General features: G+C 70.6%; 44 protein-coding genes and 2 pseudogenes (1 of these 46 running past the window's edge). 19 read left to right on the top strand and 27 right to left on the bottom strand.

The genetic code is table 11. From position 1 onward, the window contains the following. Positions 1 to 169: 169 nt before the first annotated feature. The 5 genes from ICC28_RS35890 to ICC28_RS35870 all read right to left on the bottom strand — a co-directional run bounded on the left by ICC28_RS35890 (position 170) and on the right by ICC28_RS35870 (position 6,623). Positions 170 to 1,228, bottom strand: coding sequence for an Ldh family oxidoreductase (locus ICC28_RS35890; protein WP_188293014.1), 1,059 nt, complete (start codon positions 1,226 to 1,228; stop codon positions 170 to 172). Between the two features lie 16 nt (positions 1,229 to 1,244). After that, on the bottom strand, positions 1,245 to 2,954 hold the full coding sequence (locus ICC28_RS35885) for a thiamine pyrophosphate-dependent enzyme (RefSeq protein WP_188293013.1): 1,710 nt from the start codon (positions 2,952 to 2,954) through the stop codon (positions 1,245 to 1,247). 14 nt (positions 2,955 to 2,968) lie between these two features. Then, positions 2,969 to 3,829, bottom strand: coding sequence for an amidohydrolase family protein (locus ICC28_RS35880; protein ID WP_188293012.1), 861 nt, complete (start codon positions 3,827 to 3,829; stop codon positions 2,969 to 2,971). A gap of 126 nt (positions 3,830 to 3,955) precedes the next feature. After that, complete coding sequence (lhgO, locus tag ICC28_RS35875) at positions 3,956 to 5,164, bottom strand: L-2-hydroxyglutarate oxidase (protein ID WP_188293011.1); 1,209 nt, start codon at positions 5,162 to 5,164, stop codon at positions 3,956 to 3,958. Then, positions 5,157 to 6,623 (bottom strand): aldehyde dehydrogenase family protein, encoded by a 1,467-nt coding sequence (locus ICC28_RS35870; RefSeq protein ID WP_188293010.1) that lies wholly within the window; start codon positions 6,621 to 6,623, stop codon positions 5,157 to 5,159. The genes lhgO and ICC28_RS35870 overlap by 8 nt, the downstream gene beginning before the upstream one ends. 136 nt (positions 6,624 to 6,759) lie before the next feature. Between ICC28_RS35870 and ICC28_RS35865 the strand changes: the two genes are divergently transcribed. Next, the gene (locus tag ICC28_RS35865; RefSeq protein WP_188293009.1) at positions 6,760 to 7,047 is read left to right on the top strand and encodes a putative quinol monooxygenase; all 288 of its coding nucleotides are present in this window, start codon (positions 6,760 to 6,762) and stop codon (positions 7,045 to 7,047) included. 80 nt (positions 7,048 to 7,127) lie between these two features. Here ICC28_RS35865 and ICC28_RS35860 read toward each other — a convergent pair whose 3' ends face one another. From ICC28_RS35860 to ICC28_RS35805, 12 genes are all read right to left on the bottom strand, one after another. Beyond that, complete coding sequence (locus tag ICC28_RS35860) at positions 7,128 to 8,114, bottom strand: methionine synthase II (cobalamin-independent)-like protein (RefSeq protein ID WP_188293008.1); 987 nt, start codon at positions 8,112 to 8,114, stop codon at positions 7,128 to 7,130. 3 nt (positions 8,115 to 8,117) lie between these two features. Next, entirely contained in the window at positions 8,118 to 8,594 is a 477-nt protein-coding gene (locus ICC28_RS35855) for a GlcG/HbpS family heme-binding protein (protein ID WP_188293007.1), read from the bottom strand. Then, on the bottom strand, positions 8,591 to 9,376 hold the full coding sequence (locus ICC28_RS35850; protein ID WP_188293006.1) for an alpha/beta fold hydrolase: 786 nt from the start codon (positions 9,374 to 9,376) through the stop codon (positions 8,591 to 8,593). The genes ICC28_RS35855 and ICC28_RS35850 overlap by 4 nt, the downstream gene beginning before the upstream one ends. 25 nt (positions 9,377 to 9,401) lie before the next feature. Then, complete coding sequence (locus ICC28_RS35845; RefSeq protein ID WP_188293005.1) at positions 9,402 to 9,773, bottom strand: VOC family protein; 372 nt, start codon at positions 9,771 to 9,773, stop codon at positions 9,402 to 9,404. Further along, a complete protein-coding gene (locus tag ICC28_RS35840; protein WP_188293004.1) occupies positions 9,770 to 10,540 on the bottom strand; it encodes a fumarylacetoacetate hydrolase family protein in 771 nt (256 codons plus the stop codon). Before ICC28_RS35840 ends, ICC28_RS35845 begins: the two co-directional genes overlap by 4 nt. After that, on the bottom strand, positions 10,537 to 11,985 hold the full coding sequence (locus tag ICC28_RS35835) for an NAD-dependent succinate-semialdehyde dehydrogenase (protein WP_188293003.1): 1,449 nt from the start codon (positions 11,983 to 11,985) through the stop codon (positions 10,537 to 10,539). Before ICC28_RS35835 ends, ICC28_RS35840 begins: the two co-directional genes overlap by 4 nt. A 14-nt stretch (positions 11,986 to 11,999) precedes the next feature. After that, a complete protein-coding gene (locus ICC28_RS35830) occupies positions 12,000 to 12,911 on the bottom strand; it encodes a VOC family protein (RefSeq protein WP_188293002.1) in 912 nt (303 codons plus the stop codon). Positions 12,912 to 13,023: 112 nt separating this feature from the next. Beyond that, positions 13,024 to 13,935 (bottom strand): LysR family transcriptional regulator, encoded by a 912-nt coding sequence (locus ICC28_RS35825; RefSeq protein WP_188293001.1) that lies wholly within the window; start codon positions 13,933 to 13,935, stop codon positions 13,024 to 13,026. A 105-nt stretch (positions 13,936 to 14,040) separates the two neighbouring features. Continuing rightward, positions 14,041 to 15,000 (bottom strand): sugar ABC transporter substrate-binding protein, encoded by a 960-nt coding sequence (locus ICC28_RS35820; RefSeq protein WP_188293000.1) that lies wholly within the window; start codon positions 14,998 to 15,000, stop codon positions 14,041 to 14,043. 32 nt (positions 15,001 to 15,032) lie between these two features. After that, positions 15,033 to 16,064 carry an ABC transporter permease gene (locus ICC28_RS35815; protein WP_188292999.1) on the bottom strand — a complete coding sequence of 344 codons (1,032 nt, stop codon included), beginning with the start codon at positions 16,062 to 16,064 and terminating at the stop codon, positions 15,033 to 15,035. Beyond that, entirely contained in the window at positions 16,061 to 17,554 is a 1,494-nt protein-coding gene (locus tag ICC28_RS35810; RefSeq protein ID WP_188292998.1) for a sugar ABC transporter ATP-binding protein, read from the bottom strand. Before ICC28_RS35810 ends, ICC28_RS35815 begins: the two co-directional genes overlap by 4 nt. Continuing rightward, the gene (locus ICC28_RS35805; RefSeq protein ID WP_188293018.1) at positions 17,551 to 18,114 is read right to left on the bottom strand and encodes a carboxymuconolactone decarboxylase family protein; all 564 of its coding nucleotides are present in this window, start codon (positions 18,112 to 18,114) and stop codon (positions 17,551 to 17,553) included. The genes ICC28_RS35810 and ICC28_RS35805 overlap by 4 nt, the downstream gene beginning before the upstream one ends. 236 nt (positions 18,115 to 18,350) lie before the next feature. Between ICC28_RS35805 and ICC28_RS35800 the strand changes: the two genes are divergently transcribed. Together ICC28_RS35800 and ICC28_RS35795 are read left to right on the top strand one after the other, a co-directional pair. After that, positions 18,351 to 18,761 (top strand): cupin domain-containing protein, encoded by a 411-nt coding sequence (locus ICC28_RS35800; protein ID WP_188292997.1) that lies wholly within the window; start codon positions 18,351 to 18,353, stop codon positions 18,759 to 18,761. Positions 18,762 to 18,788: 27 nt separating this feature from the next. Continuing rightward, on the top strand, positions 18,789 to 19,520 hold the full coding sequence (locus ICC28_RS35795; protein ID WP_223190379.1) for an MBL fold metallo-hydrolase: 732 nt from the start codon (positions 18,789 to 18,791) through the stop codon (positions 19,518 to 19,520). A gap of 64 nt (positions 19,521 to 19,584) precedes the next feature. Here ICC28_RS35795 and ICC28_RS35790 read toward each other — a convergent pair whose 3' ends face one another. The 7 genes and pseudogenes from ICC28_RS35790 to ICC28_RS35760 form a co-directional block, all read right to left on the bottom strand. After that, positions 19,585 to 20,922, bottom strand: a complete 1,338-nt coding sequence (locus ICC28_RS35790; protein ID WP_188292996.1) for an MFS transporter — start codon at positions 20,920 to 20,922, stop codon at positions 19,585 to 19,587. A 124-nt stretch (positions 20,923 to 21,046) separates the two neighbouring features. Then, positions 21,047 to 21,997, bottom strand: a complete 951-nt coding sequence (locus ICC28_RS35785) for a VOC family protein (RefSeq protein ID WP_188292995.1) — start codon at positions 21,995 to 21,997, stop codon at positions 21,047 to 21,049. Continuing rightward, positions 21,994 to 23,085: a 4-oxalomesaconate tautomerase gene (locus tag ICC28_RS35780; RefSeq protein ID WP_188292994.1), complete on the bottom strand. Its 1,092-nt coding sequence runs from the start codon at positions 23,083 to 23,085 to the stop codon at positions 21,994 to 21,996. The genes ICC28_RS35785 and ICC28_RS35780 overlap by 4 nt, the downstream gene beginning before the upstream one ends. Further along, positions 23,082 to 23,792 carry a 4-carboxy-4-hydroxy-2-oxoadipate aldolase/oxaloacetate decarboxylase gene (locus ICC28_RS35775; RefSeq protein ID WP_188292993.1) on the bottom strand — a complete coding sequence of 237 codons (711 nt, stop codon included), beginning with the start codon at positions 23,790 to 23,792 and terminating at the stop codon, positions 23,082 to 23,084. The genes ICC28_RS35780 and ICC28_RS35775 overlap by 4 nt, the downstream gene beginning before the upstream one ends. Then, a complete protein-coding gene (locus tag ICC28_RS35770) occupies positions 23,789 to 24,538 on the bottom strand; it encodes a PIG-L deacetylase family protein (protein WP_188292992.1) in 750 nt (249 codons plus the stop codon). Before ICC28_RS35770 ends, ICC28_RS35775 begins: the two co-directional genes overlap by 4 nt. Positions 24,539 to 24,588: 50 nt before the next feature. After that, the gene (locus tag ICC28_RS35765; RefSeq protein WP_188292991.1) at positions 24,589 to 25,239 is read right to left on the bottom strand and encodes a GntR family transcriptional regulator; all 651 of its coding nucleotides are present in this window, start codon (positions 25,237 to 25,239) and stop codon (positions 24,589 to 24,591) included. A gap of 108 nt (positions 25,240 to 25,347) precedes the next feature. Continuing rightward, positions 25,348 to 25,666 (bottom strand): annotated as a pseudogene (locus ICC28_RS35760) (LysR family transcriptional regulator); the annotation flags it as partial. Between the two features lie 213 nt (positions 25,667 to 25,879). On the opposite strand from ICC28_RS35760, the gene ICC28_RS35755 reads away from it, so the two are divergent. Next, positions 25,880 to 26,587: a hypothetical protein gene (locus ICC28_RS35755; protein ID WP_188292990.1), complete on the top strand. Its 708-nt coding sequence runs from the start codon at positions 25,880 to 25,882 to the stop codon at positions 26,585 to 26,587. Here the strand turns inward: ICC28_RS35755 and ICC28_RS35750 are convergent. Then, entirely contained in the window at positions 26,584 to 27,267 is a 684-nt protein-coding gene (locus ICC28_RS35750; protein WP_188292989.1) for a hypothetical protein, read from the bottom strand. The two genes, ICC28_RS35755 and ICC28_RS35750, sit on opposite strands and share 4 nt — an antisense overlap. 152 nt (positions 27,268 to 27,419) lie before the next feature. Between ICC28_RS35750 and ICC28_RS35745 the strand changes: the two genes are divergently transcribed. The 7 genes and pseudogenes from ICC28_RS35745 to ICC28_RS35715 all read left to right on the top strand — a co-directional run bounded on the left by ICC28_RS35745 (position 27,420) and on the right by ICC28_RS35715 (position 32,457). Beyond that, a complete protein-coding gene (locus ICC28_RS35745) occupies positions 27,420 to 27,917 on the top strand; it encodes a hypothetical protein (RefSeq protein ID WP_188292988.1) in 498 nt (165 codons plus the stop codon). A 19-nt stretch (positions 27,918 to 27,936) separates the two neighbouring features. Further along, the gene (locus ICC28_RS35740; protein WP_188292987.1) at positions 27,937 to 28,638 is read left to right on the top strand and encodes a hypothetical protein; all 702 of its coding nucleotides are present in this window, start codon (positions 27,937 to 27,939) and stop codon (positions 28,636 to 28,638) included. A gap of 125 nt (positions 28,639 to 28,763) precedes the next feature. Beyond that, positions 28,764 to 30,557, top strand: a complete 1,794-nt coding sequence (locus tag ICC28_RS35735) for a type IV secretory system conjugative DNA transfer family protein (RefSeq protein WP_188292986.1) — start codon at positions 28,764 to 28,766, stop codon at positions 30,555 to 30,557. Positions 30,558 to 30,668: 111 nt separating this feature from the next. Next, a complete protein-coding gene (locus ICC28_RS35730; protein ID WP_188292985.1) occupies positions 30,669 to 30,905 on the top strand; it encodes a hypothetical protein in 237 nt (78 codons plus the stop codon). After that, positions 30,902 to 31,264, top strand: a pseudogene (locus ICC28_RS35725) (DnaB-like helicase N-terminal domain-containing protein); the annotation flags it as partial. The gene ICC28_RS35730 and the pseudogene ICC28_RS35725, both read left to right, overlap by 4 nt. A 7-nt stretch (positions 31,265 to 31,271) precedes the next feature. Beyond that, positions 31,272 to 31,535, top strand: a complete 264-nt coding sequence (locus ICC28_RS35720; protein WP_188292983.1) for a DUF5372 family protein — start codon at positions 31,272 to 31,274, stop codon at positions 31,533 to 31,535. 313 nt (positions 31,536 to 31,848) lie between these two features. Continuing rightward, on the top strand, positions 31,849 to 32,457 hold the full coding sequence (locus tag ICC28_RS35715; protein ID WP_188292982.1) for a hypothetical protein: 609 nt from the start codon (positions 31,849 to 31,851) through the stop codon (positions 32,455 to 32,457). On the opposite strand, the gene ICC28_RS35710 is transcribed toward ICC28_RS35715, so the two are convergent. Further along, a complete protein-coding gene (locus ICC28_RS35710) occupies positions 32,409 to 33,458 on the bottom strand; it encodes a FecCD family ABC transporter permease (protein ID WP_317454159.1) in 1,050 nt (349 codons plus the stop codon). The two genes, ICC28_RS35715 and ICC28_RS35710, sit on opposite strands and share 49 nt — an antisense overlap. After that, positions 33,455 to 34,513 (bottom strand): FecCD family ABC transporter permease, encoded by a 1,059-nt coding sequence (locus ICC28_RS35705; protein WP_411158640.1) that lies wholly within the window; start codon positions 34,511 to 34,513, stop codon positions 33,455 to 33,457. Before ICC28_RS35705 ends, ICC28_RS35710 begins: the two co-directional genes overlap by 4 nt. Positions 34,514 to 34,670: 157 nt before the next feature. Here ICC28_RS35705 and fes point away from each other — a divergent pair, with 157 nt between their 5' ends. The 8 genes from fes to ICC28_RS35665 form a co-directional block, all read left to right on the top strand. After that, positions 34,671 to 35,987 (top strand): enterochelin esterase, encoded by a 1,317-nt coding sequence (gene fes, locus ICC28_RS35700; protein WP_188292980.1) that lies wholly within the window; start codon positions 34,671 to 34,673, stop codon positions 35,985 to 35,987. A 66-nt stretch (positions 35,988 to 36,053) separates the two neighbouring features. After that, positions 36,054 to 37,028 (top strand): ABC transporter substrate-binding protein, encoded by a 975-nt coding sequence (locus tag ICC28_RS35695; protein ID WP_188292979.1) that lies wholly within the window; start codon positions 36,054 to 36,056, stop codon positions 37,026 to 37,028. Beyond that, on the top strand, positions 37,025 to 37,807 hold the full coding sequence (locus ICC28_RS35690) for a 2,3-dihydro-2,3-dihydroxybenzoate dehydrogenase (RefSeq protein WP_188292978.1): 783 nt from the start codon (positions 37,025 to 37,027) through the stop codon (positions 37,805 to 37,807). Before ICC28_RS35695 ends, ICC28_RS35690 begins: the two co-directional genes overlap by 4 nt. A gap of 112 nt (positions 37,808 to 37,919) precedes the next feature. Then, entirely contained in the window at positions 37,920 to 39,119 is a 1,200-nt protein-coding gene (locus ICC28_RS35685; RefSeq protein ID WP_188292977.1) for an isochorismate synthase, read from the top strand. A 14-nt stretch (positions 39,120 to 39,133) separates the two neighbouring features. Next, the gene (locus tag ICC28_RS35680; RefSeq protein ID WP_188293016.1) at positions 39,134 to 40,747 is read left to right on the top strand and encodes a (2,3-dihydroxybenzoyl)adenylate synthase; all 1,614 of its coding nucleotides are present in this window, start codon (positions 39,134 to 39,136) and stop codon (positions 40,745 to 40,747) included. 15 nt (positions 40,748 to 40,762) lie between these two features. After that, positions 40,763 to 41,395: an isochorismatase family protein gene (locus ICC28_RS35675; RefSeq protein ID WP_188292976.1), complete on the top strand. Its 633-nt coding sequence runs from the start codon at positions 40,763 to 40,765 to the stop codon at positions 41,393 to 41,395. Positions 41,396 to 41,398: 3 nt separating this feature from the next. Beyond that, the gene (locus ICC28_RS35670; protein ID WP_188292975.1) at positions 41,399 to 41,626 is read left to right on the top strand and encodes a phosphopantetheine-binding protein; all 228 of its coding nucleotides are present in this window, start codon (positions 41,399 to 41,401) and stop codon (positions 41,624 to 41,626) included. Further along, positions 41,623 to 42,214 carry the start of a non-ribosomal peptide synthetase gene (locus tag ICC28_RS35665; protein WP_188292974.1) on the top strand. The gene runs 3,281 nt beyond the window's last position, so 592 of the gene's 3,873 nt are visible here — the first part of the coding sequence; it begins with the start codon at positions 41,623 to 41,625; its stop codon lies off the right edge, out of view. The genes ICC28_RS35670 and ICC28_RS35665 overlap by 4 nt, the downstream gene beginning before the upstream one ends.

Genomic DNA, 42,214 nt, shown 5'->3' with positions numbered 1-42,214 from the left:
ACTAGCGCGCGGACCTTAGGGCATTCGCCCAGTCGCCGCCCGGCTACCCGGCTCCTGGCCCATAGTCGCCCAGGAGCGCGCCTCGTACGCCGGTCAGAGGGGAAACAACGCTGAAGGACGAAACGGTCGCCAGCCGTCTCCCGGAACAACTGGCGACCCATGACGCGAACTACGCGACCGTCGGCGGAGTGACCCCCAACTTGGCTGCGCTCTCGGTCAGTTCACGCCACACCTTCGGCGCGACCGGCACTCCCCGCTCGCCTCGCGCGGCCGCCACGGCGGCGCTGCGCTCGCCCGGGTAGAACACGCCCTCGGCACCGTCCGCGGCGGGCAGGCCCTTCAGGGTGGCGAGGGTGGTGTCGACGGCCGCGGTGAAGGCGTCCGCGTCACCGAAGGCCGCCGGGTCGATGGCGATGAGCAGGGCGTTCTGGCGGTGCTTGCGGCCCTGTGGGTCGTCCGAGTGGAACGACGCGAAGATCGGCGCCCCGACCAGCACGCTGGTCAGCAGCTCGAACGCCAGTGACATGCCGGACCCCTTGGCGCCGCCGAGCGGCAGTGGCATGACCGCCTGTTCCGGGTCGGTGGTCGGGGTGCCGTCCTCGGTGGCCGCGGCGCCCTCGGGCAGCGGGGTGCCGCTCGCCTTCGCCTGGCGGATCTTGCCGAGGGCGATGGTGGCGGTGGCCATGTCGAGGAGCAGCGGGTCGCGTTCGGTGGCCGGTACGGCGATGGCGAGGGGGCTGGTCGCGACGGCGGCGCCCTTGACGCCGGTGTAGCCCATGTTGGGCATGCCGGCGACGAACCCGAGCCCGACCAGGCCCTGTTCGGCGATCTTCGAGACGTAGTAGCCGATGGCGCCGGTGTGCACGGTCCGGCGTACGCCGACGGAGGCAATGCCGGTCGTATGGGCTCGGCGTACGGCCTCGTCGGCGGCGGCGCTCAGCGCCACGGGGCCGGGGGCTCGGTCAGCGTCCACGACGGCCGCCGCCGGGGTCGTCGACTCGATCTTGATGTCGGGGCTCGCGTTGGCGACGCCCTTGGCGAGCAGTTCCAGGTAGGCAGGGACGCGTGCGGTGCCGTGGGAGTCGACGCCGCGCAGGGCGGCCCAGACGAACACGTCGGCGGTGGTCCGGGCGTGCTCTGGGCTCAGGCCGCCTTTCTCCAGGAGGGCGGCGGCGAGGGTGCGCAGGTCGTCTGCGGGGACCAGGACCTTCGAAGGTGCGTTGGACATTGGGGGGTCTCCTGAGTCAGCGGGTGACGAGGACGTCGACGACTGCGGTGGTTCCCTCGGCGACGGCCTTGAGGGCGCGCTCCAGCGCGGGGGTGAGTGCGTCCGGGGTGTCGACGGTCTCGGTGAGCATGCCGAACGGCTCGGCGAACGCGGCCAGTCGGGGCAGGCGGTGCAGGTCGGTGCCGAGCCACTCCCCCGTCTCGGCGGCGGCGCCTTCGGGGTAGAACCTGCGGTGGTTGAGGTTCATCGACTTGTAGACGCGGTTGTTGAACACCACGATCAGCACCGGGAGTTCGTACGCCTTGGACGCGTCGTACGACTGGATGACCGGGTTGTACGCGAACGCGCCGTCGCCGATCGTGAGCACCACCGGCCGTTCCCGCGCGGCGAGTTTGACGCCGAGCGCGACCGCGAGGCCCTGGCCGAGTCCGCCCTGTACGTAGAAGTACGAGTCGGGGGCGTCGGTCTGGACGTGCCGCTTCACGATCCGGCTGTGGGTGATGGTCTCGTCGACGACGATTCCGTCCTGCCCGTCGAGCAGCCTGCGCAGGGTCGCGGCGACCAGCACCGGGGCGACGCCCTCGGCATCGGCGGCCTTGGTCTCGGCGGCGGCGATGGCGGCCTGTTCGGCGGCATGCCGCTCGTCCTGAGCCGCCCGGCGAAGAGCCACGGCCCCCTCGTCGAGGTCCTTCGCCCGCTTGGCCAGCTGGCGCAGGCTGTTGGCGACGTTGCCCTCCAAGTACCTGTCTGCGTATAGGACTTGGTAGACCACATGCGGCCGCTGCGGCACCTCATCGATCACGACGACCCGCGCCTTCGAGGGCTTGCGCGACGGCGGGTAGAACGGAGCCCGGCAGTTCACGAGGAGAATGAGGTCCGCCTCGTCCATCCACGGGCCGATGTCGCTGCCGGCGTGCAGCGGGTGGGTGCGCGGGAAGTTGCCGCAGACCGCCGAGTCGGGCTCGACGACCGGGATGTTCCAGGCCTCGGCGAAGGCGACGAGAGCCTCGAAGCCGCCCGCCTCACGACCTGCCGTCTCCGTCACGATCACGGGGTTGCGGGCCTCCCGGATCATCTGCGCGACCGGGTCGACCTCTTCCGGCGAGCTGTGCGTGGAGCCGGGCGCCACGATGGGCTTGGCCTCACGGCCGTCCCAGTCCTCCAGAAGGATCTCCAGCGGGATGTTGAGGTACGCCGGTCCCGCCGGGGCCCGCCAGGCCAGTTCCGCCGCGCGGGCCACCATCGTGGGCAGGGTGTGGACACTGGCGGCCTCGTTGGACCACTTGGTGAACGGCTGGGCGATCTGGTGCGGCCCGCCCACGATCGACAGGTTGCGGTACCACTGGCCGCCCGGGTCCTGGCCGGGGCCATCGCCGTACGTGGTCGACTCCGAGGAGCTGACCACCATCGGGACGCCCGCCAGGAGCGCGCCGTGGACGGCCATCGAGCCCTGCAGCAGGCCGGGGGCCGCGTGCAGGAGCACACCCTGCGGGCGGCGCTTGATTAGGCCGTATCCGGTTGCCATGCCGACCGCGACGGTCTCATGGGTCAGGTCCAGGTACTCGGGGCAGGGCAGCCCGTCCCGGTGGCGCCGGGCGAGCGACTCCCACACCGGGGCCCATTCGGACCCCGAGGAGCAGAAGAGGTAGTCGGCGCCGACGGCGTTGAAGGCGGTCACGAGAGCGTCTCCGCCGTCGGCGCCCGGTGTGTTGGGGGTGTCGTTCATCTCTCGTGGTTCCTTCAGCCCTCGATCGGCCAGTTCAGGACCTCGGAGATACCGCGGCCCATGATCCATTCAAGCTCCTCGGGCGTGAAGTCCCAGTGCTTGGTGAACTGCTCGATCGTGTCGGTGTAGGTGATGCCGTGTCCGAGCAGCCGGGTGATGTCGGTGCCGTAGAAGCAGCGCTGCGGGCCCATCTTGTCGACCATCTCGCGCACGTACTTCTGGATGTTGTTGTTCGGGAAGGGCTGCGTCGAGTAGCCCGGCAGCGCCGAGACCTTGACGTAGATGTTGGGGTGGACGGCCAGGTCGGCGGTCTCCTGGACCCAGTAGCCGATCGCGTCATCGACACAGCGGGCCATGATGCCCATGTGGTCGATGATGATCTTCAGCTCGGGGTGCTTGGCGGCGATCTCGCCCAACTCCCGCTTCCAGACGGGCGCGTGGACCATCGTCGGGATGCCGAGCTCCTCGGCGATCGGCCAATACCAGTCGTTGGTGCCGTCGATCATCCAGTTGCGGTCCTGCGGCCGGTGGAAGGTCAGGCGCGTGCCCTTCACATGCGGGTTCTGCGCGAAGTCCTTGAGCATCGCCTTGCCCTCTTCGGGCTTGTTCTGCGGGACGCGGGCCATGATGCCGAAGCGGTCCGGGTGCGCCTCACACGCCTCCAGGGCGTAGTCGATGCGGTCGCCCTCCCAGGACGGCGGCAGGATCAGCGCACGGTTCACGCCGGCCTCGTCCATCAGCTCCAGCGCCTCCTCGTACGAGAAGGGGTCCTCGCGGTGGCCGTTGAGGCGGATGCGCTCCCGCGCCCCGGGCACCCAGGGGCGGTCCGCGGACTCTTCCAGCCAGATGTGGATCTGCGTGTCGACAACGAACATCGTCGGACTCTTTCTCTTCGAAGGAGGGGTTGTGCGGGTGGAACGCTAGGCGGATTCCGAGTCCCTGCGGAGCCCCCGGGAGCGCAAGCACTTGTTGCGCTCAAGTGCCCTCTCAGCAGGGCATCTTCAGGTTGCGGCGCCGTCGCCGAAGACCGCGTCGACGACGTGCTCGGCGATCGCCATGGAGGCCGTCGCGGCGGGCGAGGGCGCGTTGCGCACGGCGGTGACACGGCCGGCGCTGTGGATGCGGAAGTCGTCGACGAGCGTGCCGTCGCGGTCCAGCGCCTGGGCGCGTACACCCGCACCTCCGCGGACGACGTCCTGGACGCCGACGCCCGGGACGTACAGCCCCGCGTCCCGCATGAAGGCCGCCGCGGACAGGGCGCCGCGGTACTCCTTGATGCCGGTACGCCAGTGCTGGGCCGCCATCCGCCAGGTACCGGGGTAGGCGGCGATGCCCAGGAGGTCCCTCGGGGAGATCTTCCCCAGGGTGTAGCCCTCCCTGGCCAGGGCCAGGACGGCGTTGGGACCGACCTCGACCGAGCCGTCGACGCGCGGGGTGAAGTGCACGCCGAGGAAGGGGTACCTCGGATCCGGAACCGGGTAGACGAGGCCGCGTACGAGATGCGTGCGGTCCGGCTTGAGGAGCATGTACTCGCCCCGGAACGGGATGATCTTCGGCTCCTGCTTGTCCCGGGCGAGCTTGGCGACGGCGTCCGACTGGAGGCCCGCGCAGAGGATCAGCCGGTCGACGCGGACCCGTTCCTGACCGGAGGCGACCTCGATGCCGCCCGGCACATTCGTGATCGAGGTGACCGGGGAGCCGATCCGTACCTCGCCGCCGGAGGCCTCGATGTCCTTGGCGAACTCCCGGGCGATCGCCTTGTAGTCGGTGATCGCGGTGCGGGGCGAGTGCAGGGCCGCGATGCCGCCGGCGTTGGGCTCGATCTCCTTGATCTCGTCCTTGGAGACCTTGCGCAGGTCGGGCACGTGGTTGTTCTTGGCCCGCTCGTAGAGGTTCTCCATCCGGCCGAGCTCGTCCTCGCGTACGGCCATGACGAGCTTGCCGATCTCGTCGTACGGCAAGGAGCGTTCCTGGCAGTACTCGCGGAGCATCGACACGCCCCGCACGCACAGGTCGGCCTTGAGGCTGCCCGGCGCGTAGTAGATCCCGGCGTGGACGACGCCCGAGTTGTGGCCGGTCTGGTGGACGGCGACGTCCTGTTCCTTCTCCAGGACCACGACCCGGGTGCCGGGGCGACGGAGGGCGATGTCCCGGCCGGAGGCCAGGCCGACAATGCCCGCGCCGACGATGCCGATGGTCTCGTCAGCCACGGGCCCGCTCCGGGGCGCCGATGTTGATCGCCACCGTCTTGACCCGGGTGGAGAAGCGGAGCACCTCGTCGCCCTGCTCCTTGTACGCCGTGCCGGAATCGCGGAAGCCGCCGAAGGGGAGGTGGACGTCCCAGCCGGGGGTGGTCGTGTTGACGGCGATCTGGCCGCACTCGGCCTCGTCGGCGAAGCGGTAGGCGTTGCCCAGGTCGCGGGTGAAGACGGCGGCCGCGAGCCCGAAGTCGGAGTCGTTGACCGCGTCGACCGCCGCGTCGAAATCGTCGACCGCGCGGACCGCGACGACCGGGCCGAAGACCTCCTCGCGCCAGATCGCCGTCTCGGGGGTGACCTCGGCGAGGACGGTCGGCTGGACATAGCAGCCGTGCGCACGCTCACCCTCGGTGTCGGTGTCACCGCCCGTGAGGACGACCGCGCCCTGCTGGATCGCCCTGGCGAGATCGGCGAGCACGCTGTCGCGCTGCTTCGGGCTCGACAGCGGGCACAGGGTCGTCGCCGGGTCGGTGCCGGGGCCGACCTTGAGCTTCTCGACCTCCAGGACCAGCAGCCGGGTGAACTCCTCGTACACCGGCTGCTCGACGATGACCCGGCTGGTGGCGGTGCACCGCTGACCGGCCTGGCCGAAGGAGGCGGCGACGACCGCCTTCGCGGCGGCCGGGAGGTCGGCGTCCCTCAGGACGACCGAGGCGTTCTTGCCGCCGAGTTCGCCCTGGAAGCGGACGTTGCGGTCGGCGAGGCGGCGGCGGATGCGGTTACCGACGGCGTTGGAGCCGGTGAAGGTGATGCCGACGATCCGCGGGTCGTCGAGGAGGGCTTCCTCCAGCTCGGACGTCCGGCCCGTGACAACGTTCAGGACACCGGCCGGCAGACCCGCGTCGTGGAGGGCCCGGGCGAAGTGCAGGCCCGACAACGGTGTCTCGGTGGCCGGCTTGAACACCGCCGTGTTGCCCGCCGCGAGCAGGGGGGCGAGCTTGCGGGCCGGGGTGATCAGCGGGTCGTTCCAGGGGCTGATCACGAGGATCGTGCCGATGGGCTCGCGCTGGGTGTGGACGCGGTGGTTGGGGCGTACGTCGTGCAGGAGCGTGCCGTAGCCCTGGCGGGCGAGACCGGCGTAGTACTCCAGGAAGTCGGCGGCCTTGAGCGTCTCGCCGGTGGCCTCGGTCAGCGTCTTGCCGTTCTCGGCGGTGACGTCGGCGGCGATCTCCGCCACGCGCTCCCGGATCAGTCGGGCCGCGTCGGTGAAGATCCGGGCCCGCTCGAAGGGGCTGGTGCGCTTCCAGACGGCGAAGGCGCGCTCGGCGTGGTCGTAGGCGCTGGTGACGTCCTTGGCGGTGAGGGCGGGGATGCGGGCGATGGGGGCACGGACGTCGGCCGGGTCGTGGACGTCGATCCACTCGCCCGTCGTCACCCACTCCCCGCCCAAGAGGGTTTCCAGAGTACGCATGCCGTTCACGACACCTCACTGGGTAGTGATGGGACCAGCTCCGGGGCGGCAGACATTGGTTGCGCTCCGTGCGAGCCGCTCATCAGGGCATTCATGTTGGAATCGGCGGGCTGGACGAATCATGAGGAGAACACCGATGTCCTACGCCGTCATCGCCCGCTACCACTGCGACCCCGCCGACGAGGCCGCGGTGCGCGCCGCGCTGCTGAAGGTGCGCGAGCACACCCGTGCCGAGCCCGCGAACCTCGCGTACGAGGTGCACGCGGAGGCCGGTGAGCCCGGCAGTTTCGTGCTGTACGAGCAGTACGCCGATCAGGCCGGCTTCGAGGCGCACAAGGTCGCCGAGCACTTCAAGGAGCTGATCGTCGAGACGGTGTGGCCCCTGCTCACAGACCGTTCGGTGACCTTCGCCGACGTTCTCTGAGCTCTTTGTGATGCCTTGCTCAAGGCGTCACAAAGAACGAGGGGGTCGGGCCCTGACCGCCCGGCCCCCTCGCCCACTGCTCAGAACTCGTTGCCCCACACATAGCGGGCGAGAGTCTCCACGAGCACGAGCTTCTTGCGCTGCTCCTCGGCGCTCAGCAGGGGCCGGTTCGCCACGTCGGCGAACCCGCGGGACGGCGACAGGGCCGCGTCCTCCAGGTCCTTGAGCTCGCCCACCGCGTCGATACGGGCCAGCACCGCGTCGAGGTCCTCCAGAGCGGGCACGGTCGCGTCGGCCACGCCCAGGCACACGTCCCGGTCCTCCGGCAACGCCCTGACCAGGTCGAGTTCGGCCTCGCTGCCCTGGAGCAGCGGCAAGATCCAGCGGTCCGCGGGGACCTCGGCGTAGAGGTGCTCGGCCGCGGCGCGGTCCACCTCGGCGGGCGCCTCCCATCCGGGGCAGACTCCGATGCGGACGCCCTCGGGGCGCTCGTCCAGCCGTACGGCGAGCGCTTCGACGGCCAGTGCGTCCTCGAAGGACAGCACGCCCGTGCCGCCGCCCAACTGGCCCAGCAGGAGGGGGTTGTTGAGCTGGATGAGCCGAACGCCCCTGGACACCAGCAGCGCGATCTCCGCCTGGATGATCTCCGCGAGTGCCTCGCCCAGTTCACGGGCGGAGCTCACACCGAGACCGGGCCGGAACGTGGTGGCCGCGAGGTAGGCCGGGGACGGCAGCGACACCTTGGGGGCGATCACCGTCAGTTCGGCGAGCTTCTCCGCCCACTCCGCGACCAGCGGACCGTTGGCCTTGGGCAGTGCCTCGGCGACCCAGCGGACCAGTCCGTCGGGGCTGATCTCGTCCGTACGACGGAGTCCTGACACCCCGTCAAGAATCGCGCTGCGGAAGTCCTCCCGCGGGAGGTCACCGTCGGTGACGACCGTGGAGCGGAGCTTGCGCTGGAAGACCACCGCGTCCTCGACGGCCTGCTGTGCGCCGATCGCTTCGAGGTCGACGGGGCGGACCAGGCTGCCGTGGTGGTCGATCCGGTAGTTGAAGGTGTCCGCCATGGTTCACGCGTCCTTTCCGGACGAGGCCGGCTTGCCCGCGACGCCCCAGGCGGCGAACTCCAGCTCGTAGCCGAGGGATTGGAGGACGTCCTCGGCGATCTGATGATCCTCGTCGGCGGTGCCGCCGGCGATGCCGAGGCCGCCGATGATCTCGCCGTCCTTCTTGATGGTGACGCTGCCCTCGGTGGCCATGATGGGCATGGCGGCGCCGGGGAGCTGGGAGAGCTGGGAGAAGAAGACCGGCTGGCTCTCCTGCCACTTCTTCAGCATCTTGCCGGGGCGCTGCATGACGGCGGCGGTGTAGGCCTTGGCGCGGGCGATGTCCGGGGTGAGCGGACGGGCGCCGTCGGGGCGGCGGATGGCGATGGGGAAGCCGCCGGCGTCCACCACGGCCACGCTCACCGCCTTGCCGATCGACTGGGCGCGCTTGTGGGCGGCGTCGATGATCTCCTCGGCGGCGTCCAGGGTCAGGGTGGTCATGCGGCTTCCTTCGGTGCGGTCAGGGTGCGGCGCAGATGGGCGACGGCCGCGTTGTACTTCTGCGGGGTCTCCCAGTACATGGAGTGCGGGGCGCCCTCGACGATCTCCAGGTGCGAGCCGGTCAGCAGTTCATGGGCGCGGGTCACGGTCTTCACGCTGAGCACCGCGTCCTTCTCGCCGGCGAGGAAGGCGACCTTCACGCCCGAGGCCTGGATCTCCTCCAGGGAGGGCCCGTTGGTGTCGAGGTTGCGCAGGTCCTGCATCTTCGCGACGTTGAACGTGCCCATCTGCTGGAACAGGAAGGTGAGATCGGCGCGCTCGGTCTGGAACGGCTTGGTCAGCAGCCGGTCGATGACGGGCAGCTTGACGGCCTCGGCCCGGTCGGCGGCGGCGAGTTCCTTCAGCTCCGGGTGGCTGACGCCGCCCAGGGAATGGCCGAGGACGACCGAGGAGACCCGCTCGGGGCGCAGCAGTCCGGCACGCAGGGCGGCGACGGAGCCGATGGACTGGCCGACGAGCATGACATCGGTCAGGTCCTCCTGGTCCAGGACGGCGACGACATCGCCGGGGAAGTCCTGGCCGTCGAACTCGGGCATCGACGAGTCGGACTTGCCGAAGCCGCGCAGATCGATGGTGACGACCGTGAACTCGTCGCGGAGTGCGGCGACCTGCTGCCACCAGGCGGCGTGGTGTCCGCCGCTGCCGTGCACGAACAGGATCGCCGGACCGCTGCCGTGGCGCTCGTAGTAGATGGAGGTGCCGTCGGAGTCGGCAATAGGCATGTTGATGAACTCCCGTGCAGGCAGGTCAGTTGGGGCGCTTGGCGTGGTACACGAGCTCGATCATGGTGTGGTCGGGGTCGTGGATGTAGCAGAACTTCGACTGGTTCTCAGGGCGCTGGATCGGGCGGGTGTGCCGGATGCCGAGCTCCTTGAGGTGGTCGAGAAACTCGTCCCAGTCGTCGACCTCGACGGCGAAGTGATAGGGCGCCATGCGCTCCATCTCCTCGACCGGCGTGAAGTGCAGATCGAAGTTGCCCCGGGTCATCAGCACCACGCGGGTGTTGGACTTGGGCATGATCCGCTTCATCCCGAAGACCTTGGCGTACCACTCGGCGGTCCGGTCGGGGTCGGTGGTGGGAAAGTTGACGTGGTGGATGTAGCGGGGTGCTGCGGTCATCGCTGATTCCCTTCGAGTTGTACGGAGTTGGAGAGCACGCCGATGCCGCTGATCTCGACGTCCACGGTGTCGCCCGGCTCCAGCTGGCAGGTCGACTCGGCGCCCATCCAGAGCACGTCGCCGGGCTGGACGGTGACGTGCTTGGTCATCTCGACCAGGTAGTCGAAGGGGTCGAACACCATGTCGCCGGTGGGGAACCGGGACCGGACCTCGCCGTTGACCTTCAGCGTGGTCGTCTGGGCGAGCGCGTCGACGTCGGTCTCGATCCAGGGGCCCATCGGCTTGAACGTGTCACTGTTCTTGCTGCGCCAGAAGGTGCGGTCGGCGTGCTGCCAGGCGCGGGCGCTGATGTCGTTGCCGATCGTCCAGCCGAAGACGGACTTGCGCGCCTCGTCGTACGTCGCGTGCCGCAGCGTACGGCCGATGACGGCGACGAGTTCGGGCTCGGCCTCGAAGCGGCCCTCGACCTCGCGCGGCCTGACGATCGGCGAGAGGTGCCCGGTCAGCGCGTTGTTGGCGCGGTAGCCGATCTCGGGTCGGCCGGGGGTCTCGGCGCCAGCGTGGGCGATGTGCCGCGGATAGTTGAAGCCGACGGCGTAGAAGACGGGCGGGACGACCGGCGGCAGCCAGTCGGCCTCGGCGAGAGGGATCGTGCCGATGGCGTCGGGGCGGCCCTCGATCGGAGACTCGGACAGCAGCTCGACGTCCTCCTCCCCCACCCGGGCCCACACCGCCCGGCCGCCGACCGAGACTCGCGCGTACCTCATGGCGCCAGCAGGTGGGAGACGCGCTTGGTGACCAGGTAGGCGTCAAGGGCCTCGGGCCCGCCCTCGCGGCCGTAGCCGCTGTCCTTCACCCCGCCGGACGGCGCCTCGTGGACGGAGCCGCCGCAGTGGTTGAGGGAGAGAATGCCGGCCTCCAGCTCCTCGGAGAGCTTCTCCGCGGTGGCGGCGGACCGGGTGAAGCCATAGGCGGCGAGGCCGTACGGCAGGGAGTTCGCGAGCGCGAGCGCCTCGTCGAGGTCGGCGAAGGGGACGATCGGCGCGAGGGGGCCGAAGGGCTCCTCGTGGAGCAGTTCCGCGTCCTCGGGCACGTCCGTCAGGACGGTCGGGGCGAAGAAGTACCCGGGGCGGTCCAGGCGGGTGCCGCCGGTCAGGAGCTTCGCTCCGCGGGCGACGGCGTCGGCGACGAGCCGTTCCATGGCCTTGAGCCTGCGCTCGTTGGCGAGCGGCCCCATCTTGGTGCCCTCGGCGAGGCCCTCGCCCACGGTCACCTGCTCGGCGGCCTTCACGAACTCTGCGGTGAACTCCTCGACGAGGCTCTCGTGGACGAGGAAGCGGCTGGGCGAGGTGCACACCTGGCCGGCGTTGGCGAACTTCGCCTGGGCGGCCTTGCGGGCGGCCTGGACGGGGTCGGCGTCGGCGCAGACGATCACCGGAGCATGGCCGCCGAGTTCCATCAGGGAGGGCTTCATGACCTTGCCGGACTCGGCCGCGAGGAGCTTGCCGACGGGGATCGAGCCGGTGAAGGCGACCAGGCGGGTGACCGGGGAGGCGATGAGGTGGGCGGAGACCTCGGCGGGCTCGCCGAAGACGAGGTTGAGGGCTCCGGCGGGCAGTCCCGCGTCGGCGTAGCAGCGGACCAGTTCCATGGCCGTCGCCGGGGTCTCCTCGGACGCCTTGATGATGATCGAGCAGCCGGCCGACAGGGCCGAGGAGATCTTCCGGTTGGGGCCGCCGACCGGGAAGTTCCACGGGACGAAGGCGGCGACCGGGCCGATGGGCTCGCGCCGGACGGTCAGTACGGTGCCGGGCGCGGTCGGGATGATGCGGCCGTAGGCGCGGCGGGCGTCGTCGGCGTGCCAGCGCAGGGTGTCGGCGGTACGGCGGGCCTCACCGGTGGACTCGGCGAGCGGCTTGCCCTGCTCCAGGGTCATCACCCGGCCGATCTCGGGGGCGCGCTCGGCGATCAGGTCTGCGGCGGCGTGCAGGATCGCGGTGCGCCGGGCGATCGGCGTGGCCCGCCAGACGCGGACGCCCTCCTCGGCGGCGGAGAGCGCGCGGTCGAGGTCGGCGGTGGTCGCCAGGGGTACTTCGCCGATCGTCTCCTCGGTGGCCGGGTTCACGATCGGGGCGGAGTCGCCGGCTGCGCCCTGGCACCACTCGCCCGCTATGTACATACGGACGGCGGGATAGCCGTGGTCGGTGGTCATGGGTGGGTGCCCTCTCAAGAGGCTTCGTTGTCGCGGTTGGTGCGCAGGGCCCAGATGTGGTGGGGCGGGGTGGTCTCGTGGTGGCGGGTCTCGTAGCTGTCGTCGACCCGGTCCATGTCGGCGGCGTACTCGACGCGGCCGCCGCACGGGGCGTGGACGAAGCGGAAGACGTTTGAGCCGACGGTGTGGCGGCCGAGCCGGCGCGCCTCTCGCCACCCCTTGTCGATCATGTAGTTGCCGCCCTCGATGACGTCGTCGAAGCCCGGCACCTCGTAGGCGATGTGGTTGACGCCGGTCCGGTCGGGGCGGTGGCAGAGCAGCATGGTGTGCTGGTCGTCGTCGCCGGGGGCCTGCATGAAGACGCCCATGGGTTCGACGACGTCGGTGGGCCGGAAGCCGAGGCGGTCGGTGTAGAAGGCGACGGCCTCCTGGCGGCCCTCCTTGCGGATGTTCAGGGCGACATGGCACATGCGCAGCGGGAAGGCCCGCCCCAGCGGCTCCAGGGCGGTGTTCCAGCGGTCGACGCTGCCCAGCGCGTTGGCGGGGCGGGGGATGACGGGTGCAGGCCGGGGCCGGGCCAGGGTCAGGCCGACGCCGAAGCCCGACTCGTCGACGGTGTGGTGGACTCCGTCGGCGCTCACGCGGATCTCACGGTCCTTGCCGGCCGCGGCCACCAGGCGATCGAGCTCCTGCCGGGTGTCGACACCCCAGACGACCTCACGCAGGGTGGGGCCGTTCTCCACCGGGGGCGGCAGCAGCGGGCCGGGGTCGGTGTCCAGGTGGAGCGTCTGCCCGGTGAGGGTCTCGAACACGGCGTGCTCGTCGGTCCGCTCCACCAGGAACAGCCCGAAGTCGTCGAAGAAGCGGACGCATTCGTCGAGGTCGTCGATGCTGTAGGTGGCCGATTCGATTCTCTGGATTCCCATGCATTCCTCGTTTCCGGGTCGCCTCGTGAGCGTAGATTTCGCTGCTCGGCACCCTCAATGGCCCGAGCCGCACGAGGTGCGCAATCGTTTCTTGCGACGGCAGCCGGATCGGTTACGGCCGTATCACCGGGATGGGGTTCTGGGCGAACCAGGCGGCGAGGAAGTCCAGGAACACGCTGACCTTGCGGGGCGCGTCCTGTCCGGGGCCGTAGATGGCGTACAGGGGACGGTCGGGGACCGTCAGGTCCGGCAGCAGCACCTGGAGGGCGCCGGAGACGAGGTCGTCGTACGCCGGGCGCTGGGGCAACAGGGCGAGGCCCCGGCCGTGCACGGCCGCCTTCTGCAGCGCGATGTAGGAGTTGGACGAGAAGGCGATGTTGCGGATCTTGTGCAGGGTGCTCGCGTGGCCGTGGCCGATGCGCCAGACCGGGTCGTTCACATGGACCAGGCAGTCGTGGGCCGCGAGGTCGTTGGGGTGGGAGAGCTCGCCGTGCCGCTCGATGTACGCCTTGGAAGCGCACAGGACGAACGGCAGCGAGGAGATCTTCTTGAGCCGGACGCTGGAATCGCGCAGATCCCGGGTATGGAAGGCGACGTCGAATCCGCTGTCGAGGAAGTCGTAGGTGCGGTCGGACATTCCGCCGAGTTCGAAACGGACCTGGATTTTGGGATGCTCCGCGGAAAAGGCCGCTATCGCGTCGCCGAGATCCAGGCTGCCTATCCATTTCGGGCAGATGACACTGAGCGTGCCTTCGGCCCGGTCGTGGAGATGCGCAATGCCCGCGTCCTCGGCCTCGATCTCCTCCAATATGCGCGCGGAGAATTCCGCGTACCGTTGCCCCGGTTCGGTGAGGCTCACCGAACGGGCCGTGCGGTTCACCAGGCGGACGCCCACCTGTCGCTCCAGCTCGGCGACGTGCCGTGACACCAGCGAGCCGGAAGAGCCCAGCTTCTTGGCAGCTCCACTGAAGCTTCCGACCTGTGCGACAGTGACGAAGCTGTGCATGAGGAGCAAGCGATCCATGATTCCTCCGGGGCCCTTCCGTCCGCGACATCGGGAACGGGGTTGCTCAAGACAAAATGATTGTCGGCAATTCTGTCAACCTTTGATCGGTCACTCCGCAGCCGGTCACTCCGCGCAGTACGCCGGCGCCTGGTCAGCGGTGTCCTTGGTCACCAGCGTGAGCGGGGTACGCGTGATCTTCTCGACGCTCTTGTCCTTGTCGAGCAGCTTCACCGCGCTCTCCAGGGCGTTGGCGCCGGTGGTCTGCGCGGGATTGGAGACCGTGCCGAGGAACGTGCCGTTCTTGACGGCCTCGACGCCTCGCTCAGTGCCGTTGTTCGTCACGATCTTCACGCTCGACTTCGCGGCCTTGAAGGCGTTCAGGGCGCCGAAGGCCATCTCCTCGTTGGCAACGAAGACATAGTCCAGTCCCGGGTGGGCCTGGATCATGTTCTCGGCCACCTCCTGCGCCTTGGCGGGGCTGAACATGCCCGGCTGGTTGGCGACGACCTTGGCGGTCCCCGGGAGGTTGTCCGTGAAGCCGCCCACCAGGACATCGGATGCCGCGCCCGGGGCACCGGCGACCACACCGACCTCCACCTGCTTGCCGGCCGCGTCCTTCTCGACCAACTGAGCGTCCATCTTGCCGACATCAGCGAGCGGCACCACGGAGGCACCGAGCACGTCGTCCATGTCGTCCAGGAGGACCGAGGTCAGGTAGATCGGCACGTTGGCCGCCTTGGCCTTGGCGATGTCGGCCTCCACGGCATCGACGTTGACCGTCTGGACGATCACGGCGTCGACCCCGCGGGAGATCATGTCCTCGATGTTGGACAGCTCCTTGCCCGCGTCCTGGGTGGAGTTGGCGGTGTAGAGCTCCACCCCGAGTTCCTCGGCCTTCTTCTCTATCGCACCCTGCAGACAGGTGTGGAACTCGGTGTTGTTTCCGTTGACGAAGCCGATGGTGTACTTGCCGTCACCGGCGGCGGCCGTCGTTTCGTCGCCGTTGCTGCAGCCGGTGAGGATCAGCCCCGTGCTCAGAGCGGCGGCGACGAGGGCGGTGCGGTGGCGGGCGGGGATTCTCATCGTGCGGTGCCTTTCGTGTCGGACGTCGAGGGTCAGTGGGTCTGGTGGCGGGACTTCTGGAGCTGGTTGGCGACCGCTGCGATCACCAGCACCGTGCCGACCGAGACCGGCTGGTAGAAGGAGGAGATCTGGAGCAGGTTCAGGGCGTTGGCGACGACGCCGAGCAGGATCACGCCGAGGATCGTGCCGACGACGGTGCCCCGGCCGCCCTCCAGCGAGGTGCCGCCGATGACGACCGCCGCGACCGCGCCGAGCTGGAGCATCAGTCCACCGCCCGGGCTGGGGCTACTGGACACCAGCCGGGACAGCAGCATCACGCCGGCCAGTCCGGACAGGGCGCCCGCACCGGCGTAGAGCAGCAGCTTGTTGCGGTTGACGCCGATGCCGCTCAGGCGGGCGACGTGCTCGTTGCCGCCGATGGCGAACAGGTCCCGGCCGTACGTCGTGTACTTCATGATCAGCGCGGTCACCGCGAGGACGACGAGTGCCGTGCAGGTGAGGTTGGGCAGGCCGAGGAAGTAGCCGGCGCCCAGGCCCGCCAGGGCGTCGCCGCTGGAGACGGTCTTGCCGTCGAGCACGACGAGCTGGAAGCCGTCCAGAATGGTGGCGGTCGCCAGCGTCACCACGAACGGCGCCACCTTGGTGTAGGTGACCACCAGCCCGTTCACCAGGCCGATGCCCATGGCGAGGCCGATCGAGGCGAGGATCGTGACGGTGACGGACGTACCCGAGTCGATGAGCTGCGCGGCGAACGCGGCGATGATGTAGGCGCTGCTGCCCATGGAGAAGTCCATGCCGCCGGCGACCATCACCAGGGTCAGCGCGGCGGCGATCACGGCGGTGATGCTGACCTGTCGCAGCACGTTGATGAGGTTGCCCTCGGTGAGGAACGCGTCGGTCTGGGTGGCGGTGAACAGCACCACCAGCAGCAGGACGAGCGTCAGGCCGAGGTGCGGGATCCGGTACACGGTGGCGAGCAGCCCGCCGCTCGCCCGTTCCCGGCGCCCGGACGGCTCCCGGCCGGTCGTGCCCTCGGCCTCGGGGGCCGTCGTCTTGAGGCTCATGAGTTGTTCCCTCCCAGGGCGGTCGCCACGAGTTCGTCACGGGTGATGCGGGTGATGTCGTGTTCGGCCACCACGCGGCCGGAGCGCACGACCACCGCCCGGTCGGCCAGGCGCATGACCTCCTCGGCGGAGGAGGAGGCGAGCAGGACCGCCACGCCCCGGCCCGCGAGGTCGTCGATGATGGTGTGGATGTCGGCCATGGCCGCCACGTCGACTCCGTTGGTGGGGTCTTCGAGGAAGACGACCGAGGGCGCGGTCTCCAACCACTTGGCGAGGAGCACCTTCTGCTGGTTGCCGCCCGACAGCGTGCTGATCGCGGGGTTGCGCGAGAGGGTGACCACCCCGTAGGTGTCGCGGCGCGGAGCCGCGCGGCGGGACTGCTCGGCGTCGCGGTGCAGACGGCGGCCCGCGAAGCGGTCGGTGGCGAGCATGAGGTTCTCGTCGACGGACAGGCCGGGGATGATGCCGAGGTTGCGGCGGTCCCCGGTCACACAGCGCAGCCCGCTGCGCAGCGAGTGCCGCACCTTGCCGAGCCGTACCGGGCGGCCGTCGACGAGAAGTTCTCCCGTGTCGGCCTGGGCCCGGCCCGAGAGCAGGTCGAAGAGGTACGACTGTGCGTCGCCCGCGGCGCCCAGCACGCCGACGACCTCACCCTTGCGCACCTCGACGCCGAAGTCGCGGATGTAACGGCCTCGGCTCAGGCCGCGGACCTTCAGCCCGACCTCGTCCTGGGGCGCCGGGCGGGTGGGGCGCTTCGACACCACGTCCCGGCCGACCATGTGCTTGACCAGGCCAGGGCCGTCGAGGTCGGCGGCGGGCGCGGTGTGCACGACCTGTCCGTCCCGCATCACGGTGACGTGGTCGGCGACCTCCAGGACCTCGTCGATGTAGTGCGAGATGTAGACGATGGCGATGCCCTCGTCGCGCAGCCGGCGCACCAGCGCCTTCACCTGCTGGGAGGCGTGGGCGCCGAGGCAGGCGGTCGGTTCGTCGAGGATGAGGACCCGGCCGCCGCGCCGCACCTCCCGGGCAACCTCGACCATGGTCTGCTCGGCGACGGTCAGCGCCCCGGCCGACTGCTCCACGTCGAGGTCGATACCCAGGGCGTCCAGGGCCTTGCGGGCCTCCGCCTTCACGGTTGACCAGCTGACCCTGCCGCCCTTGACGGGCAGCACGCCGAGCAGGATGTTCTCGGCGACGCTGAGCCCCATGACGAGTTCGCGGCGCTGCGGCACGAAGGAGATGCCGAGCCGCCGGGCCTGCCGCATGGTCAGGGAGCCGTGGGCGTGGCCGTCGATCTCCACGGTGCCCTGGTCGGGCTGGTGGACGCCGGCAAGGACGTTCACGAGGGTCGACTTGCCGGCGCCGTTCATGCCCATCAGGGCGTGGATCTCGCCGGGGTGCAGCTCCAGGCCCACGTCCTTCAGCGCGGCGGCGCCGCCGAAGCTCTTGGTGACGCCGCGGACCCGGACCACGGCCGGCGTGATCACGAGGACGTCCGGTCGGCCGCGTCGGCGACGCGTCCGTAGCCGCGGATGTCCGGGAAGGGCGGCTTCTTGTCGGCCTGGAGGTCCACCTGGAAGGTGTTCAGGCACATGCCGAGCATGGTGAAGTTGCCGAGCGCTCCGATGGTGTCGACGAGCCCCTTGGCGCCGAAGTGCTCAAGAGCCACGGCGAAGGTGGCGTCGGTGACGAAGTGCTCTTCGAGGATCTCCCGGCAGAACTGGTAGAAGGCATGGTCGGCCGGTTCCTCGAAGACCGCCTCGCGCTTCTCCGCGATCGCCTTGACGGCGGCCTCCGGGATGCCGGCCTCGATCGCCTGGTGCACATGGGCGTTCCAGGAGTACTGGGCGTCCCAGTTCCGGGCGGCCATCAGCAGGGTCAGCTCGCGCAGGTGCTTGGGCAGGGAGCAGTCGAAGCGGGCGAAGGCGCCGAGCGATTCGGCCCGCTCGCACATCTCCGGGCTGTGCAGCCAGACCCGGAAGGGGCCGCGGACCGCCCCGCGGCGGCCGGCGATACGGGCGGCCAGCTCCTTCTGCCGCTGGTCCATTTCCTCTTCGTTGAGAACGGGGAGCCTCATCTGGCCGATACCTGCCTTTTCTTTCCGGCGCGTTTCAGTCACGGAACCAAGAGCCGTGCGATGCGAGCCGACGGTACAGCGGTGTCCGAGAAGCTCACCCCTCCGGGTATGCAAGGTAAAACTGCACGTTGGAGGGCACCGCGGCACGGGCACGCGGCCTACCGTCGCCTGAACGCATCACCCTGATACGGAGAGGAAATTTCCGGATGACCACGATCATCAAGGTCGCGTCCGTGCCGCTGCTCGACCGGGGCGGGGCCGTCGTGACGACCCCGCTGATCACCACGCCCTCGGCTGGCGGGGAGAACCGGATCACCAGCGGGATGAGCGTGTATCCGGTGGGCTCCGGCGCCCCGTTGCACTCGCACAACTGCGACGAGCACGTGACGATCCTGGAGGGCGAGGCGGAGGTGTGGGTCGACGGCGAGGTGACGAAGCTGGAGCAGTTCGACACGACCTATATCCCGTCACCCATTCCTCACCTGTTCCGCAATATCGGAGACACGCCGCTGCGCATCCTGTGGGTGTACTCGTCGGGGCATGTGACCCGGACGTTCACCGAGACCGGCAAGACGGTGGAACACTTGTCGGCCGACGACCAGATGGGCAAGGACTGACGTCAACTCCGCTTCTGTGCCCTGCGATTGACGGTTCTCGGCGGTTGCGGCACCTGGCCCACCGGAGAACTGGCATGCAGCGGCTACATCGTCGAGCACGAAGGGTTCCGGCTGCTCGTAGATCCCGGATGCGCCACGCTGCCCCGGCTGTTGAGGCGCCTCACTGTCGACGCGGTGGACGCCGTCCTGCTCAGCCACTGTCACCCCGACCACTGCGCGGACCTCAACCCGCTGCTCCGCGCACGGGGGTTGAGCAACGAGCCGCCGACTCCGCTGCCGGTGCACGCGCCGCACAAAGCACTCGACGCCGTCCTCGCCCTCGACAGGCCGGGCATGCTCGCCGCCGCGTACCGCCTCCACGAGTTCCACCCCAGCGACCTGCTCAGAATCGTCCCCTTCACCGTCGACACCCGGCGCCTGCCGCACTTCGTCCCCCAACGCCGGCCTCCGGATCAGCACTCCGGAGGCCGTGCCCATCTACACCGGCGACACCGGTCCAAGCGAGGACATCCCGGGCCTGGCCGACGGCGCGGATCTTCTCCCGTGCGAGGCGACGTACGTCCATCGGGTCCCGTCAACCGGCGACGCCCCTGTCTGCCCACTGCGCGCCTGGCAGGCCGGCACACCCGACAAGCCGGTGAGAAACAGCTGTTGCTCACTCACCTGTGGCCGGGCACCGACCCCGCGGCAGCCCTCCGAGCGGCAGCCTTCGCGGGCCCCACGGACATCGCCGCCCCGTATCTCGTCGTACACCTCTGACACGCCGAAGCCGGTCCCGCAGCACCTGCGATGACCGGCTTCCGTCCTCGTCCCCCCTGGCAGGTCAGTGAGCGCTGACCAGCTCCTGATCCGCGCCACGCGGCGTGCCCCGCCTGGCGCTGCGCAGGGCGGCGATGCCGATGAAGACCATAGACGACAGTCCGGCGATCGCGAAGGCGGTGAAGCCGAGCTCCCCGTTGCCGGAGGCGAGCAGTTGGCCGCCGAGCCACGGGCCGAAGACGGCGCCGAAGCGGCCCATGCCCGAGGTCCAGCCGACGCTGGTGGCGCGGTTCTGCGGGGCGGACCGGATCGAGACGGTCGCGTAGATCATCGTCTGGGCGCTGTTGAGGAAGACGCCGGTGAAGAAGACGACGATCATCGTGACGGTCTGCGCCATGTGGACGCTGAGCAGGAAGACACCCGCGGCGGTCAGCGCGAACCACAGGGCCGAGATGCGCGGGGCGCCGAACCGGTCGGCGGCCCGCCCGGCGACCAGCATGCCCACGATGCCGCCCAGGTTGAAGACGACCACGAAGCTCAGGGCGTCGCCGAGCGCGTAACCCTCGGCGCGCATCAGGGTGGGCAGCCAGGTGGCGACGCCGTAGACCAGGAGCAGTCCGCCGAAGGAGGCCAGCCAGTACAGCAGGGTCTGGATCCACTCGCCGCCGCGGAAGAGGTTCGCGAGGGCGTCCCAGCGGTCGGCGGCCGTCTTCTTGCCGGACTTGGCGGCCGGCAGCTCGACGTCGTACTTCGTGGCGAGCGCCCGCGCCTCCTCGGTGCGGCCCTTGGCGACCAGGAAACTCAGCGACTCCGGCAGGAACTTGGCGAGCACCGGGGCGAAGAGCAGCGGCAGGACGCAGACCCAGAAGGCGGCGCGCCAGCCGACGGGGTCGATGAGCCACTTGGCGACGTAGGCGGAGAGGATGCCGCCCGCGTGGTGGGCGGTCATCAGCAGGCCGATGACGATGGCGGCGCGGCCGCGCGGGGCGTAGTCGGAGACCATGCTGATCGCGGTGGGCAGCAGACCGCCGAGGCCGACGCCGGCGAGGGTGCGGCCGAGGCCGAAGACCTCGACGCTGCCCGCTATGGCGCACAGGCCCGAGGCCAGCGAGAAGAGGGTCACGCAGGCGACCATCAGCTTCTTGCGGCCGATGCGGTCGGCGACGGTGCCGGCGGTCAGGGCGCCGACCAGCATGCCGAAGGTGGCGTAGGAGCCGAGGTCGCCGGCCTGGTCGGGGGTGAGGCCGAAGGTCTTCGTCTCCAGCAGGTGCGGCAGCACCGAGCCGTAGATGAACATGTCGAGGCCGTCGAAGAGGACGGCCAGCCAGCACAGACCGATGACCAGGAGGGCCAGTCTGCTGCCGCGAGCGGTGGAGGGGGAGGGGGAGGGGGAGGAAGACATCGTTGGTTACCTCTCGTGCTTGGTGCGCTAGACGCTAAGGAGCCGTCCGCCAAGAGTCAACGCTTTTGTCAACAATCTCATCGACAATCACGGACGATCCTCGGCGGACGGCCCTTTGCCCAGTTCAGGCGACCGGTGGCGTCCCGTGCGTGTGGAACGACTCGATGGTCTTCAGGCCCCAGGCCTGCCCTTTCTTGCGCTCCTCCTCGGTCCAGGTGATCAGCGGCCAGTCCGGTGCCAGCACCAGCCGGGTGAGCGGGTTGCACAGCTCGATCCGGTTGCCGCCCGGCTCGTAGACGTAGAGGAAGAACGTCTGCTGGATGGCGTGCTTGTGCGGCCCCGTCTCGATGAACACCCCACTGTCGATGGCGAGATCGGCTGCTCGCAGGATCTCCTCGCGGGTGTCGGTCGCGAAGGCGATGTGGTGCAGCCGTCCCGCCGAGCCGGTCCAGTCCGAGGTGTAGACGACGTCGTACGACTTGTTCGTGTACGTCAGCCAGCGCGCCGCGATCTTCCCGGAATCCAACTGGATCTGCTCGGTGGGCCGGGCGCCCAGCACCCGTTCCTGGAACTCGGCGTTGGCGAGGACGTCCGCGGCGAGGAAGTTGACGTGGTCCAGCCGTCGTACGCCCACGCCCCGGTTGGGCTTGGCCTGCGGCTGGTTCTTCAGCGCGGGCCGCAACTCCTCGGGGGCGACGTAGTGTTCGCTCTCCCAGTACAGGGCGTGCTCATGGCCGTCCGGGTCGGTGGTGACGTACAGCTTGCCGAGCCCTGGTTCGTCCTCGGCCCACCTGCCGGTGCCGCCCGCCTCCTCGACCGCCGCGATACGGCGGTGCAGTGCCTCCTCGCCGGCGGTGCGCAGGGCGAGGCGGCCGAGGCCGGGCTGTGCGCGGGCGGTGAGGACCAGGCTGTGGTGCTCGTAGTCGTCGAAGGTCCGCAGATAGACCGTGTCGCCGTCCTGGCCGTTGACCGTGAGGCCCAGATAGTCGGTGAAGAAGGCGACGCTGGCGTCCAGGTCGGGGGTGAACAGCTGGGCGTGGCCGATGTGTGCGATGTCGCCGAGCGGCGGAGTCATCGTTGACCTCCTGGGGGTTGTGCGGCGGCCCTGGGGAACACGGTGCCGTCGAAGATCTTTCGGGCCGTACGGACCACGGCGGTACGGCGGGGGGACGGAAGGCCGTCGGCGGTGACGCCGAGGCTACTCTCGATGTCCAGGAATCCCGTGGGATGTTCTATGCGAATTCGGTCACTTCCGGGATCGACCCGGGCGATCCCCTCCGCCACGCTGCCTTCGATCCGCAGACCCGCGGCTACACTCGCCGCGCCGAGCACACCGATCGAGGAATGACAGCGCACCGGTATGAAGGTGCGGGTGGTGACCGCGCCGCCCTGGCGGGGCGGGGTGAGGAGCGTGAGCTTGGGCACGGTGGTGTCCGACACGTCGCCGAGGCCCATCAGATGCCCGGCCGCGAGCCGTATCTCGCGGAGCCGGCCGGCGAGGAGGGGGTCGGCCTCCAGTTCCTCGGGCGACTCGTGGCCGGTGACCTTGAGGGAGGCCGCGGCGATCAGCACGGTCGGCATGCCGTTGTCGACGCAGGTGACCGGCACGCCGTGGAGCTCGTCGCGGGCGTTGCCGGTGGGCAGCAGCGGTCCGGCGCCGGCCGGGAACTCGATCACGACCGGAGCGGCTGTGCCGGGCACGCCCGAGATTTCGGCGCCCCCCGTATAGTCGACCCGGCCGCCGGGCGTGGGGAAGGTCGCCGTGGCGTAGTCGCCGGAGTTGACCATGCGGATACGGACGGAGGTCCGCTCCTCCCCCGCCGGGACCAGCCCGCGCTCGACGGCGAACGGCCCGACGCCCGCGAGGATGTTCCCGCAGTTCTGACGGTCGCTCACCTCGGGCCGGTCGACGACGACTTGGAGGAACAGGTAGTCGACGTCGGCCAACGGATCGTCGGACGCAGAGACGACGGCCACCTTGCTCGTCAGCGGGTGGGCGCCGCCCAGGCCGTCGATCTGCCGCTCGTCCGGGCTGCCCATGATCCTCAGCAGCAACTCGTCGCGGGCGGCCGCATCGGCGGGCAGGTCCTCGGCGAGGAAGTAGGCACCCTTGGAGGTGCCGCCGCGCATCAGCAGGCAGGGCACCTCCTCGGGTCCGGTCACGACCGTTCTCCGTCCCGGACGTACTCGTCGTAGGACTGGTACGTCACCCCCAGCCGGACCAGCGTCTCGCGCAACCCGTAGCGGTCCAGGCCGAGTTGGCCGTCGAGGAAGGCGGCACGGGTGGCGGCCTCCTTGGCCTCGCGGGCCTGGGCCTTCGCGACCGTCGCGCGGGCGCGCTCACGCGGTACGACCACCACGCCGTCGTCGTCGGCGAGGATCACGTCGCCGGGGTGGATCACCTGGCCGTCGACGGCGATCGGCACGTTGACCGAGCCGCCGGTGGCCTTGACCGTGCCCTGCGGGGAGACCGCCCGGGACCAGGCGGCGAAGCCCATGTCCCGCAGTTCCTGGGTGTCGCGGATGCCCGTGTTCATGACGACACCGCGCACGCCGCGCCGTTGCAGGGCGGTCGCGAACAGCTCGCCGAACAGGCCGTCCGTGCAGGGCGAGGTGGTGGTAACGACCAGGATGTCGCCCTCGCCGCACTGCTCCACAGCGGCGTGGATCATGAGGTTGTCGCCGGGCCAGCTCAGCACGGTGACGGCGGTGCCCGCGACCCGGACCCCCTGCTGGACGGGCCGGATCCGCGGGCCCAGCAGGCCCGTTCGCCCCATCGCCTCGCTGACGGTAGCCACGCCGAAGCCCGCCAGCGCCTCGACGTCCTTCAGCTCCGCCTTCGGCGGGCCCGTGACGATGACGCCGCTCATGCCAGCTCCTTCGCGATCTGCGGGTAGGGGCGCATGTAGGCCTCGGCCATCGTCTTGTGGGCCAGGCCCAGGTTCGGGCCGGCGTTGCGCCTGAGCTGGACGCCGCGGCGGACGGCGAGGTCGGTGTAGTAGTCCCACAGGTGCCGCTGGGCGCCGAGGCACTCCATCGCCTTGCGCTTGGTCTCCCACACCTCGGTGATGTCGAGCAGCACCTCGGGCCTGAAGCCGCTCATCTCCGGCTGGTGCGGTTCGAAGAAGAAGACCGGCGGGGCGCCGATGATCTCTCCGGGGCCCGGGTAGCCGATGGCCTGGGCGAGCACCCGGGCCTCCAGGGCCATGCGGTTGGCCGCCGGGTGGTCGCCGTTGTACGGGTCCTCGGTGGGGTGGGTGAGGACGACGTCCGGCTGGGTCTCGCGGTAGACCTCGACGAGCTGGTCGGTCAGCTCGGGAGTGGCGATCAGCGGGTAGTCACCGGCGTCGAAGAAGCGGACCTCGGCGCCGAGGGCGGCCGCGGCGCGCTCGGCCTCGTCCCGGCGTATCGCCTTGATCTCCGCCAGCTTCTTCCCCTCGCGCCACGCCTTGGCGGACTCACCGCGCTCGCCGAAGGTGAGACAGGCGATGGTCACCTTCTCCCCGCGGGCGGCGGCCAGGGCGATGGCGCCGCCCGCCCGCCACACGAAGTCCCCCGCGTGTGCGGTGACGACGAGTGTGGAGCGTGGGTGGGCGGGCGCGTTGGCCTGAGTCATCGTTCGAAACTCCTTGGTGGACAGGTAGGCGCGCCCGCCTCGCGCGAGAGTCAGTCGCGCAGCGCCTCGATCACGCTGCCGAGGTGGGCGCGGACGGCCGCCTCGGCCGCCTGCGGGTCCCTGGCCCTGATCGCCTCGATCATCGCCAGATGCTCGCTCAGGGACTGCTGCGGACGGCCCGGCCTCAGCGCCAACTGGAAACGGTGGCGCACCAGTTGGGCGTTGAGCCGCTCCAGCAGTTCGCGTGCGGTCCGCTGGCCGGAGAACTCCCGGATCCTGGTGTGCAGTTCGTGGTTGAGGTCGGAGTAGGTGACGGGCTCACCGTCGGCCACGGCCTTGGTCATCGCCGTGCCCAGCTCGGTCAGCTCGGCGAGCTGCTCGTCGCTGGCCGCGACGGCCGCCTTCGCAGCGCACAGCCCTTCGAGGACCATGCGGCACTCGGTGATGGCGACCGCCTCCTCGACGGTGACCACCCGCACCCGCGAACCGCGGTTGCGGATCCGCTCGACGAGGCCCTGGGCCTCCAGATCGATGAGTGCCGCGCGGATGCTCGCCCGCGTCACACCGAACTGCTCGGCGAGTTCGTTCTCCACCAGCCGCTGCGCCGGTGCCATCTCGCCGTGCAGGATCGCCTGCCTCAGCTGCGCGAGCGCATGCTGTTTGGCCTGCTCTCCGGTGCTCGGACGGGCTTCTTTCGGCATCGTTGCCCTCCCTGAGTGAGTGCCTGTCGAACCTAAATCTAGCCAAACAACATTGTCAACAATTTTGTCTGCCATTTTGCAGGCACACTTTCCGCCCATGGTCGCAGCTCAGCCCTCGCGGTACAGCACTGCGAGCAGTTCCATCACGGCCTGCATGGCGGGGTGTGGATCGACCCCGCCACCCGGCGAGCCGCACGGCGATCGGCTCGCCGTCGCGCACCGGCCGGTAGACGACACCGGGCCACGGGTACTGGTCGGCGGTCGACTCCGCCGTCATACCGACACAACGGCCGGTGGCGATGACGTTCAGCCAGTCGTCCACGTCCTGCGTCTCCTCGATGGCCGGCCGGGCCTCCGGCGGCCACAGGTCCGGGGTGGTGGTACGGGTGCGGCGGTCGACGAGGAAGGTGCGCCCCCCGAAGTCGGCGAACGGCGGCGCGCTCATCGAAGTGGCACTAGCCGATCAAGCCCTTCGTGGCCGACCTGATCCGTCGCAGCAGTCCGCGCAGGTCCAGGCCACCCATGCCCGGCCTCCTCGCGCACGACCGCGCTAGCGCACATTCCCCGGCCCCGCCAAACCCGTCTTCGGGCCACATCCTCGTCCTCCGCATGGCCCCGACCTCTGCGAGGTGCACCTCTCGTGGCGGAAATACGCCCTCACATCACCGTCGCCCACCACGCCCAGTACGGCGTCGTGGCCGCGATGTCGCACGACAACCACGTCGCCGATCACATGCTGCGGCGGGTCGGCTTCGAGCGGCTGCCCGGTAGCCGCCTGTACGCCTTGACCGAGCCAGACCGTGACCTGACGCGGCGCGGACAGCAGGCCGTTCAGTCGTTGCGTGCCGCGCAGTACAGCGTCACCTCCGACGCCGTGTACGACCTCAAGGCCGCCACCCGACCTGACCCTGGCCAACATCCCCTCGACGTGCGGGCGACCCCAGGGGTCCTCGGCGCCGGGGAGGCGGTCTCCGCCTCCGCCCGCGGGCTCGACGCCGACATCCGGGCCGCCCGGATTGTCGTGCACGACCAGGTCCGCGATCCCGACGGCACGTTGCGTGCGGTCGCCACCGACGTCCGCACCGGCGACGGCGTACTGCTGCACGGCGAGGGCGATCTGCGCTACGTCGAGACGCGGCTGGACAGCACGGCCCTCGCGTTCGACGCGTTCTCCTACATTCGCGGCAACGGACGTCCCGATCCGACTCCCGCGACCTCGCAGCGCCGAGTCCAGGCCGCCACTGCCATCTCCCCGGCCCGCGCGAGCACTTCGGTGCCGCAGCGGCCCGACGTCACCGTCGCCTTCCGCCCGGCCCAGGCTCCCCGGCAGCCAGCCCGCGCCCGCTAGGCCATCCGAACCCGAAGGAATCCTTCAGCATGAAACTGCAACTCGAGCCCGACGTCGCCTTCGGTGTCCACCCGGAGTTCGGTGTGGTCGCCGCCGTGTCGGACGATCACCCGTTCCTCGACGAGGTACTGCGCAAGCACCACTTCCGCCACAACAGCACCCTCGATCTCTACACGCTGGCCGATGGCACCCCGCACAACACTGCGGTGCGCGCCGTGGCTCGTGCCAGCCGCGAGTTCCAGAACGTCGGCCTCTCGGTCGCCGCCGATCCGCGCATCATGCTGCCGCCGCCGATCCCGACGCCGGACGGGGTGCCCGCACGCCAGGCGCTGCCGGGGCAGTCGCTGACCGCCCTGACCGGGGAACTGCACGAGCTGCGCCGCTCGGCCGATGTCGCCGACGTCCTGGAGCAGATCCTCGACGAACACCACGGCGTTGTCGGGGACTTGGAGGAGTTCATCGACACGGCCGCCGCCTGGTGCGACCGGCTGGGCACCGCCAACGGCCGCGAGCTGGGCCAGCACCTGCGCACCATCGCCCACCACGTCGCGTTCCTCGGTGATCAGCTCGTCACCGCCCAGCTCGACCTGTCGGTCATGCCGGACGTGACCCCGAAAGACGCCCCGGCCCTGGCCGACGTACCGCTGCTGCCCCGGTACGAGCTTCCGTCGGTCACGCACACCGTCCGCGCCCGCGCCGCTCTCGCCTCCTCCCCGAACCGCCCGACCACACAGTCCGCTTCGCCGGACGACGCAGCCCGTGCACCTGCCGCCCGTCCAGCCCCCGTCGTACGCGCTGACCTTCCTCTCGATCCCACCAAGGAGTCCGGCTCATGGCCGTCAAGAAGATCTGGACCATCAACCACACCTGCGGAGACACCACGCAGGTCGATCTCTCCGACCGTCCGGCCGACCGTCGTGCCGGCTACGCCCGCTGGCTCGCCGAGCGCGACTGCACCGACTGCTGGCGTGCCGCCCAGGGCGAGGACGCCGAGTCCAAGACCGAGTGGCTGGCGAAGAAGCGTGCCGCCGAGCAGGCCGAGGCCGAGGAGTGGTCGACGCGGTATCGGATGCCTCTGCTGGAGGGCACCGACCGCGCCATCGCCTGGGGCACCCGCTGCCGCCATCAGCTCATGGCCGCCGCGTACACCGCCCTCGTCGCCGAAGGCACCACCAGCGAGGAGGAGTGGGCCGCCATCGAGGACGCCGCGCGCCCTCTGACGCGTGCCGGGTGGTGGATCGACCAACGCGACGCCGACCCCGCCGACCTGCCCAAGCTGCTAGCCGCCGCCACCGGGGGCGACCGGCCCACCGAGAACCCGCACTTCTGACCCGCCCGCGGAGGCCTCCATGTCCACCACGCCCGATGTCGTCATCGCCCGCGAGCCGACCGGCAACGTCATCGCCGAGGGCGGAGACGAGTTGGCTGCCACCCTCCTCAAGCGCGCGGGCTTCGTCATCGAGACCACCCCGCTCTCCTTCTGGTACCGCCTGCCCTGGGACATGGGCGAGAAGCGCGAGAACCAGATGGCCAGCCATGCAGCCCGGATGCTCACCGCAGTCGGCTACCAGGTCAAACTCGACCCCGGCCTGGACGTCACCCGGATCACCACGCCCACCGATCCCCTCGGCACGCGCGTCTACGGGCAGCAGATCCTCTCCCTGACCGACCAGCTCAATGGAGCCGAGACATACACGGGAGCGGCCGACCTCATAGAGCACGTCGTAGACCCGCACGACGGTGTCCTCGTCCGCCTTGGTGAGTTCTTCGAGGCCGCGGCCGTACAAGCCAACGTCGCCGACACCGATGACGGCTGGGACCTGTCCCACCTCTGCGAGGACGCCGCTGCCACGCTCACGTCTCTCGCCGAGGACGTGCGCGAAGCCGGCCAGCAGATGCAGAGGCTCGAACCTCCCCGGAAGCGGAGCTGGCAGGAAGGCGTCGCCAGCTACTACGCGACGGCCCCGAGCCCCCGCACCGGGGCCACACCCGCCGCCGAAGAACCCTCCGCCACACCACCCGCCACGCCCCGGCCGGGCCGGTCTCGCTGACCGTCCCCGCCTTTCCGTCCAACTCCCCTGCTCACCGCCACAGCCACCAGGAGCCCGCTCGTGATCGCCAGAGCCATTCGCCGCCCCGCCGCCACCCGTAGGTCCGCACCCCTCTGGATCCCGCCTTGCCATCTCCGCGTACCAGCACGCCCTCGACCACCACCGGCACCGACTTCCTGCTCTACCTCCTGATCGGCATCGCCGGTCTCGGCATGGCGGGAGGCTCGCTGGCCTGGCTGTTCGGCAACCTCACCAACGCCATGGCCGGCTCCGACCCGTGGGTTGCCTTCCGGCCGACCGACGCGCTCCTGCATCCCGAACTCGTCTGGCCGCATCTCGCCCGGCCCGCCGTCCTCACCGGCTGCTACGTGCTGCCCTCCGCCACGCTCACCGCAGCAGCCGTCCTCGGCGCCCGGCTGTGGCTGCGCGTTCGCCGCAACCCCAACGGGCTGGCTGATCGACTGGACCTGGCCGACCTGCTGCCCAAGAAGATCGCCGCGAAGGCCATCGACCTGCGGCCCAGCCTGAAGGGCACCAAGCCCAAGGCCGTCGTCCCGAACGACCGCGGCGTCCTGCTCGGCACGGTGAAGCCGGGTGCCACCGAGGTCCGCTCCTCCTGGGAGGACGTACTCCTCGCGATCATGGCGCCCCGCTCCGGGAAGACCTCGGGACTGGCGACCCCCGCGATCCTGCGCGCCCCCGGCGCGGTGTTGCTGACCTCCAACAAGGCGGCCCGCGACGCCTACACGGCGACGCTCGACGAGCGCTCCCGGGTGGGCACAATATGGACGCTGGACCCACAGCAGATCGCCCACGCCCCGCAGACCATGTGGTGGGACATCCTCGCCGACGCCCACGATCTCGCCGGAGCCCGGCGACTGGCTGGGCACTTCGTGACCGCCTCGGTGGACGAGTCCAACGCGGGCGACTTCTGGTCCACCGCCGCCGCCAACACCCTCACCGCGCTGTTCCTCGCCGCGGCGCGCGACCACCGGCCGATCACCGACGTGCTGGCCTGGCTCGCCTCCCCCGCCGACCGCACCCCCATCGACCTTCTCCAGGACGCTGGCCTCGACGGCGTCGCCGCCCAGCTCCAGGGCACCGTGGCCGGAGCCGTCGAGACCCGCGATGGCGTCTTCGAGACCGCACGGCAGTACGCCAGCTGTCTCCTCGACCCGGGCATCGCCGCCTGGGTCACCCCTCCCAGCGGCCGGGAGAAGGTACGGGAGTTCCAGCCGGAGGCGTTCGCGACCAGCAAGGACACCCTGTTCCTGCTGTCGAAGGACGGCGGCGGCTCCGCCTCGGCGATCATCGCCGCAGCCGCCGACGCGGTGATGCGCGCGGCCGTCATCCAGGCCGAGCGCGACGGCGGGCGCCTCGACGCCCCGTTGCTCGCGATCCTCGACGAGGCCGCCAACGTCTGCAAGATCTCCGACCTGCCGGACCTCTACTCCCACCTCGGGTCTCGGGGCGTCATCCCGATCACGATCCTGCAGTCCTACCGCCAGGGCGTACGGGGCTGGGGCGAGGCCGGCATGGACGCTCTGTGGTCCGCCGCGACGATCAAGCTCGTTGGCTCCGGTATCGACGACGCCGACTTCGCGGACAAGCTCTCCCGCCTCGTCGGCGACCACGACGTACGCACCGTCTCCGTGTCCACCAGCGAGTCGGGCAAGTCCACGTCGGTGTCGATGCGTCAGGAGCGCGTACTGCCGGTCGACGCGATCCGGGCCCTGCCCAAGGGCTCCGCCCTCCTGCTGGCCACCGGTGTACGCCCCGCCCTCCTCGACCTCAAGCCCTGGTACCGCGAGCCGGACGCCGACCGGCTTGGCGCCGCCTCCGCCCAGGCGACCGCGGCCATCACCGAGCGGGCCCTGGCCAAGCAGTTGCACCGCGACGACTTCGGCCCGGCCGCATGACCACCCCGGCCCGGCACGACACGGGTACGAGACGCACGCACGGGCGTTCCCCGTCCCCCGTCGCGTCCCCGAGCCGCTGCTCGACCACCCCCTTGTTCTTGAGGTGCTTCCGTGTCCCACCCCGTACCAACCTGGGCATCCGTCCGCCCGACCGAGCGGCTCGCCGGCACTCCCGCCGTACGCCGAGACGGTCGCTGGTGGCTGGTCACCCCGGCCGGCGCCATGCCCGCCTCGGACCCCGGCCTCACCGGCGAGCTGGACCGCTTCGCCGCCGACATGGCCGCTGCCGACCGCGCCGTCGCGAAGCTGCGCACCGAGCGCGCGGCCGTATGCGAGGACCAGCCGTGACTCCGCTCATGCAAGCCGAGCAGGCGGTGCTGGGCTCGGTCTTCCTTGATCCCGGCCAACTCGACCAGCTCTCGCCCTGGCTGCGGCCCGATCACTTCTACCGTCCGATACACGCGGCCCTCTACGCCGCGATGCTCAAGCTCCACGCCGACGGTCACCCGGCCACAGCGGCAGAGAGCGGAGAACCGATCCCGCTGTCCTGGGTGACGGACACGGTGCGGGAAGCCGGCACCCGGGCCCGTGGACTGAACGCGTCGTACGCCCATTCCTTGATCTCCGCATGTCCGCGCCCCACTCATGCGCCCGTCTACGGGCGGATGGTCCTGGAGGGCGCCGCCATCCACCGCAGCGTCACCCAGTGATTCCTTGGGTTCGCTGGTGGTCAGGCATCCGTTTCATCCGCTGGCAGGCCGGCGCCTGGTGGTGTTGTTCACCAAGCGACGGGCGGGGGCCACGGTGTTCGTCTGCGCCAGCGGCGTATCGCGGAGTGTGACGCTGCTCCGGGAGTGGACCGACCGCGCCGAGGAGCCGGCCGGGCACCGGCTCTCGGCCGAGGGGCTGAGTGCCGCGCGTGCTCTGATAGATGCGCTGGTCAGCCGTCGCGCCGGTACGGACGAAGGCGGATCCTGATGGCAAGGGACCAGTTCCGCATGGCTGTTGAGTTGCGGGCAGGGACGGAGCGTCATGGCCAGGGCGAGAGGGGCGTGTCCTGAGGCAGTGATGGCGGTGGCCAACATGGTCGAGTCCGTGCTGGGAGGCGGACGTGAAGGGCCAGGGGAAAATCCGCAGTTCCCATCTGGAGCGGCAGGCCGTTATATACCTGCGCCAGTCCACACTCGTGCAGGTCAGGGACAACACCGAGTCCACGCTGCGGCAGTAACCCGACCGCCACAAGGCGCGGATCGGCGTCCGCTGGCGCATCGGAGCCACCGACGAGATCAGCGTGATGCGGAACGACCTGCGCACCCCGGCCGCCATCGACCTGATCACCCGGCTCGGCCCCACCCACACCGACGAAGAACTCGTCGCCGAGCTCGCCGCCGCCGGCCTGACCACCGGCAAGAAGCGGCCCTTCGACATCAAGGCAGTGCGCCGGGCCCGGTACGCCTACCGCGTCCGGGCACCGCGCACCCTCCCCTTCCGCGAAGGCGAGATCGGCATCGACGACATGGCCCGGATCCTGGGAGTCAGCTACAGCGCCGCCTACTACTGGATCACCCACCACCGCCTCGACGCCCGCCAGGACCGCAGCGGACGCTGGTGCGTGACCTGGAACGACGAGGTCGAAGCCGACTGCTGGAAGAGACCGGCACCCGGGCCCTGGGTGGCGCGGTGTTCGGCCCCACCGCCGAGGGCGAGACAAGCTACGCCGACCGGCCGCTGCATCTGCTGCGGCCGGACATGCTGGTGCTGTGGGACACCTACGACACTGTCGGCAAACTTCCGTCAAGTAATCCACTGCGGGGCGTTCACCCGCGTACGACCCTCCGCGTACCGCGGCTTTCACAGCCGTTCGGCACGGCGCTCCCCGCGCAGCAGCCAGGCCAGATAGGCGCCACCCGCCACGCCGGTGGCCACGCCCACCGGCAGCAGGGCCGAGCCGGTGACGCGCTGCACGGCGAGGTCCGCGGCGGAGACCAGGAGGGCGCCGGTCCAGGCGGAGGGCAGGATGTTCGGCCCGGCCGCCCGGGTGATCCGGCGGGCGAGCTGGGGTGCGGCCATCGCCACGAACGGGATCGGACCGGCCGCCGCGACCGCCATCGCAGTGAGACTGGTCCCGGCACAGAGCAGCACCAACCGGGTCCGCTCCGGGGGTACACCGAGGGCGCCCGCCGTGTCGTCGCCCATCTCCAGCATGGTCAGGCGGCGTGCGTACACCAGGACCACCGGGACGAGCAGTACCAGGCCGAGGACGCCGATCCGGACGTCGCCCCAGTCGCGGGCGTTGAGGGAGCCGATCGTCCAGCTCGCGGCCTGTGCTGCCTTGCCGATGTCGGCACGGACGTAGAGGAATTCTGTCGCGGCGCCGAGCACGGCCGAGGCGCCGATGCCGACGAGGATGAGGCGGAAGCCGTGCACCCCGCGCTTCCACGCCAGGAGGTATACGGCGGCGGCGGTGGCGAAGCCGCCGCACACCGCGCCGACGGCCGTCTGGGTGTCGCCCGCGTCGAAGAAGATGATCACGACGAGCGCGCCCGCCGAGGCGCCGTTGCCGAAGCCGATGATGTCGGGGCTGCCGAGGGGGTTGCGGGTCAGTGACTGGAAGATCGCGCCTGCCGTGCCCATGCCGAAGCCGACGAGCACTGCCACGAGGGCGCGCGGCAGGCGCAGGTCGAGCACGATGAACTCGGCGCCGGGCGGACCGTTCCCGGCGAAGGTGCGCAGCACTTCCAGGGGCGACAGCCGGTAGGTGCCGGTGCCGACCGCCAGGACCATGGCACATGCGGCGAGCACGAGGAGGACCGCGCAGACGAACAGGCTTCGTACGTCGAGGCGGAAGGACCAGCGCCCGGCGCGTACGAGCGCCGCCCGGTCCTGGTGCACGAGGGTCACAGCTGGGCCACCTTCCGCTTCCGTACGAGATGGATGAACAGCAGCCCGCCGAGGAAGGCGGTGACGATGCCCACCTCGATCTCCGAGGGCGGGACGACGACGCGGCCGATCACGTCGGAGACGAGCAGGAGGACGGGGGCATAGAGGGCGCAGTAGGGCAGCAGCCAGCGCGGGTCGGGGCCGCAGAACGAGCGCGCCGCATGGGGGATCATCAGGCCGATGAAGCCGATGGGCCCGCACACGGCGGTGGCGCCGCCGCACAGCAGCGTGATGGCGACGACGGACAGCAGCCGGGTCCGCCGGATGTCGGTCCCCAGGGCCCGCGCGTGGTCCTCGCCGAGCGCGATCGCGCCGAGCGGGCGGGCCAGGGCGAGGGCGAGCAGGGCACCGGCGGCGAGCAGGGGCGCCACGGTGAGCAGCAGGGACGGATCGCGTTTGGCGAGGGTGCCGACCGACCAGTACCGCATCTCGTCGAGGGTGCTCAGGTCCCACAGTTGCAGGCCGTTGACGTAGCCGAACAGGGCGGCGTTGACGGCGGTTCCGGCGAGGGCGAGACGGACCGGGGTTGCGCGCCGGCCCCCGCCGAGGGCGTTGACGGCCGCGGCCGCCAAGGCCGCTCCGGCGAGCGCGAACCACAGGTAGCCGGTGAACGACGTGATGCCGAGGACGCCGATCGCGGTGACGACGGCCGCGGACGCACCCGCGTTCACGCCGAGGAGTCCGGGGTCCGCCAGGGGGTTGCGGGTCAGCGTCTGCATGACGCCGCCACCGAGGCCGAGTGCGGCGCCGACGGTGATGCCGACGAGGGTGCGCGGGAGGCGCAGCTCTCGCACGATCGCGTCGTTCTCGGTGCCCGAGGGCGCGAACAGTCCTGACCAGACCTGGTCGAGCGGGATCTGCTTGGTGCCGTTGGCCAGAGACAGGCAGGCGGCCGCGGTCAGGAGAGCCAGGCCGAGCAGTAGCCCCGTTACGCGCAGGGATGCCCGGGAGCGGGCAGGGCGACGGTCCTCGACGGCGAGGGGGGGATTTCCTCGCGACCGGGGGCGTATTCCCATGGACATGAACTTAGCTTAGGCTAACCTAACCTTAAGTGTTGACGATTTAGTCGACAGATCTTGCCATGCCTACTGCCCGCGATGCCTCGTGCTGACCCGCCATCAGTCACGACAAGGCACTGCCATCGACTACAAACAGGCCACGAGAAGAGGAGAGATGCCCGCCATCTCTGCACCAGCCCTGCGGGATCCCCGCCACGACGTCCGGCCCACTCGAATCACCGGACCGCGCGTCGCGCGCCTCGTGGCCCAGCTCGCCGAAGCCGACGACACACGACGAGCCGCGCTCACCGACGTCTTCTGGGCCGAGGCCGAGTCCCTCGGCACCCCGCTCGTCGAGGAACTGGAGGATGATCCCGGCCATCGGGCCGTCACCTTCCTGTGGCGGGGCCACCGGGCCACCCGTCAGGTGCTGCTGTGCGCCAACCGGATCGTCGACCGCGAGCATCTCGCCGGTTCCCTGCTGGAGCGGGTGCCCGGCACCGACGTCTGGCACCTGGGCCTGAGGCTGCGTGCCGACCATCGCGGGTCGTACCGCATGGCCGCCGACATCTCGCCCAAGGAGCCCCCGGCCCACCTGGGCGAACTCCAGCAACTGCTGCGGTCGCTGACCGTGCACGCGGCGCCGGATCCGCTCAACCCGCGCTCCCTGCCAACCCGTTGGAACCCCGTGTCGGCATCGGTGTTCACCCTCCCGCACGCCCCGGCACAGCCCTGGGCCGGGCGGCGTGGCACAGTGCCGGCCGGTCGGGTCAAGCGGCACCGGGTGCCCGCCGCGTCGCTCGGCGGTGAGCGGGACACCTGGGTCTATCTGCCGCCAGGCCATGACGCCCGCGGCGCGGAGCCGCTGCCCGTGCTGGTGTTGAGCGACGGTGACATGTGGTTCGGCCGGCTCGGGTTCGGCCACACGCTGGACGCACTGATCGCGGACAGGGCTCTGCCGCCGCTCGCGGTGCTGGCACCGGACGCGGTGGACCGGCACACCCGGTGGCGTGAACTCGGGGCGCGGGACGCGTTCGGGGAGTTCCTCGCGGACGAGCTGCTGCCGTGGGCGGCGGGACGCCTGCCGCTCGCCACGGACCCCCGGCGGACGGTGGTGGCCGGCCAGAGCCTGGGCGCGATCACCGCACTGTACGCCGGGTATGTGCGCCCCGAGCGGTTCGGCCATGTACTCGCCCAGTCGCCGTCGCTGTGGTGGCGACCGGGACTTCCGGCCCTTCGCGGGCCCAAACCCCCGGTCTTCGGCACCCCTTGGCTCGTCAGCCGGTTCACCGGGGTGGAACGCAGACCCGTCACCGTCCACCTCGACGTCGGACTGCACGAGGGCTCCATGGTCGACCACAGCCGCGCCCTGTACCAGGCGCTGTGCAAGAAGGGCTATCCGGTCACCTACGACGAGTTCAACGGCGGCCACGACTACGCCTGTTGGCACGGCGCGCTGGCCGACGGCCTGGTGCGCCTGTTCGGCACCTGAACACTTTCATCGCCTGAGAGCTTTCCCGGCTCGCACACACCCTCACTTTCAAGGAGCTGCACCCTTATGTTCCGTGCACGTGCCCCCCGCCGGGCAGTCCTGACCTCCGCCGCAGCCGTCGTCTCGGGAGCGCTGTTCCTGACCGGCTGCGGTGGTGACGACGGGAGCGGCAGCGCCGCCGAGGAGTCGAGCACGCGTCGGATCACCGACGCCACGGGCCGCGAGGTCGAGGTGCCGAGCGCCCCGCAGAAGGTTGTCACGCTCAGCGAGCCAACCCTGGACGCCGCCCTCGCCCTCGGGATCGAGACGGTCGGCGCCACCGCGGGCCGCGGCCAGACCGGCGTGTCCACCTACCTGGCCGACAAGGCGTCCACGGCGCAGGTCGTCGCCACCGTCGCGGAGGCGGACATGGAGAAGCTCGCGGCGCTCCAGCCCGATCTGATCCTGCTGGACGAGACGACCGCGGTGAAGAGCGAGGTCTCCAAGCTGGAGGCGATCGCCCCGACCGTGGTCACCGCCAAACTCAACGAGGACTGGAAGAAGGCGTTCACCGCGACGGCCGACGCGCTGAACAAGGAGACGGAGGCCGAGAAGATCCTCACGGACTTCGACGCGGACGTCGCCGCGACGAAGGAGAAGCTCGGGGACAACGCGGGCGCGGTCGTCAGCGTGATCCGCTGGCAGAACGGGGCGCCGTCGGTGGTCGGCAAGGGTGTCGGCCATGTCGGCTCCACCCTCTCCACGCTGGGTCTGGCCCGGCCCAAGGACCAGCAGGGCGCGAGCGCGGGGCACAGCGAGCCGGTGAGCCTGGAGAAGCTGTCCACCATCGACGGCGACTGGCTGTTCTTCGGCACCCTCGGCGACCGGGCGGACGGCGAGAGGGCGTACGCCGAGGCGCAGAAGGTGGCCAACTTCAACAAGCTGAAGGCGGAGAAGGACGGCCATGTCGTCGTCATCGAGGGCTCGGCCTGGAACAGCGCGGGCGGCCCGCTGGCCGCGCGGATCGTCCTGGACGACCTGACCAAGGCGCTCGCCCCGTGAGCGCGGACCTGGTGGGCCGGCTCGCCCTCGTGAGCGGCGCGGGCCGGGGCATCGGACAGGCCGTCGTCACCGCCCTCGTCGAGCAGGGCGCCCGAGTCCTCGCCACCGACATCGACCGGGACGGGGTGGAAGAAGTCGCCGCCAAGCACGGCGCCCCGATCACCGCCCGTCCGCTGGACGTGACCGACGCCGCCGCCGTGGAGGCCCTCGTCGACGAGGCGGAGGCCACGCTCGGCCCGCTGGATATCGCCGTCAACGTCGCCGGAGTCCTGCGCCCCGCCCACGTCGTGGACCTCACCGACGAGGACTGGGCGGCCACCTTCGCCGTCAACGCCTCCGGCGTCTTCCACGTCTCGCGCGCCGCCGCCCGCCGGATGGCCGAGCGCGGCCACGGCAGCATCGTCACCGTCGCCTCCAACGCGGCCGGAATCCCCCGTACGGGCATGGCCGCCTACGCCGCCTCCAAGGCAGCGGCCGTCATGTTCACCAAGTGCCTGGGCCTGGAGGTGGCGGCCAGCGGCGTCCGCTGCAACACGGTCTCCCCCGGCTCCACTCTCACAGACATGCAGCGCGCCCTGTGGACGGCCGACGACGAGCAGGCCGCGCCCCGGCGTGTCATCGAGGGCGACCCGGCCACGTACCGCACGGGCATCCCGCTCGGCCGGATCGCCGACCCCGCCGACATCGCCGACGCGGTCGTCTTCCTGGTCTCCGACCGGGCCCGGCACATCACCCTGCACGACCTGTACGTCGACGGCGGAGCCACCTTGGGCGCCTGACCACGCCGCTCCACGGCCGTAGCCCGCGCCCGATCCGGGCGCCCGGTCCGCCGACGCCCCCACGCCGCGCGCCCCGACCCACCCCCGTCGCGCCGCCCCACTGGAGACACCCATGTCCCTCTCACTGCACGAACCCACCACCACCGTCCCGCTGGTCTCCCCCGGCGCGGCCACGGCCCTCCTGGAGGCCTACCGCCCCGCCACGGACCGCTTCCTCGCCACGCCCCACCGCACCCTCCTGGGCCGCGGCACCACGACCGAAATACCTCACGGCAGCGGCCCGTTGAGCCACCGGGTGCGCGACACGCTTCAGACCCTGCGCCGCCCGGACGCCCCGGCCCCGGTCGTCGTCGGCTCGGTCCCCTTCGCCCCGGACGCACCGGCCGCCCTCACCGTCCCTGAGACGGTCCACTGGGCGCCCCCGCTGCGCGAGGACCCGCTCGTCGCCCTGCCCGTGCCGCACGAGGAGGGCAGGCCCGACTGGCGGGTGCGGGAGGTGCCCGCCCCCGAGCGGTACGGCGAGGCGGTCGCCGCAGCGGTCGCCCGGATGCGGGCCGGTGAGTTCGACAAGGTCGTCCTCGCCCGCACCCTGGAACTCACATCCCGGCGCGAGCCCGACCTCATGGCCATGCTGCGCCGACTGGCCCAGCGCGACCCGGCCGGCTACACCTTCGCCGTGCCCAGCGGCCCCGGCCGCACCCTGATCGGCGCCAGCCCCGAACTCCTCGTCTCCCGCCGAAACGGCCGCCTCACCGCCAACCCGCTGGCCGGTTCCATCCCGCGCAGTGACGACCTCGCCGAGGACGTCCGCCGCGCGGTCGCCCTCCTGGAGTCCCCCAAGGACCTGCACGAGCACGCCGTCGTCGTGGCCGCCGTACGCGAGGCCCTCGCCCCCTTCTGCCGCGACCTGGACGTGCCCGAGCGGCCCACCCTCGTGCGTACGGCGGCCATGTGGCACCTGTCGACGACGGTCACCGGCGAGCTCGCCGCCCCGGACACGACGGCACTGGAACTGGCGTCCGCGCTGCACCCCACCCCGGCGGTGTGCGGCACCCCGACCGATGTGGCCCGGACCGTGATCGCCGAGTCGGAGCCCTTCGACCGCGGCCCCTACACCGGCATGGTCGGCTGGCAGGACGCGGACGGGGACGGCGAGTGGGTCGTGACGATCCGCTGCGCCGAGGCCGAGGGGCGGTCCCTGCGGCTGTTCGCGGGCGCCGGGGTGGTGGCCGCGTCGACACCGGAGGCCGAGACGGCGGAAACGGCGGCCAAGTTCCGTACCTTCCTGCACGCAGTGGGAGCCTCGCTGTGAGCCTCACCCCCGGCATGGACGCCCCCACCTGGCCCGCCGACTTCGCGGACCGCTACCGCGCAGCCGGGTACTGGCGCGGCGAGACCTTCGGCGGTGTGCTGCGCGCGTGTGCCGCCGCCCACCCCGACCGGATCGCCCTCGTCGACCCGGCCCCGGAACGCCGTACCTGGACCTACCGGGAGCTGGACGAGCGGGCCGACCGGCTCGCCGCCGGATTCGCGGCGCGCGGGATCACCCGGGGCGACCGGGTCGTCGTACAACTCCCCAACATCGGCGAGTTCGTCGAGGTCGTCTTCGCGCTGTTCCGCGTCGGCGCGCTGCCTGTGTACGCGCTGCCGGCACACCGGGACTCCGAGATCGAGTACTTCTGCTCCTTCGCCGAGGCCGTCGCGTACGTCGTCCCGGACCGGCACGCCGGTTACGACCACCGCGACCTGGCGTCCCGGGTGAAGAAGCGGACGCCGGGGCTGAAGCACGTCTTCGTGGTCGGCGACCCGGGTGAGCACACGGCACTGACCGACGTGCCGTGCCAACCACGGCCGTTGACCGGACCGGCCGCCCACGAGCTGGCCTTCCTCCAGTTGTCGGGCGGCACGACAGGGGTGCCGAAACTGATCCCGCGCACCCATGACGACTACCTGTACTCGCTGCGGGGGTCGAACGACATCTGCCGGGTCGACGCCGACACCCGCTTCCTCGTCGCCCTCCCCGCCGCTCACAACTACCCGATGAGCTCGCCCGGTTGGCTCGGCGTGCTGTACGCCGGGGGCACATCGGTGCTGTGCCGCAAGCCCGACCCGGCGACGGCCTTCCCGCTGATCGAACGGGAGCGGATCACGATGACCGGCCTCGTGCCCCCACTGGCCCTGGTATGGACGGACGCGGCGGCGCAGACCCAACACGACCTCTCCAGCCTGGAGTTGGTCCTGGTCGGCGGCGCCAAGTACAGCGAGCAGGCCGCCCGCCGGCTGGAGCCCGCCCTCGGCTGCCGGCTGATGCAGGTCTTCGGCATGGCCGAGGGGCTGGTCAACTACACGCGGCTGGACGACGACGTCGAGACGATCGTCACCACGCAGGGCCTACCCATCTCCCCCGACGACGAGATCCGGATCGTCGACGACCACGGAAACGACGTCGCCGAGGGGGAGTTCGGGCATCTCCTCACCCGCGGCCCGTACACGATCCGCGGCTACTGGAAGGCGCCCGAGCACAACGCGCGCGCGTTCACCGAGGACGGCTTCTACCGCACCGGCGACATCGTGCGCCGCACGCCCACCGGCCATCTCGTGGTCGAGGGCCGGGCCAAGGACCAGATCAACCGGGGCGGCGAGAAGGTGGCGCCGGAGGAGGTCGAGAACATCATCCTCGGCCATCCGTCGGTGCACGACGTGTCCGTGGTCGCGGTGCCGGACGAATATCTGGGCGAGCGTTCCCTCGCCTACGTGATCCTCCGCGAGGGCGCCGAACCGCTGAAGTCCGTCGCCGTCAAACGGTTCGTACGGGAGCACGGCGTCGCCGCCTACAAGGTTCCCGATCTCGTCGAGTTCGTCGACGCCTTCCCCCAGACCGGCATCGGCAAGGTCAGCAAGAAGCAACTGCGGACGAACGCCTCCGCCGACCAGTCCTGAAAGGCCCCTGGCTCCATGGCACTTCCCGCCATCTCCTCCTACCCGCTCCCGGCAGCCGACGAGCTTCCCGCGAACCGGGTCGCGTGGACCGTCGCCCCGGCCCGCGCCGTGCTCCTCGTGCACGACCTGCAGCAGCACTTCCTGTCCGCTTTCCCGGCCGGCGAACAGCCTCTGGCCGGCCTGCTCCACAACGTCTCCCACCTGCTGAAGGAGGCCCGCCGCCTCGGTGTGCCGGTCGTCTACTCGGCGCAGCGCGGCGGCCAGACCCCCGAACAGCGCGGTCTTCAGCTCGACTTCTGGGGCCCGGGCGTCCAGGACGACCCCACCGCCCTCGCCGTGCCGGACGCCGTGGCCCCCGCGCCCGGGGACACGGTGCTCACCAAGTGGAAGTACAGCGCTTTCGTGCGCACCGGACTGCAGGAGCTGCTCGACGCCTCCGGCCGTGACCAGCTGGTCATCGTCGGCGTGTACGCGCACATCGGGGTGCTGATGACCGCCGCCGACGCCTGGCAGCGGGACGTCCAGGCGTTCGTGGTCGCCGACGCCGTCGCCGACTTCTCCTCCGAGGACCACGCCATGGCCCTGCGCTGGGCCGCGCGCCGCTGCGCGGTCGTGACCACCACCGACGCCCTGTTCCAGGAGGTCTGAGCGATGGCCCTCACCATCGAAGAGATCCGCGCCGACGTCGCCGACTGTCTCGGCGAGGACCCCGCGGACATACCCGTCGACGAGAACCTCGTGGACTACGGCCTGGACTCCGTTCGCATCATGGCTCTCCTGGAGCGCTGGCGCAGCGCGTACGACATCAAGGCCGACTTCGCCGACCTCGCCGAGCAGCCGGCGATCGAGGCCTGGGCTCTGCTGCTGGGGGCGGCATGACCACCGTCGTGGCACCGTCGACCGTACTGCCGCTCACGGCGGCCCAGTCGGGCATGTGGTACGCCCAGGCCCTCGATCCGCTGAGCCCCGCGCAGAACACCGCGGAGTGCCTGGAGATCGACGGCCCGCTCGATGCGGACCTCTTCGCCGCCGCCCTGCGCCGGGTCGCCGATGAGGCCGAGGCACTGCGCGTGGTCGTCGAAGACACCCCCGACGGACCCCGCCAGCACATCCGTGAGTCCGTCGAACTCCCCCTGACGGTCAGCGACCGGCACACCGCCGAAGAGGCCGAGGCCTGGATGCGCGGCGACCTCGCCGAGCCGTGCGATCTCACCACGGGCCCGCTGTTCCGGCACGCCCTGTTCCGGGTCGGCGAGCACCGCTGGCTGTGGTACCAGCGCATCCACCACCTCGTGATGGACGGCTTCGGCTACTCGCTCCTCGTGCGCCGGACCGCCGAGGTCTACTCGGCGCTCGCCCGCGGCGAGGAACCTCCGCCGCGCGCCTTCCGCGGCCTGGCCGACCTCGTCGCGGACGACGCCGACTACCGCTCCTCCCCCGCCTTCGCCGCCGACCGCGCTCACTGGA

This window comes from Streptomyces sp. TRM68416, assembly GCF_014596915.1.
GTDB lineage: Bacteria > Actinomycetota > Actinomycetes > Streptomycetales > Streptomycetaceae > Streptomyces.
The sequence above is the reverse complement of the archived record's forward strand: the minus strand, read 5'-3'. Positions and strand labels throughout refer to the sequence as shown.

What these genes read in the sequence shown, in the direction of transcription:
- ICC28_RS35675 (WP_188292976.1), top strand. Translation starts at nt 40,763, where the DNA reads ATGGCACTTCCCGCCATCTCCTCCTACCCGCTCCCGGCAGCCGACGAG.
- ICC28_RS35845 (WP_188293005.1), bottom strand. Translation starts at nt 9,773, where the DNA reads ATGACCGCAGCACCCCGCTACATCCACCACGTCAACTTTCCCACCACC.
- ICC28_RS35885 (WP_188293013.1), bottom strand. Translation starts at nt 2,954, where the DNA reads ATGAACGACACCCCCAACACACCGGGCGCCGACGGCGGAGACGCTCTC.
- ICC28_RS35865 (WP_188293009.1), top strand. Translation starts at nt 6,760, where the DNA reads ATGTCCTACGCCGTCATCGCCCGCTACCACTGCGACCCCGCCGACGAG.
- ICC28_RS35880 (WP_188293012.1), bottom strand. Translation starts at nt 3,829, where the DNA reads ATGTTCGTTGTCGACACGCAGATCCACATCTGGCTGGAAGAGTCCGCG.
- ICC28_RS35800 (WP_188292997.1), top strand. Translation starts at nt 18,351, where the DNA reads ATGACCACGATCATCAAGGTCGCGTCCGTGCCGCTGCTCGACCGGGGC.
- ICC28_RS35785 (WP_188292995.1), bottom strand. Translation starts at nt 21,997, where the DNA reads ATGACTCCGCCGCTCGGCGACATCGCACACATCGGCCACGCCCAGCTG.
- ICC28_RS35890 (WP_188293014.1), bottom strand. Translation starts at nt 1,228, where the DNA reads ATGTCCAACGCACCTTCGAAGGTCCTGGTCCCCGCAGACGACCTGCGC.
- ICC28_RS35835 (WP_188293003.1), bottom strand. Translation starts at nt 11,985, where the DNA reads ATGACCACCGACCACGGCTATCCCGCCGTCCGTATGTACATAGCGGGC.
- ICC28_RS35680 (WP_188293016.1), top strand. Translation starts at nt 39,134, where the DNA reads ATGGACGCCCCCACCTGGCCCGCCGACTTCGCGGACCGCTACCGCGCA.
- ICC28_RS35770 (WP_188292992.1), bottom strand. Translation starts at nt 24,538, where the DNA reads ATGACTCAGGCCAACGCGCCCGCCCACCCACGCTCCACACTCGTCGTC.
- ICC28_RS35705 (WP_411158640.1), bottom strand. Translation starts at nt 34,513, where the DNA reads ATGGGAATACGCCCCCGGTCGCGAGGAAATCCCCCCCTCGCCGTCGAG.
- ICC28_RS35840 (WP_188293004.1), bottom strand. Translation starts at nt 10,540, where the DNA reads ATGAGGTACGCGCGAGTCTCGGTCGGCGGCCGGGCGGTGTGGGCCCGG.
- ICC28_RS35815 (WP_188292999.1), bottom strand. Translation starts at nt 16,064, where the DNA reads ATGAGCCTCAAGACGACGGCCCCCGAGGCCGAGGGCACGACCGGCCGG.
- ICC28_RS35820 (WP_188293000.1), bottom strand. Translation starts at nt 15,000, where the DNA reads ATGAGAATCCCCGCCCGCCACCGCACCGCCCTCGTCGCCGCCGCTCTG.
- ICC28_RS35745 (WP_188292988.1), top strand. Translation starts at nt 27,420, where the DNA reads ATGGCCGTCAAGAAGATCTGGACCATCAACCACACCTGCGGAGACACC.
- ICC28_RS35695 (WP_188292979.1), top strand. Translation starts at nt 36,054, where the DNA reads ATGTTCCGTGCACGTGCCCCCCGCCGGGCAGTCCTGACCTCCGCCGCA.
- ICC28_RS35855 (WP_188293007.1), bottom strand. Translation starts at nt 8,594, where the DNA reads ATGACCACCCTGACCCTGGACGCCGCCGAGGAGATCATCGACGCCGCC.
- ICC28_RS35850 (WP_188293006.1), bottom strand. Translation starts at nt 9,376, where the DNA reads ATGCCTATTGCCGACTCCGACGGCACCTCCATCTACTACGAGCGCCAC.
- ICC28_RS35765 (WP_188292991.1), bottom strand. Translation starts at nt 25,239, where the DNA reads ATGCCGAAAGAAGCCCGTCCGAGCACCGGAGAGCAGGCCAAACAGCAT.
- ICC28_RS35870 (WP_188293010.1), bottom strand. Translation starts at nt 6,623, where the DNA reads ATGCGTACTCTGGAAACCCTCTTGGGCGGGGAGTGGGTGACGACGGGC.
- ICC28_RS35775 (WP_188292993.1), bottom strand. Translation starts at nt 23,792, where the DNA reads ATGAGCGGCGTCATCGTCACGGGCCCGCCGAAGGCGGAGCTGAAGGAC.
- ICC28_RS35670 (WP_188292975.1), top strand. Translation starts at nt 41,399, where the DNA reads ATGGCCCTCACCATCGAAGAGATCCGCGCCGACGTCGCCGACTGTCTC.
- ICC28_RS35740 (WP_188292987.1), top strand. Translation starts at nt 27,937, where the DNA reads ATGTCCACCACGCCCGATGTCGTCATCGCCCGCGAGCCGACCGGCAAC.
- ICC28_RS35805 (WP_188293018.1), bottom strand. Translation starts at nt 18,114, where the DNA reads ATGGACCAGCGGCAGAAGGAGCTGGCCGCCCGTATCGCCGGCCGCCGC.
- fes (WP_188292980.1), top strand. Translation starts at nt 34,671, where the DNA reads ATGCCCGCCATCTCTGCACCAGCCCTGCGGGATCCCCGCCACGACGTC.
- ICC28_RS35830 (WP_188293002.1), bottom strand. Translation starts at nt 12,911, where the DNA reads ATGGGAATCCAGAGAATCGAATCGGCCACCTACAGCATCGACGACCTC.
- ICC28_RS35685 (WP_188292977.1), top strand. Translation starts at nt 37,920, where the DNA reads ATGTCCCTCTCACTGCACGAACCCACCACCACCGTCCCGCTGGTCTCC.
- ICC28_RS35825 (WP_188293001.1), bottom strand. Translation starts at nt 13,935, where the DNA reads ATGGATCGCTTGCTCCTCATGCACAGCTTCGTCACTGTCGCACAGGTC.
- ICC28_RS35790 (WP_188292996.1), bottom strand. Translation starts at nt 20,922, where the DNA reads ATGTCTTCCTCCCCCTCCCCCTCCCCCTCCACCGCTCGCGGCAGCAGA.
- ICC28_RS35860 (WP_188293008.1), bottom strand. Translation starts at nt 8,114, where the DNA reads ATGGCGGACACCTTCAACTACCGGATCGACCACCACGGCAGCCTGGTC.